General features: G+C 48.3%; 62 protein-coding genes (2 of these 62 only partly in view). 19 read left to right on the top strand and 43 right to left on the bottom strand.

The annotated features are described in order from the left end of the window. Positions 1-366 carry the 3' portion of a TetR/AcrR family transcriptional regulator gene (locus BBR47_RS20095; RefSeq protein WP_015892267.1) on the top strand. 150 nt of this gene lie to the left of the window's left edge, so the window shows 366 of its 516 coding nt (coding positions 151-516); its start codon lies off the left edge, out of view; it ends in the stop codon at positions 364-366. 113 nt (positions 367-479) lie between these two features. Next, positions 480-902, top strand: coding sequence for a DUF3995 domain-containing protein (locus BBR47_RS20100; protein ID WP_015892268.1), 423 nt, complete (start codon positions 480-482; stop codon positions 900-902). Positions 903-964: 62 nt separating this feature from the next. Here the strand turns inward: BBR47_RS20100 and BBR47_RS20105 are convergent, their stop codons facing one another. Then, a complete protein-coding gene (locus BBR47_RS20105; protein WP_015892269.1) occupies positions 965-1810 on the bottom strand; it encodes a PHP domain-containing protein in 846 nt (281 codons plus the stop codon). A gap of 107 nt (positions 1811-1917) precedes the next feature. On the opposite strand from BBR47_RS20105, the gene BBR47_RS20110 reads away from it, so the two are divergent. Beyond that, entirely contained in the window at positions 1918-2280 is a 363-nt protein-coding gene (locus tag BBR47_RS20110) for a hypothetical protein (RefSeq protein ID WP_015892270.1), read from the top strand. On the opposite strand, the gene BBR47_RS20115 is transcribed toward BBR47_RS20110, so the two are convergent. Together BBR47_RS20115 and BBR47_RS20120 are read right to left on the bottom strand one after the other, a co-directional pair. Further along, complete coding sequence (locus tag BBR47_RS20115) at positions 2250-3179, bottom strand: MBL fold metallo-hydrolase (RefSeq protein WP_041749541.1); 930 nt, start codon at positions 3177-3179, stop codon at positions 2250-2252. The two genes, BBR47_RS20110 and BBR47_RS20115, sit on opposite strands and share 31 nt — an antisense overlap. Positions 3180-3188: 9 nt before the next feature. Continuing rightward, entirely contained in the window at positions 3189-3911 is a 723-nt protein-coding gene (locus BBR47_RS20120; RefSeq protein WP_015892272.1) for a YitT family protein, read from the bottom strand. A gap of 285 nt (positions 3912-4196) precedes the next feature. Between BBR47_RS20120 and BBR47_RS20125 the strand changes: the two genes are divergently transcribed. Next, positions 4197-5561 carry a hemolysin family protein gene (locus tag BBR47_RS20125; protein ID WP_041749542.1) on the top strand — a complete coding sequence of 455 codons (1365 nt, stop codon included), beginning with the start codon at positions 4197-4199 and terminating at the stop codon, positions 5559-5561. Positions 5562-5632: 71 nt separating this feature from the next. Then, positions 5633-8050 (top strand): UvrD-helicase domain-containing protein, encoded by a 2418-nt coding sequence (locus tag BBR47_RS20130; protein ID WP_015892274.1) that lies wholly within the window; start codon positions 5633-5635, stop codon positions 8048-8050. A gap of 152 nt (positions 8051-8202) precedes the next feature. Here the strand turns inward: BBR47_RS20130 and fabI are convergent, their stop codons facing one another. The 3 genes from fabI to BBR47_RS20140 form a co-directional block, all read right to left on the bottom strand. Further along, positions 8203-8976, bottom strand: a complete 774-nt coding sequence (gene fabI / locus BBR47_RS20135) for an enoyl-ACP reductase FabI (protein ID WP_015892275.1) — start codon at positions 8974-8976, stop codon at positions 8203-8205. 95 nt (positions 8977-9071) lie between these two features. Next, positions 9072-9224 carry a hypothetical protein gene (locus BBR47_RS31350; RefSeq protein WP_015892276.1) on the bottom strand — a complete coding sequence of 51 codons (153 nt, stop codon included), beginning with the start codon at positions 9222-9224 and terminating at the stop codon, positions 9072-9074. 54 nt (positions 9225-9278) lie between these two features. Next, a complete protein-coding gene (locus BBR47_RS20140) occupies positions 9279-10004 on the bottom strand; it encodes a ZIP family metal transporter (protein WP_015892277.1) in 726 nt (241 codons plus the stop codon). Positions 10005-10238: 234 nt separating this feature from the next. Here BBR47_RS20140 and BBR47_RS20145 point away from each other — a divergent pair, with 234 nt between their 5' ends. Next, entirely contained in the window at positions 10239-10856 is a 618-nt protein-coding gene (locus BBR47_RS20145; protein ID WP_015892278.1) for a MerR family transcriptional regulator, read from the top strand. A 155-nt stretch (positions 10857-11011) separates the two neighbouring features. Beyond that, the gene (locus BBR47_RS20150) at positions 11012-12100 is read left to right on the top strand and encodes an HD-GYP domain-containing protein (protein ID WP_015892279.1); all 1089 of its coding nucleotides are present in this window, start codon (positions 11012-11014) and stop codon (positions 12098-12100) included. Positions 12101-12141: 41 nt separating this feature from the next. Here BBR47_RS20150 and BBR47_RS20155 read toward each other — a convergent pair whose 3' ends face one another. Then, entirely contained in the window at positions 12142-12822 is a 681-nt protein-coding gene (locus tag BBR47_RS20155; protein WP_015892280.1) for a TerC family protein, read from the bottom strand. Between the two features lie 86 nt (positions 12823-12908). Here BBR47_RS20155 and BBR47_RS20160 point away from each other — a divergent pair, with 86 nt between their 5' ends. Both BBR47_RS20160 and BBR47_RS20165 read left to right on the top strand, forming a co-directional pair. Then, positions 12909-13430, top strand: a complete 522-nt coding sequence (locus BBR47_RS20160; RefSeq protein ID WP_015892281.1) for a hypothetical protein — start codon at positions 12909-12911, stop codon at positions 13428-13430. Between the two features lie 142 nt (positions 13431-13572). After that, positions 13573-14052: a chemotaxis protein CheW gene (locus tag BBR47_RS20165; protein ID WP_015892282.1), complete on the top strand. Its 480-nt coding sequence runs from the start codon at positions 13573-13575 to the stop codon at positions 14050-14052. A gap of 65 nt (positions 14053-14117) precedes the next feature. Here BBR47_RS20165 and BBR47_RS20170 read toward each other — a convergent pair whose 3' ends face one another. The 7 genes from BBR47_RS20170 to BBR47_RS20200 all read right to left on the bottom strand — a co-directional run bounded on the left by BBR47_RS20170 (position 14118) and on the right by BBR47_RS20200 (position 20438). Then, complete coding sequence (locus BBR47_RS20170; RefSeq protein ID WP_026134193.1) at positions 14118-14786, bottom strand: hypothetical protein; 669 nt, start codon at positions 14784-14786, stop codon at positions 14118-14120. A gap of 49 nt (positions 14787-14835) precedes the next feature. After that, positions 14836-15432, bottom strand: a complete 597-nt coding sequence (gene thpR, locus BBR47_RS20175; protein WP_015892284.1) for an RNA 2',3'-cyclic phosphodiesterase — start codon at positions 15430-15432, stop codon at positions 14836-14838. Positions 15433-15495: 63 nt separating this feature from the next. Continuing rightward, the gene (locus tag BBR47_RS20180) at positions 15496-15978 is read right to left on the bottom strand and encodes a hypothetical protein (RefSeq protein ID WP_015892285.1); all 483 of its coding nucleotides are present in this window, start codon (positions 15976-15978) and stop codon (positions 15496-15498) included. 149 nt (positions 15979-16127) lie between these two features. Continuing rightward, positions 16128-17168 (bottom strand): hypothetical protein, encoded by a 1041-nt coding sequence (locus BBR47_RS20185; RefSeq protein WP_015892286.1) that lies wholly within the window; start codon positions 17166-17168, stop codon positions 16128-16130. Between the two features lie 3 nt (positions 17169-17171). Next, positions 17172-17993: a 5'/3'-nucleotidase SurE gene (gene surE, locus BBR47_RS20190; protein ID WP_173362206.1), complete on the bottom strand. Its 822-nt coding sequence runs from the start codon at positions 17991-17993 to the stop codon at positions 17172-17174. 107 nt (positions 17994-18100) lie between these two features. After that, the gene (locus tag BBR47_RS20195; RefSeq protein ID WP_015892288.1) at positions 18101-18532 is read right to left on the bottom strand and encodes a DUF533 domain-containing protein; all 432 of its coding nucleotides are present in this window, start codon (positions 18530-18532) and stop codon (positions 18101-18103) included. Between the two features lie 100 nt (positions 18533-18632). Then, complete coding sequence (locus BBR47_RS20200; RefSeq protein WP_015892289.1) at positions 18633-20438, bottom strand: SgrR family transcriptional regulator; 1806 nt, start codon at positions 20436-20438, stop codon at positions 18633-18635. Positions 20439-20572: 134 nt separating this feature from the next. Here BBR47_RS20200 and BBR47_RS20205 point away from each other — a divergent pair, with 134 nt between their 5' ends. Beyond that, entirely contained in the window at positions 20573-21796 is a 1224-nt protein-coding gene (locus BBR47_RS20205) for an MDR family MFS transporter (protein WP_015892290.1), read from the top strand. Between the two features lie 10 nt (positions 21797-21806). Here the strand turns inward: BBR47_RS20205 and BBR47_RS20210 are convergent, their stop codons facing one another. The 5 genes from BBR47_RS20210 to BBR47_RS20230 form a co-directional block, all read right to left on the bottom strand. Continuing rightward, positions 21807-22604: an ABC transporter ATP-binding protein gene (locus tag BBR47_RS20210; protein ID WP_015892291.1), complete on the bottom strand. Its 798-nt coding sequence runs from the start codon at positions 22602-22604 to the stop codon at positions 21807-21809. Next, positions 22597-23532 carry an ABC transporter permease gene (locus tag BBR47_RS20215; RefSeq protein WP_015892292.1) on the bottom strand — a complete coding sequence of 312 codons (936 nt, stop codon included), beginning with the start codon at positions 23530-23532 and terminating at the stop codon, positions 22597-22599. Before BBR47_RS20215 ends, BBR47_RS20210 begins: the two co-directional genes overlap by 8 nt. 28 nt (positions 23533-23560) lie before the next feature. Next, positions 23561-24616, bottom strand: coding sequence for an ABC transporter substrate-binding protein (locus BBR47_RS20220; RefSeq protein WP_015892293.1), 1056 nt, complete (start codon positions 24614-24616; stop codon positions 23561-23563). Between the two features lie 90 nt (positions 24617-24706). Further along, positions 24707-25711, bottom strand: a complete 1005-nt coding sequence (locus BBR47_RS20225) for an ABC transporter substrate-binding protein (RefSeq protein WP_015892294.1) — start codon at positions 25709-25711, stop codon at positions 24707-24709. Between the two features lie 131 nt (positions 25712-25842). Beyond that, positions 25843-27162, bottom strand: coding sequence for a hemolysin family protein (locus BBR47_RS20230; RefSeq protein WP_041749543.1), 1320 nt, complete (start codon positions 27160-27162; stop codon positions 25843-25845). 141 nt (positions 27163-27303) lie between these two features. Between BBR47_RS20230 and BBR47_RS20235 the strand changes: the two genes are divergently transcribed. From BBR47_RS20235 to BBR47_RS20245, 3 genes are read left to right on the top strand one after another with little or no spacing between them, the layout of a single operon-like run. Next, a complete protein-coding gene (locus tag BBR47_RS20235; RefSeq protein WP_041749544.1) occupies positions 27304-28968 on the top strand; it encodes a DNA repair helicase XPB in 1665 nt (554 codons plus the stop codon). Between the two features lie 52 nt (positions 28969-29020). Next, on the top strand, positions 29021-29590 hold the full coding sequence (locus tag BBR47_RS20240; RefSeq protein ID WP_007716978.1) for an RNA polymerase sigma factor: 570 nt from the start codon (positions 29021-29023) through the stop codon (positions 29588-29590). Further along, the gene (locus BBR47_RS20245) at positions 29571-30971 is read left to right on the top strand and encodes a hypothetical protein (RefSeq protein ID WP_015892297.1); all 1401 of its coding nucleotides are present in this window, start codon (positions 29571-29573) and stop codon (positions 30969-30971) included. Before BBR47_RS20240 ends, BBR47_RS20245 begins: the two co-directional genes overlap by 20 nt. Before the next feature lie 100 nt (positions 30972-31071). Here the strand turns inward: BBR47_RS20245 and BBR47_RS20250 are convergent, their stop codons facing one another. Further along, entirely contained in the window at positions 31072-31332 is a 261-nt protein-coding gene (locus BBR47_RS20250; protein ID WP_015892299.1) for a YusU family protein, read from the bottom strand. Between the two features lie 147 nt (positions 31333-31479). On the opposite strand from BBR47_RS20250, the gene BBR47_RS20255 reads away from it, so the two are divergent. Continuing rightward, positions 31480-31938 (top strand): GNAT family N-acetyltransferase, encoded by a 459-nt coding sequence (locus BBR47_RS20255; RefSeq protein WP_015892300.1) that lies wholly within the window; start codon positions 31480-31482, stop codon positions 31936-31938. A gap of 38 nt (positions 31939-31976) precedes the next feature. Here the strand turns inward: BBR47_RS20255 and BBR47_RS20260 are convergent, their stop codons facing one another. The 3 genes from BBR47_RS20260 to BBR47_RS20270 all read right to left on the bottom strand — a co-directional run bounded on the left by BBR47_RS20260 (position 31977) and on the right by BBR47_RS20270 (position 34426). Further along, positions 31977-32417: a small multi-drug export protein gene (locus BBR47_RS20260; RefSeq protein WP_015892301.1), complete on the bottom strand. Its 441-nt coding sequence runs from the start codon at positions 32415-32417 to the stop codon at positions 31977-31979. Between the two features lie 88 nt (positions 32418-32505). Beyond that, on the bottom strand, positions 32506-33501 hold the full coding sequence (locus BBR47_RS20265) for an ABC transporter permease (protein WP_041749545.1): 996 nt from the start codon (positions 33499-33501) through the stop codon (positions 32506-32508). Further along, complete coding sequence (locus BBR47_RS20270) at positions 33467-34426, bottom strand: ABC transporter ATP-binding protein (protein ID WP_015892303.1); 960 nt, start codon at positions 34424-34426, stop codon at positions 33467-33469. The genes BBR47_RS20265 and BBR47_RS20270 overlap by 35 nt, the downstream gene beginning before the upstream one ends. Positions 34427-34555: 129 nt before the next feature. Here BBR47_RS20270 and BBR47_RS20275 point away from each other — a divergent pair, with 129 nt between their 5' ends. Then, positions 34556-35344, top strand: a complete 789-nt coding sequence (locus tag BBR47_RS20275) for a GDSL-type esterase/lipase family protein (RefSeq protein WP_015892304.1) — start codon at positions 34556-34558, stop codon at positions 35342-35344. Here the strand turns inward: BBR47_RS20275 and BBR47_RS20280 are convergent. The 4 genes from BBR47_RS20280 to BBR47_RS20295 form a co-directional block, all read right to left on the bottom strand. Beyond that, the gene (locus BBR47_RS20280) at positions 35336-36571 is read right to left on the bottom strand and encodes an MDR family MFS transporter (protein ID WP_015892305.1); all 1236 of its coding nucleotides are present in this window, start codon (positions 36569-36571) and stop codon (positions 35336-35338) included. The genes BBR47_RS20275 and BBR47_RS20280 overlap by 9 nt on opposite strands. A gap of 228 nt (positions 36572-36799) precedes the next feature. After that, positions 36800-37648 carry a YtnP family quorum-quenching lactonase gene (locus BBR47_RS20285; RefSeq protein WP_015892306.1) on the bottom strand — a complete coding sequence of 283 codons (849 nt, stop codon included), beginning with the start codon at positions 37646-37648 and terminating at the stop codon, positions 36800-36802. Between the two features lie 73 nt (positions 37649-37721). Beyond that, positions 37722-38018, bottom strand: a complete 297-nt coding sequence (locus BBR47_RS20290) for a hypothetical protein (protein ID WP_016742437.1) — start codon at positions 38016-38018, stop codon at positions 37722-37724. A gap of 165 nt (positions 38019-38183) precedes the next feature. Next, positions 38184-40187: an FAD-dependent oxidoreductase gene (locus BBR47_RS20295; protein WP_015892308.1), complete on the bottom strand. Its 2004-nt coding sequence runs from the start codon at positions 40185-40187 to the stop codon at positions 38184-38186. A gap of 179 nt (positions 40188-40366) precedes the next feature. Here BBR47_RS20295 and BBR47_RS31355 point away from each other — a divergent pair, with 179 nt between their 5' ends. Next, complete coding sequence (locus BBR47_RS31355) at positions 40367-40510, top strand: hypothetical protein (protein WP_173362207.1); 144 nt, start codon at positions 40367-40369, stop codon at positions 40508-40510. Between the two features lie 80 nt (positions 40511-40590). Here BBR47_RS31355 and BBR47_RS20305 read toward each other — a convergent pair whose 3' ends face one another. Next, the gene (locus BBR47_RS20305; RefSeq protein WP_007729208.1) at positions 40591-41007 is read right to left on the bottom strand and encodes a VOC family protein; all 417 of its coding nucleotides are present in this window, start codon (positions 41005-41007) and stop codon (positions 40591-40593) included. Between the two features lie 205 nt (positions 41008-41212). Next, complete coding sequence (locus BBR47_RS20310) at positions 41213-42523, bottom strand: amidohydrolase family protein (RefSeq protein ID WP_015892310.1); 1311 nt, start codon at positions 42521-42523, stop codon at positions 41213-41215. 157 nt (positions 42524-42680) lie between these two features. Here BBR47_RS20310 and BBR47_RS20315 point away from each other — a divergent pair, with 157 nt between their 5' ends. After that, complete coding sequence (locus BBR47_RS20315; protein ID WP_015892311.1) at positions 42681-43109, top strand: MarR family winged helix-turn-helix transcriptional regulator; 429 nt, start codon at positions 42681-42683, stop codon at positions 43107-43109. A gap of 162 nt (positions 43110-43271) precedes the next feature. Here BBR47_RS20315 and BBR47_RS20320 read toward each other — a convergent pair whose 3' ends face one another. The 5 genes from BBR47_RS20320 to BBR47_RS20335 form a co-directional block, all read right to left on the bottom strand. Then, complete coding sequence (locus BBR47_RS20320) at positions 43272-43745, bottom strand: hypothetical protein (RefSeq protein WP_041749546.1); 474 nt, start codon at positions 43743-43745, stop codon at positions 43272-43274. 74 nt (positions 43746-43819) lie between these two features. Further along, positions 43820-44134 (bottom strand): hypothetical protein, encoded by a 315-nt coding sequence (locus BBR47_RS20325; RefSeq protein WP_015892313.1) that lies wholly within the window; start codon positions 44132-44134, stop codon positions 43820-43822. 176 nt (positions 44135-44310) lie between these two features. Continuing rightward, a complete protein-coding gene (locus BBR47_RS20330; RefSeq protein ID WP_015892314.1) occupies positions 44311-45747 on the bottom strand; it encodes an LCP family protein in 1437 nt (478 codons plus the stop codon). A gap of 229 nt (positions 45748-45976) precedes the next feature. Continuing rightward, on the bottom strand, positions 45977-46114 hold the full coding sequence (locus BBR47_RS31360) for a hypothetical protein (protein WP_007717021.1): 138 nt from the start codon (positions 46112-46114) through the stop codon (positions 45977-45979). A gap of 54 nt (positions 46115-46168) precedes the next feature. Further along, positions 46169-47122: a carbohydrate kinase family protein gene (locus tag BBR47_RS20335; protein WP_015892315.1), complete on the bottom strand. Its 954-nt coding sequence runs from the start codon at positions 47120-47122 to the stop codon at positions 46169-46171. Between the two features lie 229 nt (positions 47123-47351). Between BBR47_RS20335 and BBR47_RS20340 the strand changes: the two genes are divergently transcribed. Beyond that, positions 47352-48569: an MFS transporter gene (locus tag BBR47_RS20340; RefSeq protein ID WP_015892316.1), complete on the top strand. Its 1218-nt coding sequence runs from the start codon at positions 47352-47354 to the stop codon at positions 48567-48569. Between the two features lie 71 nt (positions 48570-48640). On the opposite strand, the gene BBR47_RS20345 is transcribed toward BBR47_RS20340, so the two are convergent. The 7 genes from BBR47_RS20345 to BBR47_RS20375 form a co-directional block, all read right to left on the bottom strand. Continuing rightward, a complete protein-coding gene (locus tag BBR47_RS20345; RefSeq protein ID WP_015892317.1) occupies positions 48641-50710 on the bottom strand; it encodes a YecA family protein in 2070 nt (689 codons plus the stop codon). An 81-nt stretch (positions 50711-50791) separates the two neighbouring features. Further along, positions 50792-51067, bottom strand: a complete 276-nt coding sequence (locus BBR47_RS20350; protein WP_015892318.1) for a hypothetical protein — start codon at positions 51065-51067, stop codon at positions 50792-50794. Next, the gene (locus BBR47_RS20355) at positions 51064-52059 is read right to left on the bottom strand and encodes a hypothetical protein (protein ID WP_015892319.1); all 996 of its coding nucleotides are present in this window, start codon (positions 52057-52059) and stop codon (positions 51064-51066) included. Before BBR47_RS20355 ends, BBR47_RS20350 begins: the two co-directional genes overlap by 4 nt. Before the next feature lie 166 nt (positions 52060-52225). Continuing rightward, positions 52226-53788: a YcdB/YcdC domain-containing protein gene (locus tag BBR47_RS20360; protein ID WP_041749547.1), complete on the bottom strand. Its 1563-nt coding sequence runs from the start codon at positions 53786-53788 to the stop codon at positions 52226-52228. Between the two features lie 123 nt (positions 53789-53911). Beyond that, positions 53912-54859: a 3'-5' exoribonuclease YhaM family protein gene (locus BBR47_RS20365; protein ID WP_015892321.1), complete on the bottom strand. Its 948-nt coding sequence runs from the start codon at positions 54857-54859 to the stop codon at positions 53912-53914. Between the two features lie 19 nt (positions 54860-54878). After that, a complete protein-coding gene (locus BBR47_RS20370; RefSeq protein ID WP_015892322.1) occupies positions 54879-55397 on the bottom strand; it encodes a YkvA family protein in 519 nt (172 codons plus the stop codon). Continuing rightward, a complete protein-coding gene (locus BBR47_RS20375; protein ID WP_142497675.1) occupies positions 55390-56019 on the bottom strand; it encodes a DedA family protein in 630 nt (209 codons plus the stop codon). The genes BBR47_RS20370 and BBR47_RS20375 overlap by 8 nt, the downstream gene beginning before the upstream one ends. A 212-nt stretch (positions 56020-56231) precedes the next feature. Here BBR47_RS20375 and BBR47_RS20380 point away from each other — a divergent pair, with 212 nt between their 5' ends. Beyond that, a complete protein-coding gene (locus BBR47_RS20380; RefSeq protein WP_041749548.1) occupies positions 56232-56717 on the top strand; it encodes a DUF2062 domain-containing protein in 486 nt (161 codons plus the stop codon). A 63-nt stretch (positions 56718-56780) separates the two neighbouring features. Here BBR47_RS20380 and BBR47_RS20385 read toward each other — a convergent pair whose 3' ends face one another. Both BBR47_RS20385 and BBR47_RS20390 read right to left on the bottom strand, forming a co-directional pair. Further along, complete coding sequence (locus BBR47_RS20385; protein WP_015892325.1) at positions 56781-57002, bottom strand: hypothetical protein; 222 nt, start codon at positions 57000-57002, stop codon at positions 56781-56783. A 64-nt stretch (positions 57003-57066) separates the two neighbouring features. Further along, positions 57067-57671, bottom strand: the 3' portion of a protein-coding gene (locus BBR47_RS20390; RefSeq protein WP_015892326.1) for an MBL fold metallo-hydrolase. 220 nt of this gene lie beyond the right edge of the window; the window shows 605 of its 825 coding nt (coding positions 221-825); the start codon falls outside the window, past its right edge — the gene reads right to left on this strand; the stop codon is at positions 57067-57069.

The following is a 57671-nucleotide window of genomic DNA, read 5'->3' on the forward strand; positions in this document are numbered from 1 at the left end:
TTAGACTCCATGATCGATTATTGGGAGGAGCATGCCACGGAGCGGATCATTCGAGCGCCACACTCGGACAGCATGTCGTTGGAACAGCTTTTGTCGAGCGCTTTTAGTAGCGAGCGAAAAACCGAAGCCGCTATCTACAATTGGGCAAAACAGCATCCTGCCCTTTCCAAACGTCTAGTGGAAATCGAGCAGCGCAGGATCGGTTTCGTAGCCTCCCTGTATGAGAAAAAAGGGCTGGCTCCCGCTGATGCAAAGGCACGCGCTCAACTCGCGTACCTCCTCTATATTGGTTGGCTGGTTCGCCGAGAGCTGGAAACGCCTTTTGATATGTCCGCACCCTTGGAACATTTTATGACCTGGATTTGATTCCCACCTCCCCCTTTCTACCGGACAGATTGTCTCGTGCAGGGGTTTTTTACCCAAAACATACGGATGCGTATCTTCCAAAAAGACCTTACAAATCAATAGGAGGTATTTCTATGACACATGTTTTTCCCATCTCATCTGCTATCTTCTTGGTCATCGTGTCCTTGCTGCATTTTTATTGGGCCTTCGGAGGAAAATGGGGGATCGATTCCGTTATTCCCACAACAGCCGATCATGCACGCCGGACTTTTTCCCCTGGGAAAGGCGGAACGATCATCGTTGCCTGCTTGTTGGCTTGTGCCGGTTACATTTTGCTCGCCCAGAGCGGCTATCTATCACCCGTACTCTCCCCTTCTTTGATTCAATGGGGATGCATGGTCTGTGCTGCTGTATTTGTCCTGCGCGCTGTGGGAGACTTCAACTACATTGGCTTTTTTAAAAAAGTAAAAAATACGAAGTTTGCTCGTCAAGATACGGCATTGTATACTCCTCTTTGCTTGTGGTTAGGGTTATCCTTTCTGCTCGCATTGTTTTGAGCTCACCAAAGACCCTCTTCCCATAAAAGAGAAGAGGGTCGCTTCCATTATGTTTAGATGTATTACGCCTTCCGCTTCTCCGCAATCGCCCGTAGCTGTTCAACAGCATCCATCCCTGCGGTATGAGAGCCAAGCATCGCATGAAACGGCTCCTCTCCACGCCATCCATGGAAATCAGAACCGCCGGTGACAACCATTCCGTATTGCGCTGCCCACTTGCTGTAGCGCATTTTTTGTACCTCATCATTGTCCGGGTGATTGACTTCAATCCCATCCAATCCGAATACAATCAACTCCTGGACGAGCTCATCATCGTCATACAGACCCGGATGAGCCAGCACCGCCACTCCGCCAGCCTCTTTGATCATCGTAATCGCTTCCTGCGGGGTAATGCGTGGAGGATTGACATAAGCCGCTCCCCCTTTGCCCAAGTATTTATCGAAGGCCTCTGCAATCGTTGAAACGACACCCAGCTCCATCAGTTCTTCTGCAATATGCGGTCGCCCGATGTTTTTGTCCGTGCCCTGCTTGCGGCGGTATACCTTTTCCAAGGAAATGTCGATACCGAGTTCCTGTAGCCGTGCGATCAACAGTTGGTTACGCTCATGCCGCGTCTCTCGCAGACGAAAGAGACGCTCTTCAAAAGCTGGGTCTTCATACGGGACAAAATAGCCGAGAACGTGAATATCCTGCCCCTTCCCTACGGAGCTCACTTCCACTCCTGGAATGATTTCCACGCCGAGTGCACGGGCAGCCTCCATTGCTTCTGGAATCCCTGCTACCGTGTCGTGATCCGTGATCGCCAGTGCAGCAAGTCCTGCCTCCTTCGCCAAGCGTACGTTTTCCGCCGGCTCGCAGGTACCGTCTGACGCTTTTGTATGGGTATGCAAATCTGCCATAAGTTCCATTCTCGTCCACCCCTTCTTTTCTTTATTCTACAAGTCTGAATTGGTATTGCCGCACATAGTATGAGACTAAGCTTCGATTCCCAATGGTTGAACCGAGGAGGATGTCCATGCGGTTAAAAAACAAGACCCTTACCGGTGTCGTTCAGCCACTCTCTTATGTTGACAAAATGCTGCGGCAGCAAGGCTTTCATCGTTCAGGCGGGGACAGTATGCTCACGTACGATGTCGTCATGTACGATTCCGCCAGCAGCAGCGCGTATTTTTTGCGCATCCCTACGAACTACACCAGCACAACAACCGGAAAAGGGGAACTGAATGTCAAACTGGGTCATCCGTATTTGGAAGCAAAGTTCTATATGAACACCACGTCCGAAGAAGTTTTTTTCATTCCCAAGGCCGTCCGCGAAGCTGCAGAGCATAAGCTAGCAGAAATCGCCGATTACCTTTCTTCTCCCTCGGCTCCATCCTGAACAGTTCTCCACAACCACCGATTTTGTTCAAACCGGTATGCTACCCTCTTTGTTTTCTGCAGCCCGACCAAGTAACCCATAAACGCCGTCCGAAACAGGACATAGCTCGAAGCATTTTCTATGGCAATGTGTAAACGCTCACACAGGAGAGCTAGCGCTTCTTCTGCTGATCTCTCCTCTACGAAAATGTCGCAGATCACCGAGAAAATCCGCTCATGCCAAGCAATATTTTTATTCACGGCATCATGAGAGGTGGTGGTATATGCTCCGTGCCCAGGCAAGTACCCCTTGTAGTTGGTTGCAAGCAGTTTATGAAGACTGAGTAGGGTCTCATGCGCATCCACAAGAAACGGCAGCTTGTGCTTTTCCAAAACCTCTTCGCCTAAATAACTGTCGGCAGCGAAGCATATCTCGTCACAGACGACACCAACCTGTTGCCAGCTATGCCCCGGCAGAGAAAGGATAGAGAAAGGTACGCCACCAATTTCGATCCCTTCATCCAGTGGAAGGAGGTGGTCCACCCGAGAAGGCTGCGCCAGCAAAAACTTGTTTTTGAGATCCTCAAGTGGGGCTGCACCCATGTTCAAGTAAATGGGCTCAAGTATCGGATTCCGAATGATCGCCTCTTCCAGCGGTGGCGCATAGACCCTTGCTTCGGGCCAGCATCCGAGCAAGTAGGCGTTGCCACCGAAATGGTCGGCATGAGCGTGCGTTTGAATAATGGCACACAAGGGCTGGGCGATAGCGTCCAGTCCTTTCTTGATTTTTTTGGCGGTTTGGGTATCCAGACCAGAATCGATCAGGATCGCTCCATGTTCACTAATGACAAGTCCTATGTTAACATGACCAGGAAAATAACCAACACGCTCCGTTATCATTTGAAATGCTTGTCCAGACAAAACAGTCCCTCATTTCATCCTTTTCCTATTTATTTTCTCCAAAACATCGTCTTCCCCTTCCCTATTCCTATATCTCGTGCTCGTGTTTACATTGTGCCGCGATGAGCGGTCATCCATTTTATGTGAAAAAAGCGGGCCAATGATCGTATACGGTGGCAGAGGTCGTCCGAGTCCACTGAACATATGCGTGGTCGCCGCAATGGAAATGATTGTAAGAAACGAAAAAACCATCCTCTCCATCCCAATGGTCTGAATCGAGCAGAGTACGATCAGCCCATCAATGAGAAAAATCAACAATGCAACGCGCAGCTTGTATCGTCTGGCAAGAAATTGCGCGAACAGGTCTGTCCCACCCGTATTTGTCTCGTAGGCAAGCATCAAGCCGACACCCATTCCGATTAATACACCGCCAGTAACTGCGGAAAAGGAAGTTGACCACAGATTCCAGCCACGCATATCCGAGAGAATGTCTATAAAAAAAGCAGAAATTAGCATGCCGTGAAAGCTGTGAAAAAACAAGCTGCGATCATAAAAAAAGACGATGACATACACAGGGATACTGATCAAAATCATCATGAGACCGGTCGGCATCTGCATGTAATATGTCGCCAACAAACCGATCCCGATCATGCCCCCTTCCATTAGGCGATGCGGAACCAAAAACAGATTGACTCCAACGCCTAGAAGCACGCTTCCTGTGAGAATCGCTACACTTTTTTGCAGCCAGTACATGTCGCTCCCCTCCTTAGACCGTGCTCGTTTATGTTTATGATCAGAAAGAAGCAGGTATGTCCAAGCAATGCTTCAGAATGCGCTGGTTCAAATCGGAACGTTTTGACTGTTCGGTTGACCTATTGGTATACTTACGAGTAACAAGAAAACCTGTAGCTTGGCTCATGAAAAGCATATCCATTGCAGGTTTTAGATCGAATATTTATCCATTTTTGGTCGTACATGTAAAATACCATTATCGTATCGGAGGTGAATTCTCCCCCTTTCGCACTGCGGGAGGCGGAGGTGTGCTTGGAGAGTCCGATAGGGGAGATTACGCTGAATCTGCTGCTCGTGGTATTTTTGGTTCTTCTGAACGGCTTCTTCGTCGCAGCAGAATTCTCGTTGGTAAAAGTTCGCCAAACTCGTCTGACCCAGCTCGTCAGTGAAGGCAATCACAAAAGTGCCCGCTACGCGCAAATAGTCACACGAGAGCTCGACGCCTATTTATCCGCCTGCCAGCTAGGAATTACACTGGCTTCGTTGGGGTTAGGCTGGGTCGGTGAACCTGCCGTCGCCCATTACGTCGCGCCCGTCATAGCATTTTTTCATTTCCCATCTTATTTGGTCGGTCCGACCTCACTTGCGATCGCCTTTGCTATCATCACATTTTTACATATCGTCTTCGGAGAGCTTGCGCCCAAGTCTTTGGCGATTCAAAAAGCGGAGGCCACTTCCCTATGGACTGCCGCACCGCTCATGTTTTTCTACAAGCTGAGCTATCCGCTCATCTGGCTTTTAAATGGAGCAGCCAATTTACTGATCAGACGCCTTGGAATCGAGCCTGCCAACGAAAACGAATCTGCTCATACAGAAGAAGAAATCCGCCTTCTCATGAACCAGAGTCATAAAAGTGGTCACATTGACAAGACCGAAATGGCACTCGTCGACAATGTCTTCGTGTTTTCCGAGCGTCTTGCCCGGGAAATTATGATCCCACGGATTGATATGATTTGCCTCTACGACGACAACACGTTTGACGAAAACCTCGAAATCATGAGAGAGTCTCGCCATTCACGCTTTCCCGTCGCCCATGAGGATAAGGACAGGCTGATTGGCTTTGTGCACATCTCAGATTTTTATCTCTCTGCGCTGACGACAGGGAAAGCAGAGTTAACTGATTTTCTCCGCCCATTATTGACGGTGCCGGAGTCCATGGAAATCAGCCACGTCTTGCGCTTGATGCAAAAGCGCCGTTCCCAGCTTGCCATCGTGATTGACGAATACGGCGGAACAGCAGGGTTGCTAACGATGGAGAACATTTTGGAAGAAATCGTCGGTGACATTCAGGATGAGTTCGATGAAAATGAACGCCCTGAAATTGAAGAAAGCTCCAGCAACACGCTCTCGGTTTCCGGCAAAACTCTCTTGACAGAACTAAATGATTACATATCGATTGAAGTCGTTTCCGACGAAGTCGACACCATTGCCGGCTGGCTCTACAGCCAGTTAAATGAAGAGGTCGCGAAAGGCAAAACCGTCACATTCCAAGGCTATCTTTTTGCGATCAGTGAACTGGAAAACCATCGCATTACACGGGTGAGCATCACGTATTTGGGAGCAGAGGATTCGTCCGCTCTTCCTGGGGACATCGTGTCGCTGCACTCCTAATCGAAAAGAACAACCATAATGGCAAGTGTCCCCTGCCGACAGGGGGCACTTCTTGTTTCCGAGGTGTCCTGATGAACTACGCTTTACTAGACAACAAACCCATCCTGTTGCTACCTGAGAACTACAACCGCATACCGTTTTGGCGCATGTCTGCCCGGCAGGACAAGGTACGCTGTCCAGCCTGTGCATCGGCGCTTCGTCTTCATGCTGGCATCAGCTTTGAGCCGCATTTCTTCCATCCCGAAGGAGCAGAGTGCCCGCTTCTGACGGAAAATGGTCCTGCTCCGCTTGACTCACTGCAAGCGATAAATGAAACGGCAGCCACTGCCTTTCAAGCTGCTTTGGCTGCTACGGCCGCAAAGGATCACAACGACGATAACGCGAAAGAACCACTGGCTTTCTCATCTAAGGAGCACAGCGAGGCATCCATAGACGTAGACGAAGCAAATACAACAACCATCGGCTCCTTTCGCCTTCCGAAAAAGAGAACGATTGGCGCGAGCACGACGCCTCCCCCGCCAGCTCCGAAGCCACCGGTTTTCCGCAAACGCTTGATGCCGAAGAAGACTATCTCTTACATGGCTGAGCAAATGCGCGATCAATCGCTGCACCCGGGACAACAGCAAGCGGTGCACGCTACCGAGGGGCCTTTTCTCATCCTCGCCGGAGCCGGAAGTGGCAAGACGCGCGTCATGACTGCACGCACGACTCACTTGATCTCAGATTTGGGTGTAAAGCCGAATCAAATCATGGTCGTGACCTTTACAACTAAAGCCGCCGATGAAATCCGCCAGCGTATTGCCCGGCAGCTACCCGCTGGACAAGCACGTGAGCTGATTGCCGGAACGTTCCACAGCATCTTTTACCGAATGCTCCTGCATCACCAGCCAGAACGCTGGGATCAGCAGCGCCTTTTGAAAAAGGATTGGCAAAAATGGCGGTTGATGCGCGAGACTGGTGCACTGCTCGGTCATGACGACCTTGCCACGTTAAAAGAAACAGAGATCACCGAAGCACTCGGCATCATCAGCCGTTGGAAAAACGAATACATCCTCCCCCATGAGGTCGCGTATCGGGAAGCAACGAGCGATGCAGAAAAACGGGCGATCCAGCTGTATCCTCTCTACGAGGCCACAAAGAAAAAACATCAATGGTTTGACTTTGACGACATGCTCATTGGCTGCTACGAAATGCTGCGCGATGATCCAGGACTCCTGCGCCGGTATCAGGAACGCCTCACCTATGTGATGGTCGATGAGTTTCAGGATATCAATCGCATTCAGTATGAGACGGTCAAGCTATTAGCCGCTCCGCAAAACAATTTATGTGTCATCGGGGATGATGACCAGTCCATTTACGGGTTTCGTGGCAGTGATCCGCAGTACATCTTGGGCTTCACCAAAGACTTTCCGCAAGCGTCGACATTTACACTCGAGGTCAACTACCGTTCCCATTCGTCGATCGTCAGTCTTGGCTACTCGCTGATCGGTCACAACCGGGAGCGTTGGGCAAAGGAATGTCAGTCCTTTCATCGCGAGGAAGGTGACACGTATTTATTCGAGCCGGAAGACGAAGAAGAGCAAGCTTCCCGGATTGTCGATGAAATTATCCATCGTCGCGAGCAGGGTGCCATTTTGGGTGAATGCGCGATCTTATACCGCACCAATGAATCGGCACGCCCCATTTTGGAGCGCCTGAGCGAAGCCGGGATTCCTTTTCATTACACACAAGAGGAGGAATCCTTTTACCAACGCCAGACGGTTCGCTGGACGCTGAATTATTTGCGGCTCGCGTTAAACCCGGATGACACAGATGCGCTAAAAGAGATATTGTCGACCCTCTACATCTCAGCGGAAATGTGGAATGCCCTGCGCAGCCAAGCCATCATCGAGGACAAGCCGATTCTGCACGTTCTTCCGCATCTGACACAGCTCAAACCGTATCAGCGCAAGCACATGCAGCAAATCAATGAGATACTCACCGCGTGCAAGGATGTTCCACCTGCTCAGGCGTTAGAGCTCATCTATGAGGACGGCAAACTGCGCGATTATCTAAAAAAACGCGCGAAAGACCGGGAAGATGGCAGGGAACGTTGGAGCGATGAGCTGCAGCAAATACTGGCAGCTTCCAAGCGCCATGCGACGATCAGCGATTTTTTGGCTTATATCGATCAAATGACGCGACAAGAAAAAGAGTGGCGCACGATGCGACCACTCCCGGACGAAGCTGTTCATGTTTTAAGCATCCATCGGGCAAAAGGTCTCGAATACGACCACGTCTTCTTGCCCGATCTGGTAGAGGGTGCCCTTCCTCATGAGTACACATTGGATGAGCTGCGAAAAGGCGGCTCTGGTGCGCTTGAAGAAGAACGCCGTCTCTTATACGTCGCGATTACCCGGGCCCGTCACAGCTTGTGTATCGGTATCCCCCGGGAGCGATTCGGACGAAAGACCCGCACCTCCCGCTTCATCGCCGAGATGGGAAGGTAAGTACTGAAAGCCACCGCCCATATAAATCAAGAATTCTTCCATGTTCGTAATCAATGGAAACATAAAAAACAGGCCCCCTTTCACGCATTCATTTTGGAATAGTATGCGAGAAAGCAGGGCCTGTTATTCTTTTTCGGGAAATTTGCTTCTGGTTAGCCGCCCATAATGCTGTAGCCAGCATCGACGTGCAGAATTTCACCCGTGATTCCTCGGGAGAGATTGCTGAACAAGAAGAGAGCGGTGTCGCCTACTTCCGATTGGTCAATCGTACGGCGCAATGGCGCTTTTTCCTCAATTTCCTTCAGCACGGAGTTGAAATTGCGGATTCCTTTTGCGGCAAGCGTACGGATTGGACCAGCAGAGATCGCATTGATACGAATGTTCTCTTTGCCCAGGTCGTTTGCCAAATAACGAACAGAAGCATCAAGCGCAGCTTTGGCTACACCCATCACGTTGTAGTTTTGAATCACGCGCTCACCGCCAAGGTAAGTCAACGTCACGATGCTTCCGCCCTCCGTCATCAACGGACGAGCAGCACGAGCAACTGCTACCAGGGAGAATGCGCTAATGTCCTGTGCCAATGCGTATCCTTCGCGGGAAGTGTTCACATACTCACCTTCGAGCTCTTCCGTTTTCGCAAACGCAATGCAATGCGCTAGGCCATGAATCACGCCCACTTTTTCTTTGATCACAGCAAAAGCTGCTTCGACGTCCTCATCCTTCGTGACATCGCAATTTACCAACAGCGACTCTACTCCCATTTTTTCCGTGAGTGCCGCCACGTTTTCACGCAGACGCTCCCCTTGGTACGTAAAAATCAGATTCGCTCCAGCATTATGTAAGGATTGCGCAATTCCCCAGGCAATACTGCGGTGGTTCGCTACGCCCATGATGACGATGTTCTTTCCTTGCAACAATGTATTCATTATGTATCTGCCCCTTTCCCAACTTATTCCCCTGCATTATAACCGATCTTGTCCATGGATACGAGTGGATAAACGAGAGAGGCAGTGTAAAAAATTTAATCGGTACTTCCGGCCTGATCGGTTAGCGTTGATAGAGCTTTAGAGGAAGCCCACGATTCCTGCAATGGATTCAACGATGTCCCCATGACCGGGAATTCAGTCAGTGACTGCAAATGATCGTCTGTTTGCATTTGTTCTTGATGGTTCATACTGTAAGTCCACACTCCCTTCCTTCAGACTAGACTGGCTAGGAATGGACCCTTTTATGCATGCAAGTGGTTCGCGTGTAAAAAAGCAGATAAAATCAGATACACGGCCATCGCGCCAACAAAATAAACCCCGTACTGTGCCTTTTTGGTTTGTCCGATATAAGGGACGAGATGGCTGGCGGATACATATAAAAAAATACCAGTCGTCATGGCCAGCATAATGCCAGACCAATTCGATGGAAACATTCGCTCAGCAAAACCAAAGCTGAGAGCTCCTGCAATCGTCGCAATCCCAAGGGACGTCGCGCCCCAAAATGCTTTCTTTCTCGAGTTGGTCGCTGCCAGCAACAGAGAGGCTATGGTTACACCATCCGGAATTTTGTGCAGCAGCATCGCCACCAACACGGATACCCCAACTTCTGAATCCATCCGCAAGCTCGCGACTAAAGAGACGCCTTCGACAAATGCATGTAATAAAAAACCTGTCATGACCCCAATCATTCCCGTGGAGCCAAACTCCCCACTCGACTTGCTGATTAATTCCAAAGCAAAAAGCGTAACAAAGCCAACGAGCACAAATGGCATCAACCACAAGCTCTTATCAGAAAAGACATGTGGCATCAAATCTAGAAGCGTAATCGCCAGCAGTAGCCCAGCCCCTGCACTGATCATCGCAAACAATGCCTCGGACGACCAAGCACGCAGACATAACAGCAGTCCTCCGATACTGCTCGCCAAGGCAGCAGTCAAAAGGACAATCCAGAAAACAGATTGCATCATCCGGTCCTCTCCTCACCCAACGAGCAAAAAACATGCTTACTCCTTTCATATGTACGCGCCTGTCCCGGTCATTATGAGCAGCCTAACAAATTTGACAAAATACGACGACCTGTCCGAATCGGACGAAAGATCACTAGTTTTTAGAACCTTTGTCGATTCTCTCTTACCCGGAAAATTTTGGTGCTATAATGAGTCCACCGGGAATACCGAGAGGAAAAAAGGGAGTGATTCGGGATGGATGTACAAGTTTGGATGGCTTCAAAAGAGGTAGCTGATCGCCTTGATGTGCATGTTCGTACACTACGTAACTGGCTGGACTTGTTCGTACCTGCTCAGGAACGTCTGAAAAATCCGCAGGGTCACTATTTGATCAGCGAAGCAGGCTTTGAACTGCTCAAGGAAGTGAAAGAAAGAAAAGATAACGGTAACAGCTCGTTAAAAGATATTCAGCGCCAACTGATAGAAGAAGGTCGCCTGTCCGAGGAAATGCTCATGGAAGAAGAACTCTTGGGTGCGGAAGAAACCGCCGTTACGCTCAGCGCCACAAACAAGCTGGGTACGGGCATGCGAGAAGTGGAAATGACAGTCCACGAGACACTCGTCCAATTTCAGCAGGAGCTCACTCAACTCTCCTCCATGAATCATATGCAGTCGACCATTCTGCAAAAGATTGCGGACATAGAAGAAATGCAAGAGTCCCTCCGCTTGGAAATGCGTCGCGTTACTTTTGAACTGGATCTCATGCACCAGCGCTTGACTCGTCGTAAGGAGCGCTATGCCCGCTATGAGCCTCGCTGGTCACTCAATCCATTCCGCTGGTTTACACGTTCAAATCGCGCAGCCGAGCAATAATCGTGTTTTTTTCACAAGGTAAAAAATGACAATTAAGAGAAGTACCTCGACAGCGCTAGTCTCCCCATGTTCTACTGTGATAAAATGGCACTACATGAACTGCCAGAAAATCAGGACTATTTACATTCACAAAAAAAAGGACTGGGGCTTTCGTTGTGAGAAAATTGCATATTACTTCGGTAAAGCCGGGCGATGTCATCGCCAAGAGCATTTTCCAGGAAAATGGGAACGTTCTGTTGGGGATCGGGGTACAACTAACTCCCCGTTACATTGAACGCCTTGTTCAATTGGGAATTGATAGCCTTTACATTCAAGACAAGCACACAGAAGATATCATGCCGGAAGATGTAATCCGCGATGAGACGCGTAAAGAAGCCGTGGATGCCGTGTACAAAACGATGACCACCCTCATGGACCAGCCGCAGATCAAGCGCCGTACGTCCGCACCTGATTTCGGAAGCAGTTTTCAAAAGGTTTTTCGAGAAATCTTTCAAGACTTGAGCAGTCGCAAAGACATCTTAGTCAACCTGTCCAGTCTTCACGTGCTGGATGGTTACCTTTTTCACCATGCTGTCAATGTCGCCATTCTATCTGGTGTGGTAGGGATGGCCAAAGGCTACAACCAGCAGCAGATGATGGAATTGGGAATTGGTGCGCTTTTGTTCGACATCGGCATGACACAGGTTCCTAAGGAGCTCTGGACCATGCCTACAGAATTAAGTGCAGAAGAACGCCAACGTGTCCAATACCATACCGAAGAAGGCTTCAATATTTTGCGGAATCAACATAACATCTCGGTCGTCTCCGCACACTGTGCGCTCCAGCATCACGAGAGATACAATGGAACAGGATATCCCCGTCAGCTCAGTGAGAATAACATTCACGAGTATGCACGAATCGTGGCAATCGCCGATGTTTACGATGCCTTAGTTTCCCCGCGCCCATTTCGGAAAAGCTACTCGCCAAGTGATGCTACCGAGTACTTGTTCGCTACAGGAAACACCTATTTCGACCTCGACCTGCTCAAGCTATTCTTGCAGCACGTCGCGATTTATCCAATTGCTTCTACGGTATTGCTGAGTACAGGACATAGCGGCGTCGTTTCCAAAGTAAATTCATTGGCTGTGAATCGACCTACCATCCGTATTCTTACCAATGAAGATGGCTCTGAAGTAGCCAGCACCTATGAAATCGATCTCTACGATAAAGAATGGATGAGCGTGACGATCGTCAAAACCTTATAGGCCCACGACAAAGCTGAGATTCCTTATTCATCTCAGTTTTTTCATGCGTGGGTCCGTGTCGTTTTTGTACGTTGCAAATATCCCCCTATTACTACGAGAGCGACCAACCCAATTTTGATCGCATATTCGAGCCAACTCCTCCCTGCGATCCACTCACGCATCGTATTTTCCATGAGAATCATATTCGCCGCTGTCACTGCCAGGACACCTGAACCAACATAAACAAGCCATAAAAAGCGCTCCATTGCCCCTAAAATAAGCTGGCTACCAAAAACCATGAGAGGCACGCTGATCAAGAGGCCCAGCACGATAAGAACGATGTCTCCTTGCGCTGCTCCCGCAATAGCGAGTACATTATCCAGTCCCATCATCACATCCGCCACAACAATCGTCTTGACCGCTTGAATCAAGTCTTCACTTGAGTTGAATGCTTCCTCTCGGTCATCCTCGCGCAACAGGTTGTAGCTGATCCAAAGCAGAATAATTCCGCCAATCAGGTATAAATACGGGATTTTCAGCAAATAAACAGCAAGAACCGTAGCAATCACGCGTACGATGATAGCAAGAAACGTCCCCCACAAAATGGCTTGTTTTCGTTGTTCGACAGGGAGCTTCCGGCATGCGATGGCAATGACCACGGCATTATCTCCACTTAATACGAGGTTGATGGTAATGATGAGTAGCAGCGACGAAAAAAAAGCAGATTCAAACAAAGGATGCACCCTCCCTAAACTTTTTGAGCCCTACTCGCCACCCTTGTACGGTGCCCCTGATTTTTTGTATGATGGTAACGAGGAGGGTTGTCGAAATGTCGAAACAATTCGTTATAGAAGCGATCATGTTGGCTATCTACGGGGAGTTGATGGTCCCATCGCAACCAGTAGAATATCTGATACCCGCGTCGACAATCTATGAATTGGACGAATTTATCCAGAGTCCTGAACCTATCATGCCCTACTCTGCTGATGATCAGTATGTCCGGCGGATTATGAAAGAAATGAGCCAATTTTTTGCCGATCCATTCAACCGCAAACGAATGGAAAAAGGACTGATAGCCCCATGGTCCAAGGTTCCCTTTTCTTTTCCGAACGGCGTGACCCTGACGGTCGTAAAAGTAGAGGACAACGCCATGTGGGGGGAAATATTTGATCCCGTAGAGACACAGCTATTGTTGACGGCCATGAAATTTGAGGCCCCACTTCTCACAGACCAGCCTGATTATCAGGATCGGATATTGGAATATATCGTGCCTGTTCAATTTTACGATGTGGATGATTTTGATTTTGCTCTCGAGCAAGGAATTTCATTGAACGACCTTCGTGAACCATAATCAAGAAAACAGACCGACGAGCCTGACGCTTGTCGGTCTGTTCTAAGTCTTTGCCTGAGATAAAAAAACGTCCTGAGTAGGTTTGCCCATGGTACAATATGGGTAAAGACATGGAAAGAGGTTCGGGGAGGAATCATGTACGATGGAAATGACGAAAAGAAGCAATGGTTCGGATTCGGAAGCAGAAGCTGCTGTTGACCAACAGATTTTGTTTAAAATGGGGAATGAATATTACGGCCTGTCGATTTCGCTCGTACGTGAGATCATCAAGCCGCTGCCCATTACACGTTTTCCAAAATCTCCACTTTATGTCGAGGGAGTCATTGATCTGCGTGGACGGATCTTACCGATCATCAACTTGCGGAAAATGTTTGATTTGGAACCTATGGAAGAAACGGATGACACTCGCTTTGTCGACTTGCAGATGGATGGGTTGAACATCGGAATTATCGTGGATGCGGTCTCTGAGGTCCTGAATATTCCACAGAGCTTGATCGAGCCTGCACCACCCATTATCGCTGGTGTAGAGGGCAAATATTTGCAAGGCATTGCCCGAATGAACGACAAGCTGATCATGCTGCTTGATGTGGATGAAATTTTTGGACAGTGGAAAAAGAAGTAACGAACAGTGTAAAGCCCAGTGCGAAGAAGATGCACTGGGCTTTTGTTCTCTTTATTCGTTATTTCCTACTCTCTGCCTCCGCTTGCTAAATAAGCGAAGTTCACCCACACCATCTCTTCGATTCCCAAAATTTCTTTGAACAGGTCAACCGAGTCGTACAACAGTGAAGCCCCTGTGTCGTCATCGACGTTCGTCAACAACTGCAAATCAAAAAGGGAACGCAACTGCTGAATCTGCTTGGGACCCACGATCCGACTAAATGACTGCGGCTTGATACGTGTGATCCCTTTACCTACCTCTCGCCGATACAACTCCGAACGCACTACCCTCTCCAGTATGTCTTCATACTTTTGCCGAACGTCCTCACTGTCTACAATTCCTTCCTGCAGGTCAATCTCTGGATAAAGCCTGCCGAACTCGGCTTCCGCCATTTCCACATCGAGCGAGTAGCTGATTGTCGCGGACGCAACCTCGAAGCCTGCATCGAACAAGCGAAAGCCCCAGCCGTTGTCCTCAGCGTCATGAAACCAGAGGAGGGGAACGAATTGCTTGGACAGTCTCAGCAAAAAATCAAGCGTCGTGGAGGTTTCCAGCCACTCATCCTGCAGGAAAAATGCATTCCAGTCGCTGTTGACGTTTCTGTGGAAGTGTGGCTGCTCTGTCTTGGATAAGGCAATCAGTACTTTCGGTTCGTATTTGCGTGGATAAAGAATGCCGGTCGTGAACTCACCCATCCGTTTTCCACCGCTTTCTGGAAGGCTTCCCTGATCCTTTCTTCTTAGTCTATTCAGGCAACGCTTGTTTTTTGCTGTGATCTTTATCAAACGTGCTCGTGTGGATAATCGTATGTACCGCACCCTCTGGCAACAGCTCGGAACGATACAAATGGAAATGCCGCGCCTTCCATTGTGGCGGCTCCTGCGCTAAATAACGTTCATTCCAATCCAAGAGGGCAAGCTCATTCCCACTGCGATGCGGACCTCGCGCCAGCGTAATATGTGGCCGATACTGCTTCCGATCATAGGACAAGCCTTCGTGCAATTCGAACCGTCTGCCCAACAACAAATGGAGCTGCTTGAGAGGGGAAAGTTGACCGCGCAGTCCCAGCCATAGCACACGTGGATGCAGGGCATTCGGAAAAACCCCAAAGCTGCCAACACGCAGGGTCATTGGCTGGATGATCGCGCTGACAATATCCATGTCCTCGCAGATAGCGGGTACGAGTGACTCATCCACTTCTCCAAGGAAATGCAGAGTCAAATGCAAATTAGCGAGAGACTGCCACCTGTCTGCCGTCACATCTTGCTTCAACCGTTTTTGAACATCGGCAATATAAGCGGCAGCCTCAGCTGGAATATCCAATGCGATGAATAAGCGCATTTCTGTCCTCCTTCCAAAAAAATAGCCCTCCTGTGACGGAGAGCCATTCTCTTACATGCCGCGTTAGGCAGCCATCATCTTTCCGGTTACGATTCCCAAAATACTCCTGACATATTCGGCAAGAAGGTTCGTTCCAGGCTGGTAGGTAAAGCGTAGGGTCAGCTCACTATGACCCACATGGCCAGCGGGAGGGATATTCCAGAAGTACTCTCCTTCCCCGTATAAAAACTCTTCAATGCGCTGCTTTTTTCCTTGGATATCGACTTTCGGATCATGCGTCAAGGAGAACTTCATCATGACAGAAAACGAATCTGTCCAAACGTGATCGCGCTTATGTAATTTCCCATGGATAACAACTAAACCGGCTTCTCCCCACAGATTGTACTCGAGCAAAGCCTGAAACTGCGGATGGACCTGCAGCTCCAACGCCGGAAGCCCTCCTTCGATTGTAAGTGCATGACGTTGTGCCAGTTGCTCAATCTCCCCTTGAAAACGGTGGGCGCATTCAGAAACAGCCTGGAACAAATTGGGTTCAACAGCGTACATCGTCGTCACCTCTCCCCAATGGAATGTCTGTCTTACCTAATTCGGATTCGCGCTTGTCGTATCCTTTGTTGAAAAATGACTTATTTACCCATATTTCATCGAAGACAAAAAAATTCCGGGGAGAGTCCTTTTTCACAATCTCTCAACAATTACAGGTAAGGGACAGGCATTCCTGGAAACGCTTTCGCAAACACCTGCGCAAGATACTTCTGTACCTCTTCATCCAGCTCCAAATGATAGAGGCGACCGCTCTCATAACGCAGTAGTGGATAGGCACCCAACTGTAAGGGAGAAGCGTCCTGCGTCTGTACGTACTCCGGTAAGGTCATCAAAAAGCGCGAGAACGGATTCGCTTCATCCTCTGACATATGAACGACCTCGAATAAATGCGAGAGACTTGGCGTCAGCACGATCATTGCGTAATCACCCGCTTCCGCAGCCCATACGGTAAAGGACGTATCCCGGACCTCGCTGCGAGCGTGCCTGCGTATGACCCATACTGCTTGCTGCACAGTACTCATCAATAAATGCTGGGCCCCTTCTTCACCATGGACATCTCTCATGTGCTTGTACCGCAATACGAAGGCCATCCCCGATTCTGTAAAAACAGATGCAGGCAAGCTCATCGCTGAGATGCTTTCAGTCTCTTCCTCACGCACCTGCACCTCTTCTGGAAGTGTATCGGGTGTCCCCTCATAAAGCGCCTGAATCATCTCACGTGTACGAGCCACTTCCGCTGGGGAAAAAGTGAGGGACTCGGAATAGATGTGGGTAAGCTCACGATCCGCATAAGCCAAGTAGTGCAAAGAAATATACGGCTGCTCGATCAATCTCAAGGCCATGCTTCGCTCATCAGCAAGCGCTATGTCGAACGTCAAGGGAAAACCAAGTGGATTCAGTGGGTCCGACAGGGTCCAAATGACAGCGAGCAGTTTATTTTGATACGTCTTGAATTCGAGTGAAACGGCATCTCTCGTCTGCTCGCTGAAAGCATCCACCGATTCGAATACCAAATACAGCTCCACCTCGCCAGTGCCACTAAGACGGACAAAGTAAGGAAGCCCCTCTTCTTCTGCCAGCTTGTACAAATCATGATAAACCACGGGATCGAGCACCTCTCCCTGTGTTGACTCTTCCGGAGAACACAGGGTGTCATCGGGGGTTAGCGGAGGAAAAAAATCGTCGTTCATACGTTATTCCTCCTGTTTTCCCCAAGCTTTTAGCAATGCCCAATTGTCCATTTGTTTTAAGAGAGTCCGGTCTGTCGCGTCAATGTGGACAGGGGTAATTGCAATATAGCCATGCTTGAGCAAATCATAGTCCAGCGGCTCCGCCAGGGGCATGACCTGAGGATACTCGCGGGCTAAATAATAGCCTTCTGCTTCTTCACTATATTTGTCTTCATAGTGGTTCATGGACAAAGTGGCCGGGACCATTCCTTTCACCTCAGCCAGCGGTACATGCGGGATATTGATATTCCAGAATACCTCTGACGCCAGTTCCCCTTTGATCGCACGGTCGCTGAACTCTTTTACAAGCGGACGAATCATCTCGACTACATCGCCGTAGTTGTCTTGATCGAACCAGTTATCATAGGACAGGGCAACACCAGGAACACCCAAAATTACCGCCTCCCTGGCACCGCTGCACGTACCGGAGTAATAAATATCACGTCCGAGATTCGTTCCAACGTTAATCCCCGAGAATACGATATCCGGTTTTTTCCCATGTTCAAACAGGAGATGGTAAGCAGCTTTTACACAGTCTGCAGGGTTACCATTGACCGCCCACGCTTTCACCGGCATTCCGTAAAAATCACGCTGTTCAGGCGAGAGTGCACTCCGATAAGTGATTCCGTGTCCAACCCCGCTTTTCTCTTCAACCGGTGCTACTATAGAGACTTCCGCTCCTTCCAGAGTGAGCAAAGCTTCTACCAACCGCTTGATACCAAGAGCATCAATGCCATCATCATTCGTAACCAAGATCCGCAAAATAGGGTCTCCTCCTTCATCCATAGCGTTGCCACTTGTTGGGACGTATTTTTCTTATTGTACTGTAGAAAAAGAGGCTGCGCCAAGCTTCCTCCTAAAACGAAAGGACCCCAATCATATTGGGGCCCCGGCTATTCTTCTACAATATCTTTCCATCGTTCGCGCCAAGCAATCCCTTCGCGAATCCACTCTTCTACTTGACGCTGCTTTTCCTCCGAGATTCCGATCAAGCAAGCGATGCGAGCAATCTCTTTTGTCTCCGATGCGGATAGCTTCCGATCAATCAATGCCATGTGGTAGAGCTTGCGCATCATCACGAGCTTTTCAGTCTGGGTCATGGCTACCAGGTCTTCCACGATGACTTCCGGACGTTTCGGATAGTCCAAATCATCCATTAAAATTTGTCGTTCTTTCAAAGTAAAATGCTCCGAATTAACGATTTCATGAATACGATCTATTTCTTTGTTTCCTATATAACCGTCGGCGTGCCCGACGCAGATCATCAAGCGAATAGACGCAAACAAAATGTGTTTGTCCTTTTCGATTTTGGTATACACCGGCATAGTTCCTCCTCAAAAAACTTTATGAGCATAATAGATATCTACATATAATAATACGATGAAAAACGAAAGCGGTTTCACATCATTATGTGACAAATTTATGCTATTCCCTAACAAAAATGCGCCTGAAATCAATCCAACCATAGGCATCCAGACTTACACCAGATAATCGCGGATGTGCAAGCATTTCAACCCGATTCGAATACAGCGGGACAAACGTGTTGCAAGCCGCAAGCGTATGCATGATGCTGTCTACGCAAGCTTGTCGGTCTTGTGCTGTTCGGGCGCACGACAGACGATTCATCCAATACGCGATCTCTTCCTTTCCATGCGGATCTAAATGATGAGAAATACTCAACGCACCAGCGTGTAGAAATTCTCGTAAAGACAGCTCCGCCCTTTCATCTACATTCGCACTATCCACAACGAAATCAGCCTCTTGTAATAACGAAGGCGAGGCAAGCTCCTCGGGGGATGCATACCTAATCTCTATGGCAATTCCGTATGCCTTGCACGTTTTCTGAATCCACTGGGCATCTTCTATATGATCGGAATCTGGATACGTATAGAGCGACAGCGCCTCTCCCTGATACCCGCTCTCTTTGAAAATACGAACAAACTCCTGTGAACCCGGCACCTTTCTTTGTTCTTGGAACGAATCCGTTTTCCCCCAGATGACTGCATACTCCCTCGTTCCCTGTAGCTCTTGTCTCAAGTTTTGCCCACAAATGATAGCCACCACGAGACTCCGAAATTCACGATGTGACAGCGGGCCATTCTTTGCTCCATTCATGCTGACGTATTGAAAACAATCTTCCAATCTGCCAACGTCACTCCATGCCAGAAAGCTCGTTTCCCGATGATCATCCAAAGCCGTGACAGATAACAAGCTCTCATCTGCTGCCTGCGCTTCTGCTGCCATTCCAGGTACGCACCAGATTTCAATTCGGTCCAGGAACGGCCTTCCCCCAAAATAAGGCATGAATGCTTCCAGCACGAGCATGGAATCATCGTTGCGGACTACACGAAACGGCCCCGTTCCTACTGGCATTTGTGCAAATTGCTCCCCCATCTCCAGAACGTAATCAGCGGGGACTATTGCCATGTATTCCTTGCTCAGCGCTTGTAAAAACAGTTCATCCGGCATATGCAAAGAAATCGTTATTACGTATTCATCTTTGACGGTAATCGACTCGATTGAAGCGGCTAGCCAGCGATGTTTATAGGAATGCTCCATCAAACGGAGGAAGGAAAAGCGCACATCATCGGCAACAAGTGGACGGCCATGATGGAATAAGACACCTTTCCGCAAGTAAAAAGTCCATTGCTTTCCTTCTTCACTAGACTCCCAATAAAAAGCGATAGCGGGCTCAATCCGTCTCGTGACTGGATCAAACTGGACGAGAGAATCAAAGAGCTGCTTGACCATATGTGACTCGGAGCGCAGGAGAATATGAATCGGATCAAGCCCTGCGAATGGTCGACTGTAAAACAAACGCAAGGTATCGACTCTGCCCTTACTTCCTTTTTCCCGCTTCACACGATGTCCAAACTGACTATTCATCCATCGTGAAAATTTTTCACCCAAAACAGGCAAATTTCCCCCATATTCGTCGATCATGTCCCGTGCAGCACGAATTTCCCCTTTTTGCACGAGTTCCTTGGCTACGCTCATGATCAGGTCTTCGGGCAACAGCAAGCATGTCAGTACAGATCGATTTCCTCGACCTCTCCCCGGATGCCAAACTACCCATCCCTGGCTTTGCATTTTTTTCAAGGTCAAGGTCGCATTCCGCAACGTACAAAATAAAATCGAAGCAACTTCAGCTAACGATATGTCAAGCGGATGCCCGATCGTTTCATTCGGCCGCCCCGCGCATAAACGCATGTATTGCTCAACGAGTTGCATCTTGTCACCACCAATTCGCCCATAAAACATGAAAAAGCTATTCGCCTAATCGTACGCTTTTTCTCTGGTCTTTGCTACCTTACAATTCTAAAAACACCAACTAACCGGAAAAAGCCGAAAGAAAGGACTTTCTTATGCCACTCATTCCTCATGCACTTAGTCGATTCATTGCTGCGTATCCGACACTCCTCTGGGTCCGCTTGTTCGGCGAAACGCTCACTTCACTATCCAGCGCCATGATCGCTCCGTTTCTCGTATTGTACTTGAGCGAGAACATCGGCGGCTCTGTCACCATGACCATGCTCGTCATAGGTTTGCAGCCCTTCTCCGAGATTTTGCTGACGCTATTTGCTGGTGGCATCACGGATCGCCATCGTCGAAAAACAATCATGCTACTCGCCCTTTTCCTGCAAGGCTTCGCTATGTTGGGAATGGCTTGGGCCGACTCCATGATGGGGTTTGCGATCCTGTACATCATCAACGGTGCTGGCCGCTCCCTGTTTATCCCTGTCAGCCGCGCGCATCTCGCTGATACGATTTCTGCAGCACAAATGGCTGGTGCCTTTGCCCTTCTCAGTACTTCTAGCAGTATCGGGGCTGCATTGGGCCCCTTAGTCGGAGTCATCATTTATAAGTATGATCCTGCTATGGCATTTTTGTTTACTGCGATCTCTCTATTGATCTATGCTCTTGCCGTTTGGTGGAAAATCCCGCAAACTCCGCTGCCGGAGGCTCCCGTCGAAGAAGCAGCAACCGTACGTTCACGCAGCTCCTGGCATGCTTATCGACCAGCACTGGCCATTATGCTGCTGGCTTTGCCGATCAGTCTGTTTTACGCGCAAACCGAAACAAATCTCCAGCTTCATCTGAAATACACGCTGCCCAACTATTTGCAAACACTCGCCTTGCTCATTGCGGTAAAAGGGGTCCTACTGCTCCTGTTCGAGTATATACTCGTCAAATGGACCCAGCACTTGCCTCCTCGCCTGTTGATTAGCGGCGCGTACATTTGTTTTCTCATCGTATCCTTGGGTTACGCCTTCATCGACAACGTACCTGGCCTTCTCGCCTTGCAAGTGTTGCTAGTCATCGGAGAGAGTATTGGGCTGACGCAATTGATGGCTTTCGTCACCCGGATATCACCTGTCACGATGCGCGGAAGGTACTTCGCGATCACAGGAACACACTGGGATATTTCCCGCATGTGCGGACCGTACTTGGGCAGCCTTGTCTTGCTACATTATGGGGGCACGATCCTTTTTACCATTGTCGCAGGCATCCTTTTAATCGGTGCCGGATTCATGTACGTATATCTTTCCACCAACGAAAAAGCCTCCCCGCTTGAACAGGAAGGCTGATTCGATCCGATTAAGTTAACAAGAAGCGATCTTCGCTGAAGCTTTCTCCACCGCGGGCTGTTTCGAATGCCCGAAGCAGATCCTGTGGCTTCATCGTCCGTTTTTTCTCATCCGGAATATCGAGAATGATTCCCCCATCGTGGAGCATCAACAGACGATTCCCCATGTTCAACGCTTGTTCCATATTATGCGTGACCATGATTGTCGTTAGTTTATAGCGCTCCACGATTTTTTCTGTTAAATCTACAATCAACTGCGCCCGTTTCGGGTCAAGCGCTGCTGTATGCTCATCGAGGAGCAAAATCTTCGGCTCCGTAAAGGTAGCCATCAACAGGCTCAGTGCTTGACGCTGTCCTCCTGAGAGAAAACCCACTTTGGTCTTCAAACGGTTCTCCAGCCCTTGATCCAGTTGCTTGAGCTGCTCACGGAACTGCTCCCGCTTCTGGTTATTCACCCCAAATCCAAGTGTACGCCGTTTTCCCCGCCCCAAAGCGATTGCCAGATTTTCCTCAATCGTCATGTTCGGCGCTGTACCTGCCATTGGGTCCTGAAACACACGGCCGATCAGACCTGCACGCTGGTGCTCCGCCAGGCGTGTGACATCTTTCCCGTCAATCTGAATGCTTCCGTTATCTGGCGTCAATCCGCCGGAGATCATGTTCATCATCGTCGATTTACCGGCACCATTACTTCCGATAACGGTGATGAACTCTCCTTTCTTCACGTGCAGATTGACGTTTCGAAGCGCGATCTTTTCATTCACAGTTCCTGCGTTGAATACTTTGTTGACGTTTGTAATTTTAAGCATCGCTGCTTCCTCCCCTTGCCGAGCGTACCGCTTGCTTTTTCCAGATGCCTTTTGCCACAGTTGGGACAGTCAGGGCAATGATAACAATCAGGGCTGTAATCAGCTTCATGTCAGAAGGATTGAGTCCTGCATCCAGTGCCAGTGCAATGACTAAGCGGTACACAATCGAGCCGAGAATGACAGCAAGCGTCACTCGGAAAATCGAAGAGCTGCCAAACAAAACTTCCCCGACAATAACGGAAGCGAGACCGATGACGATCATCCCGATCCCCATTCCTACATCCGCAAAGCCTTGGTATTGGGCTACCCACGCACCAGCTAAAGCTACCAAGCCATTGGAAAGAGCCAAACCGATAATCGTTGTCGAATCTGTGTTTACCCCAAAGCTGCGGATCATCTTCGAGTTGTCACCTGTCGCACGCAAATCCAGACCCATATCCGTATGCAGGAACCAGTCAATGATCAGCTTCAACACCAGAACACCTACGATAAAGATGATTGCTACACCAGACAGCAAAGTAACTCCACCTACGGTCAGGTTTGGAATGCCCATATCCTTTACATAAGTGAACAAAGTATCTTCCCGCAAAAGAGGCAGATTCGCTTTTCCCATGACACGCAAATTGATCGAGTACAAGGCGATCATCGTCAAGATCCCCGCCAAAAGTGCGTTAATCTTTCCTTTGGTATGCAAGACTCCCGTAAAAGCTCCTGCTAATGCACCTACAATGAAAGCCAGCAGGGTGGCCAAAAACGGATTGGTGCCATCGATAATGAATTTGGCTGCGATTGCGCCTCCCAAGGCAAAACTACCATCTACGGTCAAGTCAGGAACGTTTAGAATCCGGAAGGTCAGATATACACCGAGAGCCAAGATACCAAATAGTAAACCTTGCTCAATGGCTCCCATTACTGCCAGTTGATTCATAGAAGAAATCCTCCAATTACTACATTTATTACTCGATCACTTGTCCAGCACGGTCGAGCATGGCTTTCGGAATCGTCACACCCATTTTTTCCGCTGCTTTCTTATTCAATACGAGCTTCATGTCTGCTTGCACTTCAACAGCCATATCTGCCGGCTTCGCTTCACCCTTCAGGATTTTTGTTGCCATATCAGCTGTTTGCTCACCAAGCTTCGTGTAGTCGATCCCGTAAGTGGCAATCGCTCCGCTCTTCACAGAGTTTTCTTCACCAGCGATGACCGGAATTTTCTGTGCTTCAGCGACTCCGATCACAGCTGCAATCGAAGATACAACCATGTTGTCAGTTGGTACGTAGAAAGCATCTACTTTGCCCACCATGGACTCAGCTGCTTGCTTCACTTCTGTCGCGCTCGTAATTGCCGCTTCTTTAATTTCTAAACCAAGTTTACCGGCTACTGCTTTTGCCGCATCTACTTGTACTTTGGAGTTGACTTCGCCAGAACTATAAATGATTCCAACAGATTTCGCATCAGCTTTCATTTCTTTGATCAGCTTCAATTGCTCTTCGACTGGATTCATATCCGATGTACCGGTTACGTTCGCTCCCGGCTTGTCCATCGCTGCAACCAGACCAGCTTCTACAGGATCGGTTACCGCAGTAAACAGGATCGGAATTTCTTTACTGGTTTGTGCGGCAGCCTGTGCCGTTGGAGTTGCAATGGCCAACACCAAATCTACTTTGTCAGCCTCGAATTTTTGGGCAATCTGAATGGCTGTATCCATGCTCGCTTGAGCGGATTGCACATCGATTTTTACTTGCTTGTCTTTTTCGTAACCGTTTTTAGCCAGTTGGCTGATAAAGCCCTCTCTCGCTGCATCCAAAGCAGGGTGTTCAACGAATTGGGCGATTCCAATTGTCAGCTGCTTGGTTTCAGTAGACGGGGCAGATGCCGTCGTAGTAGCAGGAGCGGGTGTAGGATTGTTTGCAGGAGTAGTGCTTTGCTGTCCACAAGCGGTAACAGACAAAAGCAATAAAGGAAATAAAAAACTCTGAAAAATTTTAATACTCTTCTTTTGTTTGAACATTTAGTGAATTCCCCCTCGTGAATTTTTTCTACAGTTTAACATGGATAAAACAGTTTTAAAAGAATAAAAAGAGAGCATGACGCTCTCTTTTTACTTGATGATTTCTTTCGCCTGTTGTTTGAGTGCCTCAGTAATAGTGAGCCCAAACTTTGCAGCAGCTGTTTCATTAATATACAAATCAGCTTGTTTCGAAATCTCTACAGGGGTATCAGCAACACTCTGCCCTTTTAAGATACGGGCAGCCATATCGCCTGTTTGTTTACCGATTTGGTAGTAATCAATCCCGTAAGTAGCAACCGCTCCACGTTTCACTGTATCGGTATCAGAAGCAAATACAGGAATTTTGTTTTCCTCTGCTGCTCCGAGCACCGCTTCAAAGGAAGATACGACGGTGTTGTCAATTGGGATAATAATGGCATCTGCTTTACTAGCAAGACTTTGAGCCGCCAGCTGCACTTCAGACAGCTGCGAAATGCCCGCCTTGATGATTTCTACGCCTTGTTTTTGCGCTGCGTCTTCCAATTCCTTGACCTGTACCTCTGAGTTAATTTCGGAGGTTGTATAGATCACACCCAGCTTTTTCAGCCCAGGCAGGAAGGTTTTCACCAGCTTCAATTGTTGTTCCATGGATACTTTATCGGACGTCCCGGTCACGTTTTTGTCTGGCTTCTCCAGACTGCCAACCAGTTGAGCCGAGATCGGGTCTGTTACGGAACTGAAAATAACAGGTTTGTCAGCAATCGCCTTTGCTGCAGCCTGAGCGGATGGCGTCGCAATCGCTACGACAAGATCCTTTTTATCTCCGGCATACTTCTGTGCGATCGAGACTGTATTGTTCATGTCACCATGGGCGTTCTGGGAGTCTACCTCCAAGTTCTTGCCCTCTTCGTAGCCAGCATCCTTCAGACCATCTAAAATTCCTTTATGAATGGCATCAAGCGCAGGGTGCTCCACGAATTGCGTCAGCCCCAGCTTCACTGTTTGCCCTTGGCCTGTCGTTGCTGCTGTCTCTGTTTTCCCACCTGTTTCGTTACCACATGCTGCCAAGGAAAACGCCAGCAATGCGGTCAGTACCATACTGACTGCTCGTCTCATCTGTACTTCCTCCTCTAGTCTCTACTCTCAGCTGCTCTAATCACCCTAAGTAATTAGGCTCATTGCCATCTATGCAACTTGTGTCCCATTATAGCAATTATATTACGCATTGAGAAGCCCCCTTTCTTCCCTTACGTGGAACTGATTTCTTCCTCTGCTTTGCCGACTTTCTTTACATAGACCCGGGTGATTCTGTAATGATCGACCTCTCCCACGATAAATTCGTACTTTCCTTCTCTTACCCGATCCCCCACGCGCGGCGGATGGTCGATCTGCATGTAAATCCAGCCAGCAAGCGTATCCACATCGCTCGACTCCAATTCGATGTCCAGATAATCGCCCGCTTCTTCCAATAACATACGCCCGTCCAATGACAGCATGCCGTCACTACGTTCTACTTCTGGGCGTTCATCGTCAAACTCGTCCTGGATGTCTCCAACAATTTCTTCCATTATATCTTCGAGGGTCACCAGTCCGGCAGTGCCTCCATACTCATCAATGATAATCGCCATTTGCCCTCGTTGTTTTTGCAGCATGGTCAGCAACCGGCTGATCGAGATCGTCTCCGGTACCGTCAAAATCGGGCGCATGAAGGTCTGAAGATCATGGCTCTCTCCTTCCAGAAGCCCCGTCAGCATATCCTTGATATGTAAACTACCGACAACATGGTCCTTGTCACCATCCACTACTGGATAGCGGGTAAATCGTCCGTTTTGGACATGCTTGACGTTCTCGTCAAAAGGATCGCGCAGGTTCAAGACAACCATATCTGTACGCGGAACCATGATTTCTCTCGCCATCGTCTCCGAGAAATCAAAAATATTATCAACCAGCATCAGCTCGGTTTGATCAATCAAGCCGCTTTTATGACTTTCATTGACAAGAATGCGTATCTCTTCTTCTGTATGTGCTTCCTGATGCGGCTCCAACGATATATGAAAAAGCCCAAGAAAATGACTCGCGGACCAGTTCAGCATTTGAATAAAGGGATACATGATTTTGTAAAAGAGTTGGATCGGCTTGGCTACTGCCAGTACCACCTTCTCGGAGTATTGAATCGCCAATGTCTTCGGAGCCAGCTCCCCCAGCACGATATGCAAAAACGTAATCAACGAAAAAGCGATAATAAAGGAAATACTGGTCACAACCGTTTCATTTAAATGGAAGTAACCAAAAACTGGATGCAAGAGATGCGCGATAGCAGGCTCTCCCAACCAACCGAGTCCTAATGAAGCCAGCGTAATCCCAAGTTGGCACGCGGAGAGGTAGGCATCCAAATTGTGCAGGACTCTCTCGACGTCAACAGCGCGCTTGTTTCCTTCTGCTGCGAGCTGTGCAATGCGCGATTCCCTTACCTTTACGATCGCGAATTCAGTCGCAACAAAGAACCCGTTCAGGAGTACGAGGATCATGACCAAGATCAAATTAAACAAGCTACCCCAAATTGCCATGCTCCCCGCCATCCTTTCCGTCCATGCTTTGGGATATTGTTTCCCATCATAGCCAAAATGTTACCTGTTCGTTTTTCTTTCTTTTTGAGATTGTGATACCATAGTGCTGATTCCTATGCCTTTTGCAACGAGGTGAGTCTATTGTCCTACCGTCCAGACCTGCCCTTGATCGTTCAAAGCGATCGGACGATATTGTTGGAAACACAGCATCCTTTCTTTCACGAGGCCAGACAAGCTATCAGTGGTTTTACTGAGCTAATCAAAAACCCAGAATACATCCATACCTATCGGATCACCCCTTTATCGCTTTGGAATGCAGCTGCATCCGGTCTTACATCACAAGAGGTAACAGACGTGCTTGGCAACTACAGCAAGTACGGTGTCCCGCCAACCATCGTTAAAGAAATTGAAGATACGATGCGAAAATACGGCTTGTTTCGTTTGGAACGCATTGGTGATCAACTCGTATTAATGAGTGAAGACCCACTTCTTTTAACAGAGGTAACCAGTTATAAATCAATCGCTGCTCTTTTTGAGAATGAGTTCGTCATCAAAAGCTATGCGCGCGGACTAATCAAACAAGAGCTGATCAAGCTCGGGTTTCCTGTTCAAGATTTGGCGGGCTATACAGAAGGCGAATCCTGTGCAGTTAGCTTACGGGAAACGACATCCCGAGGCAGAGCATTCTCTTTGCGTTCTTATCAAAAAGAAGCTGTCGATGCCTTCTATTCCGGAGGCGCTGTGACTGGGGGCAGCGGCGTTCTCGTCCTCCCCTGTGGTGCTGGAAAAACAATCATTGGACTCGGTGCCATTTGCCAGTTGCAAACAGCCACCCTCATATTAACCACGAATACGACATCGGTTCGCCAGTGGATCGCTGAGCTCTTGGACAAAACAGGACTTGATCCAAATATGGTCGGGGAATACACTGGTGACAACAAAGAAGTCAAGCCAATAACTGTGGCAACTTATCAAATTCTTACATACCGCCCCACCGCCGAAGATGATTTTCCTCATCTGAAACTCTTTTCAGAGCGCGACTGGGGGCTTATTATTTACGATGAGGTGCATTTGTTGCCTGCACCCATCTTTCGTGTAACTTCTGGGATTCAAGCCACTCGCAGACTTGGGCTGACGGCTACTCTTGTTCGGGAAGACGGGCGGGAGGAAGATGTTTTCACGCTGATTGGTCCAAAAAAGTACGAGGTTCCGTGGAAAGTCATGGAAGAGCAAGGCTGGATCGCAGAGGCGCATTGCCGAGAAATTCGACTCCCCTTTGAGCCGAAGTGGCGGGAGGCTTACGCACATGCAACCGCCCGCCAAAAGTTTCGCATTGCAGCGGAAAATCCAAAAAAACTGGAGGTCGTCCGCGAGCTCTTGGAGAGGCACGCCCACGATCGCGTTTTGATCATCGGGCAATATATCGATCAGCTTGAGCAGATGGCAACGGCCCTCCAACTGCCACTCATTACAGGAAAAGTACCGGACAAAGAACGTGAGGTTTTGTACACGCAGTTTAAAAAAGGGGAAATTACACGCCTGATCGTATCTAAGGTAGCCAACTTTGCGGTTGATTTGCCGGATGCCAACGTCGCGATCCAAATCTCCGGGACGTATGGTTCCAGACAAGAAGAGGCACAGCGCCTGGGACGTATCTTAAGGCCCAAAACAGACGACAACACTGCCCATTTTTATACATTGGTAACACGAGACACGAGAGAGCAGGAGTTTTCGCTCCATCGCCAGCTTTTTCTGGTCGAACAGGGCTATCCATACGATATTATAGAAATCGAAACGCTGGTCTGAAACGTTTACGAATAACCAGCGTCTCATAGAGGGAAGGGAGGCCAAAGATTCAATGCAATCCGACGCCGAAATCATTCAGCGGATTCTTCAAGGCGACATCGAAGCGTATCGCGACCTCATCCAGCGATATCAGCATATGATCTATGTTTTCATTTACAAAATGGTAAACAATCGCTCTGATGCAGAGGATCTTACTCAAGAAGTATTTGTAAAAGCGTATGAAAAATTGTCGACATTCCGTGGAGACAGCCAGTTTTCTTCTTGGTTACATACGCTCGCCCGAAATAAGAGCATCGACTTCTTGCGTCGCCGAAAGTATCATGACTCGGATGAACAATTGGCCTATGTGCCATCTAATACACGGGACGAATCCCCTCAGGAATCGCTCATGACAAAAGAGCAACGTCGAGAAATTCAGGAAGCCTTTGCCTTACTGTCAGATTCTTATCGAGAAGTGATCGTCCTTCGCTGTACGCACGAATATCCGTTTGAAAAGATAGCGACACTTCTCGGCATCGCCGAATCTACAGCTCGTGTCCGTTACTTGCGTGCTCGTCAGGAACTCGCAAAATTGTTATCCCGCAAGGAAGGGGGGCTCGTACATGAACTGCCAGGCATTTAGAAAGGCATGGCTAGATGACACAGATAGCGATTCGCACTCACATATTGAAACCTGTGACGAATGCATCGCTTGGATAGAAACGCAAATGACAACAGAAGAGGAGGTGCAGTTCTTGAAGGAGGTTCCAATACCTCAAGCGAACCTGGAAGACAGAATCATGCAAGCAATCTACCAGACCGCCGGAAAAGGTGTACCCCCTCACGCCGCTACTGCATCTTCAGAGCAACAAACGAGCACAGTGATTTCAAAACCAAACAAGCGTTGGACCAAAGGCTTCCCTTCATACGCCTGGGTTAGCGCAGCGGCTGTCTTGCTCGCAGTTGGTTTCGTCGGCTACCAACAACTGGCACCGAGTAGTAATCAAATGGCTGCCACACAAGAAAACGGGATACAAGACGATCAGATCAACAAGAACATAGTTGCATTCGACGCGGAATCAAAATCGGCAACACAGGCTCCAGCACCTGCAATCGCTTCTCAACCAGTAGCTGCTGACAGCCCTACGATGAAAAAGGCAGAGAGCAATTCTGAGTCTGCTGCTACACAATCGCAGGTCGCTCCAACTGCACCTAAAAAAGATACACCTCCTACATCACCTCCCCAATCGAACAATGCGATTGCGATGGTGAAACCAGAGGAAAAAGCAGCCACACCAGAGTCACATACGGTAAATAAAGACGGGCAGAACAGCGTGGCATCTCGGGGATTACAGGGGAACACAGCTGATCAAGCGGCTAAAGCGAAATCAGAAGTTCCAGCGGAGTCAGCAAATACTGGTAACCATATAGCCGCTAAGGAAGCCAATGGCGCTGCTGCTGAGAATCCTATGACCTTTGGGATGGCTTCCCAAGCGGAACCAGACACGGCTGATGGGGGTACAACTGAGAACGCATTAGTGGGTCCAGCGTTGCCAGCGGTAGCGAAGCAGCCCATTACACTATCCTCGTTCACTGATTTGAATACCGCTGTACAAGCATCAGATATGCCCGTACCTGCCCTGTCGCAAGCACCGAATGGGTTCTCGATGAGTACAGTATCGGTCCAATATGAATCGGAAACCAGCCAGAAGGTGACTCGCTTAACTTCAGATTACAAGCGGAACAACGACTGGATTCGCATAGATGTTGTGCGTAATACAGAAGGCAAGCGTAGCCTCTCTATCCCAGGTACTTTCTCGGCTACTCAGTTGTTTGCAGTCAACGGAGAGCAAGCCATCGCTGTTTCATTTGATCAAACGGATTCAAAAGCATCAACTGCCCAGCACGCGGCTCATTTTAATGCTAAATCCGACAATCAATCGTTGTATGTCGTAATGACGGCACACGGTGTCACCTTAAATGAATTAATGGATGCTGCCAAGCATATCACGTGGAATCCGTAAAACTGACCAAGGAGAATGGATGCCTCCACGCTGGTTAGCCTTTTGATTGAAGTAAAAAAACGCTGCTCTCTTTCAACAAGAGACAGCGTTTTTCTTATCTTTAGTGCTTTTGATTTTTCTCCTGATTCCACTGCTTGATTTGCTCGATGATTTCCCGAATTTGATTTCGTGCTTCCATATGTTCAGGCTCGCTTCCCCAATGCTGAATCAGCGGCGGCATCGCTTTTGCCATTGTCGTGTACAGGCACCATACTTTTACCATTTCTACGCGCTCAGGAGTCGCTTCTCCTGTCAACAGCTCTGTAAATTTACGAACTAGATCCTCCAGTTCAGGGACCAACGCTTCTTTTTTCTCGTCCATGCCAGTTACCTCACTTTCGGGAACTCTTCTATTTGTATCCTTGGTTTATTTTACGAAAAAACGCCCACGCGGAAAAGGAAGATTTTTCAGGTGGGATCGGTTACGCTTAAGCTATCAAGATGAACGAGGTGAAGACTTATCAAAGACATGACTATTCGATTAGTTCCGACAACCAGAGATAACTGGCAGGATGCATTACGCTTGCAGGTTCAGGACGAGCAGCAGCGCTTCGTCCCCTCTGTTGCCGTTTCGTTGGCGAAGGTTCATATCCGTCCTGACGGTGACAACTGCGCCTATGAACCATTCTGTCTATATGACGCTGATAAAATGGTTGGGTTTGTCATGATTGCTTATGACGCCTCCACAGATTGGTGTTACTGGTTCAATGGTTTTTTGATTGATCACCAGTACCAAGGCAAAGGATATGGCAGAGCAGCCCTCTCAGCGATCGTAGATAAAGTACGGAACCGTTTCCCGCAAAGCCGATTTGTGAACTTGACCGTATGCCCGGACAATGCAGGTGCAAGACATTTATACAGTCAATCCGGTTTTGAAGAAACTGGCGACGTATACGGTGGAGAGATTGTTTACAGACTCTCATTATGAACAAAAACCGCCAGAATTGGCGGTTTTCATGCATCTAGCTATTTTGTTTCTGGTACCATGAATTGCAAAAGACCAAAAGCCACTCCTGCCGTCAATAGCGCACTCCAGATAATAATGCCCACGGACATCCACAGCATAAGCTTTTTCGTAGGGGCTCCCAGCGAGATACCAATAGCAGCTCCTAGTGGGGCTCCCGTTAAAAGCGGCGAAGTCAGACCTAGGCCGACCACTCCGTATTTATCCCAAATCTGCCACATGCGCCCTTGACGCTTGCTGCGATTCTCTACACGCTTTAAAAGCCAATTGCGCAATGAACCTCCCACGAAAATAACAGCACCTGCGCTGATAATTGCACCCACCGCACTAAAGATTCCGATCAGAACCGGTGGTAGCTGCAACATAAAGCCTACAGGGATTGCTGCCCACAGCTCAAACATGCCAGATAGTGTCACCGAGCCTGCTTTCCATAATACATCCATTCTGTTTCGCCTTTCCCCTCTCGCTGTCTTTTTCTTTCGTCATGGTAAAGACGAGCAGACTTGGAGAAAAGTAACGAAAAAAGTCAAATTAGGATGTGACATCTCTACGGATAAAGGCCGCGTACGCAATGATCAGTGCTGCGATCGCCCATACACTCAACACGGTCAACGAGAACGGCAACGTCATCCCCTTAATCGGAGGCAGTGTTCCATTGAGATAATCCGTCAGCTGCAAGTTTACCACGAACAAGTATTTGGACGATTCCCAGGAGGATGCCATCTGCGTCAGGATCGTTCCGCTAATTAACGCTGCCATCATAATTCCCATCCCCGCAGCCGCACTCCGAACCAAAACTGAGACCATAAGCGTTACCGTAGCAACCACGATGCAGACGAACCAGCCTAGACCATACTGCATCAGCAAAAATTGCCATTGCGGCAGCATGAAAGCCCCAGATGTCTCGAGCTCTCCTCCCGATACTTCAAAGCCAGTCAAAATAGGAAGATCCCAACCGGAATAGCCAAACACGACCCCAGAGAGCAAATAAGCAAGAATCAGTGTCGTAAGAACCGTGAGAGAGGTAAACAGCAGAAGGGTGATGTATTTGCTGGTCAGTACCTTCCACCGCCTTACGGGTCGCGTTAATAGCAGCTTGACCGTCCCCTCGCTAAACTCAGAAGATACAAGGTCAACCGCGAGCACGACGATAATCATCGGCAAAAACATCGAAATGGCTTGGTCCATAAAGCCACGGGCGAAAGTAGGCCCCCCCGGTGCCATCGGGTTAATGTCATGATCCAAATAGTATTGCTGCTGCGCGATCCTGACCTTGATAAAATCCCGCCACTCCTCGGGAAGACGGCTTGATGCCAGCCTGTTTTGCATATCGACGATTTGTTGGGTTAATAGCGGACGCCAGTCGGTTGTCCCCATTCGTTCTTGTGCAGTAACAACCGAACGGTACTGTGCGTATGTAAAAATCGGGATCAGAATCGCCAAGATCAGCACGACGACGAGAAAACGGCGCCTGCGCAGCAATTTTATGGTTTCATTCTGTACGAGCCCCACCATGTTCTGCTCCATGACTTCCCCCTCCTCCCGTCAATGTAAGGAACAGGTCTTCCAGTGTAACCGTCTTCGTCGCTATTCCCATCACAGGTATACCGCCATTAACCAAAGCTAGGTTAGCCTCGCTCACTTTTTCTACATCCATGCGTGATTTCAGGCGCTCTTCACTGACCACCCACACCTCTGTCACTGCTGGTAGATTTCGCAGGATTTCCTCGGCCTTTTGTATATGGGAAGACGGGATTGTCCAATCGACCTGATCAGCAAACTGCTCCATCAGTTCTTTGACTAATCCAACCGAAATGACCTTCCCTTGGCTGATAATCGCCACCCTGTCGCACATCATCTCGATTTCACTGAGAAGATGACTCGAAATGAAGACTGCGAGCCCTTCTTCCTCGGCAAGCTTGCGAATAAACTGGCGCAACTCACGGATCCCCGCTGGGTCCAAGCCGTTCGTCGGTTCGTCCAGGATCAATATTTTCGGCCGGTGCAAAAGTGCCTGCGCGATCCCCAGGCGCTGCCTCATTCCGAGTGAGTACGTTTTTACCTTATCATCAATCGCCCGCTCCAAATCAACGAATCGGACGATTTCCTCAATACGCTCAGCCGTTATACCGCCACTCATTCTCGCAAACTGCTCCAGATTCTCTCTGCCCGTCAAAAACTTGTACAGCTCCGGGTTTTCGACGATACAACCAACCTGCGCAATCGCTTGTGGAAACTGTTCTTGAAGGGAGATGCCTCCAATGCGAATATCTCCCCCATCGGCCTTTGCCAATCCAACGAGCATGCGGATTGTGGTGGTTTTGCCTGCGCCATTCGGCCCGAGAAATCCAAATACCTCTCCGGCGAAAACGTCAAACGTAATATCATGAATGATCGGCTTTTTGCCAATCGCTTTTTGCAATCCTTTTACTGAGAGGACCGTTTCGGCCAATGTACGCCCTCCTATCTGAGTCTCCCCTCGTCAACTGACGATGGCGTTGTGTTTATGATACACTGTCATAAGATGTCCATCCACATTATACCATGACCATACACTTTACAACGAATAGGAGGATACCTGATGCGCAAATCCGGCCAATTACTTTGGCGCACGGCAGGTCTCTTGTCTTTACTCTCCTTTCTCTTATTTGCGACAGGGTTTGTCCTCGCGATGAATCCACAGCAGTTAGCACCGTCCACAGCAAGCCCACCTGTGCAAAAAGAGCAGCCACCCTCACCTTTACCAGAAAAGGGCGTCCACAAAGTAGTCGCACTAGGGGATTCTCTCACGCGCGGTGCCGGAGACGCAAACGGCCAGGGCTACGTCGGACTCGTTCGCCAAGCATTGGAGAAAAAATCGGGCCATTCGATTACGTTCACAAACCTCGCGATTAATGGTCAGGAATCATCTGAGCTGCTCAAGCAAATGTCCCAGGAGCAAGTGAAGAAGCTGCTCGCTGAAGCCGATCTGATTCTTTTTACCATCGGCGGCAACGACTTGTTCAGGCAGACGGGCGGGCTGTATACCATTGAAAAAGAAAAAGTGACCACGGCTCTTAATAAGCTCGCGGTCAACTATGAAGAGATTCTCAAACAGATTCGTAGCGTCAACAAGACGGCTACAATCGTTTACACTTCCCTGTACAATCCTTTTGGCAATACCGAAGCAGCCGTCGACACCATCGGGCCTGTGCTCGACTGGAACAATCACGCATCCCAAATCGCCTCACGGTACCCACAAGTTTTCGTGGTGCCGACCTACGACTTGTTCTTGCGTAAGGAACAAAACTACTTGTATACAGATCACTTCCACCCGAATGCTGATGGCTATAAACGAATGGCGGATCGTATCTTGCAAGCGTTAGAGTGATTCACCCCTCGCTTCATGAAAGGATTTGCCTCGGGTTGCCTCAAAGGCCCGAGCACCCGCCCATTGGAAGGCACTGCTCATCATCGAAGTCGCTGCTACCACCAGGAACAAGGTCGTACCTCCGTAATGTGCTAACAGCAATCCACCCATCCACGGACCGATGAACTGACCGAGGTTGCTGAAGCTTTTCGCACCGTAATAGCTGCCCCGCATATTCTCTGGGGCCATTCGGTCGATCAGGACGTCCCCTGCGGTAAACGTAAGGATTTCGCCAATCGTGAAAAATACCATCGCCACAATGAAAATCAGCCACGAATTGGCAAAGGCATAACCTACGTCACCAACCGCATACATGACGTTTCCCACCAATATTGCGGTGAGAGGCGTCTTTTTTTCTGCCCAAGTCGTCAACGGAAGCTGCATCATGACAACGACGATCGCATTGACGGTCATCAGGATGGCAAACAGCTCGGTTCCATTCACGACCGTCATTTCTGCGAATTTGGCCAGCGTAGAAGACATCTGCGAGTAGCCAATCGCTCCTAAAACACCAGCGAGCATATACAAGCGAAACGCTTTGTCATTCACGATTACACTGAATGCACGGCTGAATGTAACGACTTCTTTCTTTTGACCTTCAATTTGTTTAATGCCGAACTTGTTCAATAATCCTTGCAGGCTAATCACATAGATCAGATAAATCAGTGCAGTCACCAGGAAAGGCAGAGCGACAGAGCTTTTGGCGAGTACTACCCCTGCGATAGGCCCTACCGCTACCCCAACATTAATCGCCATGTAGCGAATACCGAATACACGAAGCCTCTTCTCTTGTGGCGTTACATCTGCCATCAACGCCTGTGAGACCGGTTCGTAGAAGGATCGACAGAGTCCCCCTGCTATATTGAGAAATAGGAGAACCCAAGGATCTTTACTAAGCGCAAACCCGACAAACACGAGCGTCCACACGTACAACGCGCCTAGCATGACTCGCCTGCGCCCTATTCTGTCCGACCATGCTCCCGCAAAAAAGCCTCCGATTGTACCCGCGAGCGGTCCTGCTCCAATCGTCAATCCGATCATTGCCAAGCTCATATCTGTTTGATTGGACAAGTATAAAAACAAAAACGGCATGCTCATCGAGCTGGCGGCCCTAACGAACACGGTCCCGACGACTAATGACCAGACGATCGGGTGAAACTCCTGTAAACGCATCTTGATCCAGCTCATTTTCTCTCTCTCCCCACTACTGTTATGCACTCCCACCTCTGCCAGAACAGATGCTCTGTGATGTTCCCATTGTAGAGAGGCATTGGTCGTTCGTCAATGAGCATTCAAAATTTTTTGATTATGAAACTTTTCTATGAGAGTAATCAAAATTTCGATAGGGTTGGACACATTTCTCGTAGACAACGCAAAAGACCGCCAGAAAACACTGACGGTCTTTGCCAATCCTTTTTACAACATCACTTCTACACGATCAATCAGTTCTCCCTGTTCGTTCCATTTCACTGCACGGTAAACGCTATCGTGGTAAAACGTGAACCAAGCGCCTTGCTTGATCCCGTTGATGATCCATTCTTCTTTTGCATAGATGGAGGTCATCGGGTAGTCGTCGTAGGCCATCACCCATAATGGATTTTGGTGAGCGTGTGTAGGCATGATGTCCGCCAGATGCAAAAGCAGCTGCCCCTCTGTCTCCATCCGGACGATCGCATGTCCCTGGCTGTGCCCTCCTGTATGATGAAGCGTGATTCCCGGCACAACTTCGTGCGAAGCGCCGTACGTCTTCACCTGCTTCTCAATCGGACGCCAGTTTTCTTCCCAATATGTATTCTTCGAGCGAACATTCGGCTCTCTCATCTCCGCCCACTCCTGCTCCTGAACGTAGATGACGGCTTGTGGAAATGTAGAAACAAGTTGTCCATCACGTATAGAGACAAGTCCGTTGGCATGATCGTAGTGCATATGTGTCATGATGACAATATCAATATCGGCAGGAGTCAACCCTTTCGCAGCGAGAGATTCCACCACTTGAGACTCTTCCTCCAAGCCAAAATTGCGCTTCTGTTTTTCCGTAAGCCGATCATTTCCCATACCCGATTCAATCAAAATACGCTTGCCATGAGCCTGTACCAGGATCGGGTCAGCACGCAAAGGGATTTGATTCAGATCATTGGATGGGTATCTTTTGCTCCAAAGCGGCTTGGGCACCACTCCAAACATTGCGCCCCCGTCCAGCTTCGTGAGTCCACCTCTCAGCCAAGACAATTGAAACTGACCTACCTGCCATTCGTTCCCTACCATGATCCTGACGCCTCCTCGATTGCTCGGAATGATGATTGAAGTTCGAAAGCGAAAAGCACCCCGTTCAGGGTGCCTACAGCTTTTCTGCTACACTTACAGTTCTAGTCGCCGGGGCGATTTCTAACAGGAGATCACTCGATACAGCCTGCACAGTGACATCTGAATCACTACGTCTATGATGAAGCACGAGTTGCGCTACCTTTTCATTCTCTCGGTAAACGCTGATTAGTGTCTGTAACGGATTGGCACTCCCGCCCGCGATCAACTTAAACCCCGGGGCTATCGTAAACGTCCATCCCTCCACCTCTACTAGCGGTGCTAACGAGTACAGGAAGTAACGTTTCCCTAAGAGAATGCCATTATGGTTCATCAAGGCGAGAGCCCCCAATCAAATGAATTTGAACAGTATAACTTCATTTTGCAAAAATTAGCGGAGATTGAAAAGCGATTCGACAAAACTTCTAAAAAGACGACATCCTTTTCTTAATCATAGCCGATTCCTTTTGTTTTCGAAATAGAAAATCTTTTCAGCACCTTAAATCGCTCTTCCGACGGTCGCACCCTCCAAAATAGCTCGCTTGGCATCGAGCTCTCCCGCTTCTTTAGCCCCACCTATGAGGTGTACAGGCAGCCGATTAAGCAATGCGTGGTATAGCGAATTGTTGGGGGTCGCTCCAGCCGCTACAATGACCGTATCAGCCGGTATCATGCGTTCCTCCCCGTTCTGAATGAAATATACCCCTTCTTCTGCAATTCGGCTGTATTCAATTTGTGTCAGCATCTCTACGCCACGTCGCTTCAGGTTGGCGAGAACCGCCCAGCGCGTCGTTTTGCCCAAGCCCGATCCGACATGCTTCCCACGCCGCAGCATGCTGATTTTTCGTTTTCTTTGTTGCAGCTGCTGTACAGCTCTTCCGTCCAGAATCCGATACTCCTGCAAGTACTCCGCTGCCTTCGGTGAGATCGTTTCGTCGTGCATCAGTAAATGGGACAAATCACACGCGATTCCTCCCGCACCGACGATAACCACTTGTCTACCTACTTTGGCGCGCTTTTCAAATACCGCATCATATCCCTTCACATGTCCGAGCTCCACACCTGGAATCTCTGGACGCCGCGGAATGACTCCCGTTGCCACGACAACTTCTGCAAAACCTTCTTCTATCAGTGCCTCTGCCTCTGCCAGTGTTCCCAGCCTGATTTCGACACCAAGACGCGCGAGCTCTGTCTGATAATAGCGAAGCGTTTCATTAAACTCCTCTTTACCTGGCACCTGTCTGGCGTAGTTTAATTGTCCACCGATCTGTTTTTTGGCCTCCATGATGACCACCTGATGCCCTCGCTCTGCCAGCACGCGAGCTGCCTCCAAGCCAGCAGGTCCCGCACCGATTACAGCTACCTTCTTGCCGTTTTCCGCCGGAACCAACCGCCACTCTGCTTCCCTGCCGACAAGTGGATTGACCAGACAGGAGGCTACCTTCCCATCAAAAATATGGTCGAGACAGGCTTGATTGCATGCAATACATGTGTTTACTTCATTAAAACGTCCTTCTTTACTTTTTTGAACGATATACGGGTCCGCTAAAAATGGTCGGGCCATTGAAACCATATCACTGTATTCTTCGTACAAAATCGTTTCAGCCTGACGCATGTCGTTGATTCGATTGCTGGCGATAACCGGGATGTTCACGATCTGCTTAACTTGCTGCGCCACCCATACATATGCTCCACGCGGCACCATCATGCCAATCGTCGGTACTTGTGATTCATGCCAGCCAATTCCGACATTGAGAGCATCAACCCCTGCCTCCTCCAGCATTTTGGCAAATTGCAATGTCTCTTCCATCGTCGTACTATCTGGCATCAAGTCCAATCCCGACATCCGGTAGATGATCGGATAATCCAGTCCCACTGCTTGGCGGACACGCTTAGCCACCTCGATGCCGAAACGCGCTCTGCGTAAAAAGTCCCCACCCCACTCATCTTCTCGCTTATTGGTCACAGGGGACAAAAATTGATTGATCAAGTATCCTTCCGAACCCATAATTTCTACAGCATCAAAGCCAGCTTTTTTGGCGCGGACGGCACCATCAGCAAAGCACTGGATCGTCGCTTCGATTTCCTCAGCGCGTAACTCTCTCGGCTTCCAACGGTTAATCGGCGCCTGCAATGGCGATGGTGCTACCGGGTCTAATCCTGTCGCTTCCTTGTACGCATAACGCCCGGCATGGAACAGCTGCAACGCAATTTTCCCATTGGCTTGATGAACCTCTTTCGTGATCAGGCGCAATTTCTCGATATCCTCGTCTTGGTATACATTGCAATACTCGTTGCCCATGCCGCCCTCTGGATGTACGGCAGCCCCTCCTGTCACGATCAGACCAGCCTCTCCATTCGCACGCTCTGCGTAAAAAGTAGCAAGTCGCGCTACACCATTCTGCAGCTTCTCAAACCCGACGTGCATGGACCCCATCATAATCCGATTTGGCAACGTCATCGACCCAATTTGGATCGGTTCCCATACTTTTGAAAGTTCCACGTTAAACGCCCCCTAACGAGTGAATGCTCATTCATTTTCATTATCTATACGATTCTCTCTCTTCTCTTTATATTCCTTCTTCCTCACTATAAAAGCGGGAGTCGTCAGAATGAAGCCATCCACGGATCTAAACTCAATAATAAAGTTTTCTTAGTGTTTCCATGGAAGACGGAAGAAGAGTGGATATTGCTTTCGTCGATCAAGGGAATGAGACGAAGGTCATTGAAACGTTCCACGCGGAAAGCTCCAATCCCGTCGAGCTCCAGCAAGCAGGCTGGCAAGCGATCATGGACAATTTCAAAGCCTCTACCGAACAAAACTAATCATCGCGAAGAAGACGCCGGGGAAGATGCCCGGCGTCTTTCTTTTTGAACCCCTAGTACGAGCGTGCTCTCCGTTAGCCTTAACCTTGTGCCGCATCCATGTTCATGTAGTTAATGGCCCACAGATGGCCGTCCAAGTCCACGAAGCCCCAATGATACATGAACCCATGATCCTCAGGTTCAGCGTGCAACTTCCCGCCCAAGGAGACCGCAGTATTCACGATTTCATCGACCTTTTCCCGGCTCTCGAAGGCCAATGCGATCGTCATCTGCGCATACTTGCTCGTATCGACGGATTCCTTCTCCGTGAGCGTATTAAAGAATGCTTGATTGATCAGCATGACCTGTAGGTTGTCGCCGATCACGATGGCTACCGAATTCTCGTTCTCGGGGAATTGCGGGTTGAGCTCGAATCCGAGTCCGGTGAAGAACGCTTTCGATTGTTCTACGTTTTTTACAGGCAGGTTGAAGCTCGTGAATGCGGACGTTAATGCCATTTTCAAAACACCTCTTCGTCAAATTAGTTTGTGTTCATTTTTGCCTTCGTTTATATAGACGACAGCCGAGGGACATGGTTCCAATCCTAGTAATGCGTGAGTTGTTCATACTATCCTGCCCGCTATTTTAACGTGGCCCCAGTCTAGAACTTTATTATCTCTGGACATCTACCTCGAAGAGTGCCCTACCACAAAAGTGTTTTGATTAATTTAGTATCTGTACACCTTTGAACCATACGGCTTTAATGGACAGGGTATCTGAGATGTTGGTTATCGGATCACCGTTTACGAGTATAAGGTCAGCGCGCGCACCCTCGGCAATACGGCCGCGATCGACAAGACCAAAGCAACGGGCTGGTTTCGAGGTAGCCGACTGAAGCGCTTCTATCGGAGTGAACCCGGCCTTCACCAGCAATTGCATTTCATGATGGACGCTGGCTCCATGAGCAAGGCCGCCAAGACTCGGAATGGGAACCGGAGCGACATCCGTCCCTACCAGAATATCAACTCCGGCACGGTGTAGGTCCATCACATTCTGAAAGCTGTTCTCCATATTGCCTTGTGGAAACGTATTGAAACTGGAGTTCAAGATATCGATCCAATCCGGACTTAATTTGGAATGAACACGCGGATCATTCGCCAATTCCGATGCTGGATTTCCAATAATAGATGAATTCAATACCAAGCACGGTGTAACAAAAGCGCCTGAACTTGCTATAGAGTTCACTAGCGCGGACGTGTACGCGGGTCTGTCGATAAACAAGTGACCCAAACCGTCGACTCCAAAATCGATGGCTTCTTGCGATGAACGAGCCGTCAAGACGTGGGCGATGACCAACTTATTGAGCTTGTGGGCTTCTGTCACGGCTGTTTTCAGAATCTCGTCGCTTAGTACAGGCAGGCCAGGTGCACCCATGACCGTTCCTTCTTCAATCATGATCTTAATATAGTCGGCTCCATTTTCCACTTGCGTATGCACATGTTTAATCGCCTCTTCCACCGTCGTCACTTGCGGTATTTCTTCGTGATTGTGAGCGTATGCAGCCAACATCGCTTCTCGGTCTTCCTCCGATAGCTTCTCTAGTTCCTTTAAAACGAATTCTGGTATTTCATCTCCATCCGGCAGTAATTCATCTGGGTGTCCGCCCGGAGCGGTGATCGCTGTGCCAGCAGAACGGACGTCTGCGACGCCATTCACATTTTTCAACTGAATCTCTCGCCCTCTTTTCGTAAAATCGCCGTTCATTTCGAGTTCTGTTGTAACGCCGAATTTTAGGGCATCTCGTAATCCTCCGATGGAGGTATGGACATGTGCATCAATCAGACCAGGCATCAGTGTCGCATTTTCTCCATCGATAATCGTAGCATCTGCCGGAATGTCTCCACCCACTGAAATAATGGACTCCCCTTTCATGACAACATGTCTGGGGGCAATCATTTGATTTCCATCAAAGATCCGTACATTTGTAATCGCCGTAACTGGTTCTAACGCAGCATGTTGAGCTACCTTCTCCATTTGAATTCCTCCCAAGTGTTTGCCATTCAACAATTCGGAGTATAATTGTTAGTTATCTAACTGTCAATGAACTAACTTTTATTTGACACGAAAGCTGGATCTCTGTATAGTTTATTTGCTTACAGTTAGTTTTCTAACAATATAGGGAGGTACGATCATGAAGCCTCGCAAGTATACGCCTTATCTGGATTTGTTTCAGATTATTGGCCTTAAGTTAAAGAAAAAAGCGGACGATAGCATAAAAGAGTTAGGATTAAACGCCCAACAAGGAAAAGTAATTGGCTATATCTACGAGAAGCAAGAAACTGGATTAATTCAGAGGGATCTTGCTGATCGGTTTCATCTGCGCGGGGCTAGCATTACAAGTATGCTTCAAGGTCTTGAGCAAAGAGGATTTATCGAGCGTAAAATCCCAGCCAATAATGAAAGGCAAAAAAATATTTATGTTTTACCAAAAGCCGTTGAATTGATTGAAGACTTTAATGAATCCTTCCAAAAGGTGGAGGACGAAATCACTCAAGTCCTTACCGAAGAGGAGAAGCAAACCTTGAAGGAATTGTTGATTAGAATTAATGAACGCTTATAAATTCGGTTGGAATCTGCATCGAAGGTCGCTTGGAGACAATAGTTGAATGACAAGAATGGCAGACACATACTATACATGTATAATATATGTCCGCCATTTATTGTTTTTTTCAATTTAGTTCTTGATAAGATTAAGCCTGAGCTCTTTGCATGGACAACCTATTTATTCTGTGCCGAGTTTGACGAGTATCCCCAAATCCGCGGAAAATTTTGCGATGGTTTCTGTAAATGCCAATTCCTCCGCTTCTGTTCGCGGCATTTCCACGACAAAGTGATAATCCAGCACGACATTCGCTCCTATCTGCTTACCAGGCTCCACAAAGCGGCGCTTTTCTGTCAACGAGCACTCCGCTATCAAGCTTTTTGCTTGCGTCCATAGCTGTTGAATCTCCTCATCTTGCAAGCTATACGGATAGTCAATTTCCACTTCAATTTCACAGCTGTCCTCTTCTGCAAGTGTAAACAGATGGATGGTAGCCGTTGGTTGCTTCTCGTCCTCCGCCTCGGAAAACGTGATCAGAACCTCTTGCCCTTCCGATTCTTCCAGCAACGAATGATCCGAGCGCAAGACGATATCCGAAATCATTCCATGCGTATGTAACTGTTGATTTAGTTTTTCCACCATGAATTGTAGCACGTACTTTTTCCTCCTGTTTCACCATATTCTCTCGTAGCAGTATAGCACGAGTCCTACAAATGCGAAAAACCCCTTCACGAGGAAGGGGTCGGTGTATTGTTGATATTTTTTTGATTCATGAATTCGGACAGCCACGCACGACGTACTTCTTTGTTTGGACAGTAGCCTAAAATGTAGCTTTCTCCGCGCATATATTTTTCCTTAATCCACTCTTTATGCTTGCGGAAAAAGGCGTGCTGGAAATCAATCGGCATCTGCTGATATTCTTCCAAAGCTGAAGGGTTCTGGAGGAAAAAATCTTCATCGTACACAAACTCTTCATTTTGTTGGCGGCTGATCAGGTACACAAAAGCAATCACCAAGAACAGGTTCACCAAGAAAATCGTCATAGAAATCCCTCCAGTCAGTAATAATTATCTGATTAATCTGTCTTATCAGCATATTATTATTGTACCACGAAATTGGTGTTTTCTAAACCTTTTCCATAAACGAATTTTTAAAAATTTATGATGAATCGACAAATAAAAAACACCCGCTCGTGATGAACGGGTGTTTTTCGTACTCGTTAGGAGTTCGTGCTCGGACCATCTGTAGTTGTGGGACCAGCATCCTGACTGGTCGGCGGGATGATATCCGGCGGTGGAGTAGCGTTATTACCTGGTACAGTTTGTGTTGCACCAGTCGCAGGCTTCTGTGCTCCCTGACCTTGATCTGTCGACTGACCTTGCCCCTCTGTGTTTACGACATCAGGTGGCGGCATTGCGCCTTCATTTGCCATACCGTCTTGATCGTCGGTCGGATTCATCGGCTCTTGTTCTTTCGGAGCCTCCGTTTTATGTTTCGTTGACGCTGCTGATTCTGTCGTTTTCTTCTTGACGCTCTTCTTGTTGCTAGTCGCAACCGCTTCACCAGTACCGAGTATCGGGGAATTGTTGAGCGACGCTACGACGCTCCCTGTCACTCCCATCTCTGATTGCAAGGAATTGCGAACAGTCTCGAGCTTTTCTTTTTCGAGATACGTATATCCTCCGCTCCAATATGCCCCATTATCCAATGCAGTGACCGTAGAGGAATTAAATCCTTTGAAATCGTAGGCCAAGCCTTTGATCTGATCCTTGGAAAGATCGGTATGTATATTCTTGGCGCCTACGTCCATGACATTAAATATCTTTGTCAAGCCTTCAAGAGAGGCCGTTTTGTCCACGACTGCCTTGATGACTTCTTGTTGGCGACGGTTGCGGTCGAAGTCACTGGAATAGTACTTCGTTCCACGGTTGTCGTGACGATGTCGTACATAACCAAGTGCTTGCTCGCCATTCAACTTTTGAAGTCCTGGCTGGAGATTGATGTGTGTATCGTCAGTCGGATCATCGTATACCAGTCTGCGATCCACATTGACTTCCACACCGCCTAATTCGTCAATGACGGCTTTGAAACCATCGAAATCAATGGCTACAAAATGCTCAATCGGAATACCCAGTATTTCATTCAACGTTTTCTTCGTTAAGGAAATACCGTCTTCAGTAACCGTCTGGTTTTTGCGCTCTGCTTGCCTGCGTTCTGCTTCGCCATTGGCATAGACAGAATTGATCTTATGGTAGTCGCGATAGCCCGGGATCTTGACTCGTGTGTCCCGCGGGATCGATACCATGGTAACCTTCTTCGTCTTCGGGTTGGCAACTGCCACGATCATTACGTCTGTATTCATGGAACCTGTTTCAGGACGGGAATCAGAACCAAGCAATACGAACGACATTGGCTTATCCGAGTAGTAAACGGGATCGGTATTTTGGGATACTGGCGAAGTAAATCCGCTGTTTGCAGGGTTCGTTACTTCCGTCAGAGTGTCTTCAATTTTCCAATAAATCGCTCCAGCCACACCGCCAACCAGCAGCAAGGTCATCAATGTGATGGATACCACGAGTTTACGTATTTTTCGATTACGGCTCGGCTGTTTCTTTCGAGAAGCTGAAGCGCGTGTTTTCACAACAGTATCTGGCATATGAATCAGTCTCCTTGTTCGCGCACGCTTTTTGACAAAGTAAAGGGAGGCACGATTTTGAATTGTGCCACTCGACAATATGCACCACTATTTTCTTCAGTTGGCAATACTCTGATTCAGGTATTGTACCATATCGTTGTCTGCATTTGTAGAAAAATGTTCCTTTAAACGAAAAGTCCCCCATCTTTTTGTCGATAAGGGGACTTTAGTTGCATATATCATTTTTGGCTTATTGCAAGCCGCGTGGTGCCTGACTAAATCCTTGTACAGGACCCTCAGGACGCTTGTTTTTGGAGCGGTGTGAATCTCCGCCCTGCCGAACATGGCTCTCTTGTTTTCCATTCACATCATTCGATTTCTTTTCCATGACATACACTCCTCCTCTGTAACTAACGGGTAGTGTACGTCAAGCTATGTATTTTCATTCTCTGCTGAGGATCTGTCTTTCTTTTGCGGCATAGTAATCTTTTCGTGCCAAAAGGACATCGATATCATATCGTCCGTTTCCCTTTGTTCTCATCTCGGCCAGAGCAACGCCGAAAGCAGCTTGTTCTACAAGGGACAACGCTTTGTTTTGCGCATAAATGATACCCGCAGCAAACGCATCCCCCGCGGACTCTCGGATCGGCATAATTGGTGCAGCAAGCCATTTTTCCTCCTGTGCGGTGCACAGCCACAGCCCTGCTTCCCCACAAATGACCATGACCTGATGAATACCTTCTGCCACTAATTTTTTCGCGCATTCTTCCACATCATTATAAGAATGAAGGGTTTGGCCACCTAACACTTCCAGTTCATCAATGCTGGTGACAAGTATATGAACGCCTTCAAGCATCCCTTTCCATTTTTCTGCTTTTTTCACAGAAACAGGATCTACGACGATCTTTTTGTCGAGTCTTCTGGCTTCCGTCAAGAATACCCGCATAACCTCGACGGGAAGATTGGCATCCAGAAACAAGCCTGCGGCCTGTGGCAAGCGTTTGAGACCTTGCTGGATAATATCGGCTGGCCACTCTTCATTTAGTTCCATATCCGCAACAGCCGTGTACAATTCACCGTCACGATCACGAATAGCCAAGTAGCGACCAGTCGATTTCCCTGCGATTCGCAACATGCCATGAGTAGCTACTCCACTATTTGCAGTGACCTGTCTTAGCCACTCGCCGTCTGCGTCTTCTCCTACCAGAGCAAACAGCTGCACTTCTTCTCCTAGCCATCCCAGATTTTCCGCCACGTTTCGAGCTACGCCGCCAGCCTCTTGATGCACTTCACCCGGATTACTTGTTCCAGGCAACAGTCTGGCAGAGGTGACTCCCTGCACGTCAACATTGGCTCCTCCCACGCATAGCCAGTATTCTGTTATACCTTCCAGCATTCCAGCATTCCCCCTAGCGTTCTGCTCATGGTCTAGTCCATTGTGCTTTTCTCTTTTGTTCGACAGCGTCTCCCTTTTTACCTACCTTTTTAAAAACTTCCTGACAGATCAAATCCTTTATTTTCGACCATCATATTCCCAGTATTCATGGATGACGTTCTGTAGAATCCGTGCTACATTGAAAAAACAAAAAAGTAAGTTACGAAAGAAAGGTTGGGGATGAACTGACATGAGTGCCTCGTCGACACCCATTCACTCAACACCCGCAGGGACTGCGGCACCAACTGTCTATCGCATGCTATTTGCCATTAGCATTGCGCATCTGTTAAACGACAGTTTGCAAGCGGTCATCCCTGCACTGCTCCCTATTGTGGAGAAGAATCTAGCATTGACGTTTACACAAGTCGGAATGATTTTGCTCGTCATGAATCTTACTTCATCTGTTTTGCAACCATTTGTCGGTTACTACTCCGATCGCAAATCGATCCCTATATTGCCACCACTGGCTTTGATCGTATCGGGATTGGGGATGCTGGCACTCGCTTTCTCCGGCAATTACTATTTTGTTCTCGCAGCAGTTGCCTGTGTTGGGATTGGTTCAGCTATCTTCCACCCAGAAGCCTCACGCTTCGCCCACTTGGCATCAGGTCCTCGCAGAGGGCTGGGGCAATCCATTTTTCAAGTGGGGGGAAATGCTGGGCAAGCTCTCGCTCCCTTGATGACCATCCTGGTCTTTGCGAACCTGGGACAGACAGGGGCCGCTTGGTTTCTGCTGCCCGCGCTATTAGCTAGCGGCATCTTGCTCTATGTTGCTCTCTGGTATCGTGGGCAACAGCGTTTGAAAAAGGCTACTGCCGCACCTGTTACGTATACGAATCTGAACAAGCGGCTGATTGCCTTAGGCCTCCTGATTGTCATCGTCAGTGTGCGTTCCTGGATGAATGCTGGCTACCAAAGCTTTTACCAGTTTTATTTGATGTATGTGAAAGATATGGATTATGCCAATGCCCAGCTCGTCATTTTTGGTTTTCTTTTCGCGGGAGCGATTGGAACATTTTTTGGCGGACCGCTGTCTGACCGATTCGGAAAAAGAAACTTGCTTATCATTTCCACTCTCGGTTCACTTCCACTGACATTACTGACGCCTTACGTCTCTGGATTTTGGGCCTTTCCATTGCTCGTGATCAGCGGCTTTATCATGCTTTCCAGCTTCTCCGTCACAGTCGTATATGCGCAGGAGCTATTGCCTGGCAAAATAGGTACCGTATCCGGGCTGATTATCGGGCTTGCCTTTGGAATGGGCGGCATGGGCGCTCTCGTATTCGGCTATCTCGCCGATCTCTACAGTCTGAGCTTCGTCATTCTGTTATGCTCGTTCCTCCCGTTGACTGGATTTATGGGCTTTTTACTGCCGAAAGACAAGACACTCCGCGAATGGGCTCACTAATCTAGACCAAGAAAAAGTCAAAACAAAAACCCGAGGACACGAATCCTCGGGTTTTCTTCATGTTAAGGGCTCTAAACCAATACACCTGTTGGTGCGCCCAGCACTTGGGCAATAACTGGCGGATACACTTCAGGCGTACCATACAGTCTCCAAGTACCGTCCTCACCTTGACCGAACACGCCATGGATCAGCCAATCTGCTGCCAGCAAAGCACCCAATTCAGCGCCAATCGACAGCTTGATTGTCTCGCCATTCGCACGTTTTGCCGTACAGCCAGATGAAGTGATCTCTTGCACGAGCATGGATTCTTCCGTGATATCTTTGATCGCCATCGGGTTGCTGTAAAGATTTTGAGTCGCTTCTTTTTCCAGCACACCACGTAAGCGATAGGACTCCGGCAATGTTTCCTTCAACTCGACGAACAATGGCTGCATGACAGGATAAAGCGCGTATGGTCCTTGCTTATCCAGCCACTTGAAGAACGCCGTCAAAACAGACATCAGATTGGTTGCCAACGTTTTGGTCGTTGCGTCCGTGCGCGTGAAAATGTCGTGGACGAGGAAATATACCAGGTCCTCTCTGCGCAACTGCTCCCATGTGAAAGATGGGCCAAACGCTCCTCTGACGAATGAACGGAAATTGTTCATGACCTCATCGTACTTTTTGACGGTTGCTTCTGACTTGCCATCGGTCATCTCTTGTACGAAGCGATTGATGTCCGCAAGTCTGTCAGGATGTACGGTGTACACACTCTCCGGCAATCCCTCGATCAACGGACGGCGCAACAGGTTATGCACATGCAGGCTGTCATTTGACAACGAGAGGCGCGGACGAAGCATGTCCATTCGGATAAAGCGAGCCAAGCCTTGTCCGATTTTATGATCCTGTTCCATTTGCTCCATCAGCTTGTGGAGTTTTTCATGCAGCGCCTCGTTTTCAGTAGCCGCAACCAAAAGTGGAGCCAAATCATCGAGCTGTTCATGGGAAGTAACCAGCCATTTTTCAGCAAAATAGGTTTGGACTGCCCACTGCAACACTTTTGGTGGCAAAGTAGGCTGACTCGTGATAAACAGAGTTCCTTTGGACAAACGAGAGCCAGTTGAAGTAAGAACGCGAATCTCCTCTTCGTTCTCAAATGCAAGCAGCAGTAAAGTCTCAGCGACTTCGTCCAACTGCGGTGCGAACCCTTCCAGAATCAGGCTGTCATCCTGCAAAATCACTTCTGCCTGTACTTCATAAAGCTCTAGCAAGGCATCCTTTAAATTCGGGAACAAATGCTCTTCCTTGCGTGTCGCATATACCCATGTCTCACGAGCACCATCCCGCTTTTTCAGCTCAAATGCAGGGTTCGACTCGATTACTTTCAACAGCTGTTTACGATCTGGCATCGCATAAGTACGACGCAGAAGCGACTCTTGCTTCGGTGCTTCTGACTCGCTTGCCGCTTCACCAAATTGAACGATGAAGTGATACAGCTCTGTCGTATAGCTTCTCTTGCTCGTATCTGCCTTCGCTGCTTCTACTTCTGGATGCTGGTGTAACCACTCGAGCAGACTTTCCTTGACATGTGGCTGCAAAATGATGCTGCCAGAGAAGAGCATATCACGCAGACCGAGATTCAGCAGACGCCCTACGATCAATTGTCCAGGGACAACATCCAACGTATTGGCACGAAGCAGATAGTGTTTTTCTTCCGAAATCGGTTGTTGAACTGTGATGACATCACGATCCACTTCCACGATTTCATAAACATTCAGGTGCAGTCCAGCAAACGCACGGCGAAGATCGGGCTCCATCCGACGTCCATGCTGTTTGATATAGTTCTCAAGCAGCGTGCTTCCACCTGTTTTGACGTCCAATACACACCAGTTGAAGAAATGCGCTGCCCATTCAGGACGTGCGACACTCTCTTGGGTCAAGTCGACTTCTTCCGCAAAGCGATTCCGCGCTTCTTGAATCGTCTCGCTGGTTACATTTGCGCCGACAAAATGGTTCAATCTTTCGACCCAGCCAGCGTATTCTTTTTGCAGCTTTTGCTCGTGGCGGCTACGCAGCTCCGTAATAGGAGTGACTACCCCACAGCATTTTTTGTATTTTTTTCCGCTCCCGCAAGGGCACAGTTCGTTTCTTCCTACCGACATAGAGGGTTTGGATCTCCTTTCCATCCCACGCGGCATGCGCGGGGAATCATGCACAATCCCCCTATTTTACCGCATTATTCGTCATGTGTTCAAGTGTTCTCGCTTTGGTTCATGTGCGATACCCACATCCGTGTTGTTGGTTTCCCATTGGACAATAAATTGTTCCAGTCGATTCATCAACCTGACGATGCGCTGCTTCTCGCCCATGCATGCTGAAATAGCAGAGAGTTGGTTCGTGGCAAAAAGCTCCACTACTTCCTTCTCCATTTCTTGAAGGCGAATCCGATAGCCCGCGATAACATCGCGCAGGATGGCAAATCTCTGCTCTAACCGGATCGTAGCCTCAAGTTGACTCATTGTTGTTCACTGGTCGCTAGTACCTGTTGAATGCCAAGTACGATCTGCTCATGCTTATGTTTCTCTTTCATCAGCACTTCTATAGCTTGCATATTGCTTTGTTGAAAATGAGCGACAACTTCTTGGGACATTTCTTGGTTTCTTGTCTCCAAGCGGCTGATAGCTTCTTGCATCAGTTTTTGTACTTCCTCGAGAACTTGCTGGTTGGTAATGGTAGACATAGTAGCTTCCTCCTTGGTAAATAGTTGTTCTGGTTGTTGTTCCACCTGGTGTAAGGGATTCGCTGGTTCTTCCGATGCAATTTCTTCTGAGACGGACTCGCTGTTTCCTATCGATACAGAAGGGGCAGCAACAGCAACCTCGAGGGCGGCCTGCTCTTCCTTGGAATCTTCGCTACGAGCAATGATGTACATGGTATCACCGTCAATGCGGAAGCGGTCATCTTGCGCAGGGAGAAAAGCAGCATCTGAAGCAATTCCAACCTCCTGCTCCAGAAAATGGACTAATGTGCGAGCAGCTACCTGTGTAATACCATTGTCGCGGCAAAACGCATACACTTGGTCATTGCCCAAAGTCCACTCTGCCAAAAACCATCTGCTGTCGCCTTGATATTGCACAAAGCGAGGATCGCGTTCCAATTGCAGCATACGAAGAATCTGATTCCAGCCAAACTGCGTTTGTCGACGCAGCTCTGCGACGATTTGCTCAAGCTTTTTTGGTGTTTGGCTATCGCGCAAATAGCGATGAGCCAAGTCGTACACTTGATGTGGCTGGTGAGTGACCTCTACGATCGCCTCTGAGCTTCCAACCCGCACTGGAGATTGCTCCATTTTCAACACTTTATCCAGTACTGTCTCGCAGTCCAGCTCCAAAAAAGCATTCAGCTCATTCGCTTCCATCCGGGAGCAGATCTCCGTACGTGGAAGGGAGCGCTCACCGGGCCGGAATACCTTTTTTACAATACTTGGTAGGGTATAAGTTGGCCGTTTCATTGCACTTTCTCCTTCTCGTGATCGGCATTGTATGCCAAATCAAATGGGAATCAAGAAGTTATTCTACAAAAAGAAAAAAAATCCTACCTACCTTGAAGTGTTTATGAATTCCGATAATGATGAAAAGGAAAACCCGACATGGCTTCTACACCATATCGGGTATCGGTTATTGGGTAGCTTTCCATTCCAGCCAGGTTTCCTCCACCGCCCCCGTTGCGGCATCGATCTGCAAAGACTTGGTATTCGTTGTCGCTAAATAAGCCAGTTGCGGCAGTTTCGCTGAATGCGTCCCTACCCTCGGATACCAGTATGCCAAGCGTAGATTTGCTTCTTTGACATACGCGTTCTTTGCTTTCTCATCCTTGATAATACCGTCTTTACTGATGGTAGCTGGCATGGACGGCAGTTCATTTACTTGCGCAAGGACTACGTTGCCCTTCTTCGCGTCCACTTCCAGGTAGAACAATGGTCTCTTGGTAGGGATCCCGTCAATCTCAGGATGAAAGGCAAAGCTGCTAATTGGCCGCACCAGATTTTGATCTGCCCAACCCGGCAGATTTTCTACAAGACTCGTCTCCTTTACGGAGAAGGATTGTTCTTTAGACAATAAGTATTTTTTCACAAATTGTACGGCGATGTCTTTTGCCTCATCATGCGTGAGCGGCTTCTCAAGCTCCTTTTCTACGGGACCATCCAGCTTGAATTCAATGGGTGATTTTGTTTTACGGTCGAGCGTAATCCACGCGCTTTGATACGAGTTCGCATTCCATTCATGGCGATCGATGTCGCTGTTTTTGTACTTTTTGTCCTCTTTTACATTTTTGTACGTGCGTTGATTCAACCTCAAGCCAAAATCCTTTTCGAGCATCTGCTCCATTTTTTTCGTATCTCGCCAGACGCCCATGTCTGCTGTTCCTTTGATTTTCATCGTCTCATTCGTTGTTTGATACACAGACGAAACTTCTTCACCAGTCAGAGCATCTATCGTTGGCAATTGGTTAGGCACGTAAACGAGCTTGCCCGCTGACTCATCGTAGACCAATTCTAAGGATACCTTGTCTTGCCACTCCTTCATTGCCTTTTCAAGCGGTACAGCCTTGCTTGGGTCCGCTACTTCTTCTGCGGTAGGAAGCTTTCGCTTTTCTTGCTGAAAATGGACAACCTGCCCCTTTGCGTCAACCATGACCCGTGCTGTCTCTTTGTCCACCCATGTGTTGTTCAACTGTGGGTAGACACTGACAACCGCCAGATGATCCAGCTCAGATGCACGATCGTAAGAAAGCATCGCTTGTGGGGAAATAACATGGTCAACTGCTATGTAATTCCGAATAAAGTCCACAGCCTTTTGATAGGCTTCCTTTTGATTAAGTTTGGTTGTTTTGTCCCGATTCACATCATGCAGGACAAAACTGGTCATATCTCCCTTTGCATTTGTGGAGATGGTGAGCGTCGTATTCGTGGTAATGACACTCTTTCGATCCGAAAGATGAATGACATACCCCGAATTGCTTGTCCCTCCGTAAGAGTCCACATGAAGACCTTTCATGAGAGGCACGTAGTCCTCTTTCAATTCCGTTAACAAGTGGACGATGTCTTCTGGCAACTGAATAGGCTCCAGACTTGATTTGCCATCATACGCATAAGAAGACAACGGATGCAAAAGTGCCACTGGTGTCGTGACCATGCTGACTGCCAGCACAAACATGGCAGCTCTGTTTCGCTTTTTCACAGGAATACCTCCTCATTACAAGACATTACTGGTAAGACGAGCATCTTGCAAAAACGTTTCTGATTTATCTAAAAAAAGCCAACTGCTTTGTTTTGCTTAGCAGTTGGCTTTTTGTTCTATCGATTAATATCCGCGCCAGACTTTTCGTCTAAGCACGCCAGCGTACGCCCATTCCTCTTCTTCCGGCATGTCCGCTAGTGTTTGGCTCAAAGCGTTCATTTTGCTGTCGATCTGGTCCAGGTAATGGAACATGACAGCTGTAGGCGTTTTTCCAGATACAGCACTGCCCCAGCCGTTCTCTACCTCTCCATGATGACTCAAAATGCAATGCTTCAAGTGCAGAACCTCTGCGTCCCCTAAAGAAATATCTAGCTTACGGCAAATACCGCTTACCATCTCGACTCCCATGACCAAGTGACCAATTAACTGACCTGGCGTGGTGTAATCCGGAGCGATGGGATCAGATAGCTCGTACAGCTTTCCGATATCGTGCAAGATACAAGTCGCAATCAGTACATCCCTGTCTACTTGCGGATACAGTGGCAAGAGACTCTGCGCCGCCGTCAACAAAGAGACAATATGCTCGAGCAAACCGTGATAATAGTTGTGGTGCATGCGAACTCCAGCCGGATAATGGCGAAGGCGATCGTGAATCTCCTCTGTTGCCAGCGCCTCTTGAATAATGGCCTTGAGTGTGGCACTCTGCAGGCTGTCGACTGCATGGGTCAGCTTTGTCCACAGTTCGTCCACTGGAACGGGCGAGATCGGAATGAGCGACTCCATCTGAACTTCGTCTGATGCCGCAGCCGGTCTGATTCGTTGAATCACCAGTTGCTTTTTCCCACGGTACATTTGGACAGCAGCATCGATCTTCACAACAGATTTGACGTTAATCCATTCCTTCATTTCTGCATTGACATCCCACAGCTTTGCCATGATCGTACCGGAGCGATCTCCCAGCTCCAGATTCAAGTATTCACTCTGATTACTTGCTACGCCCGCTTCCTTGCTTTTAATCAGGCAAAAAGCGACAACACGCTCTCCCTCTTGATAATCCAATAAATATTTCATCTATATGTCCCATCCTAGCTTATTTTTTTCGGAACAGGGTTTCTTCCAGCTTTTTCACTATTTTCTTGCCGACTAAATCATCCGCTGATCGAACCACCTTCGTAATGACAGCCAAAAGGTCTTCTTCGCCATTCCAATGCTCACGTACAATCGATTCATCGATATCCACCAAAATCTTGCGCAAAGCATAAACAGCCAAAATAACGTCATCCACTAGTCCGAATCCGCCCACTAATGCCTCTGGAATAAAATCAATCGGGGTAATGAAGTAGGCAACCGCTACACCCGCTAACGCTTTTGATTGAACTCCTACGCGCTTGTCTAGCATAAGACGGGCCAAGAGAACAAACAAATCTGGTGCAAGCAATATAAAGTTGGCTACAGAATCATTGATTCCCTTGTCTCTAATGAACGTTTCGATTTTCTCACGCAATTTATCATAAAAACGCTGGTGTTTTTCCGGTAATACGACAGGTACCAGTTCCGTTGGCTTGCGAACCACAGGCAGTAGATTTTCGTTGCGATTTTCTTCACTCATTCTGATCCCTCCGTAATTGCTTTTTTACATTCGCCTTGTGCCTGAAATACGACCAAGCTGCGATCAATGCCAGCAAAGCGATAAAGAAAATCGCAAGGTTACGGGCAATCAAATCAAACAGCTCATCCCAACGTTCTCCTAATTGCCAGCCAAGCGTCACAAAAAGCAAACTCCAAAACAGCCCTCCCAAATAGGTATAGAGCATGAAAGTCGGAAATGGCAATCGCGTGATCCCGGCAAAATAGGCCGTAAACTGACGGACACCAGGGATGAAATAGCCAAGCGGAAGCGCCCATTTTCCGACGCGATTAAACCACTCTTCTGTTTTTTTGTAAACGGTATAGCCCATCCCTAATCGTTTCCCATATCGCTCGAGAAAAGCGTAGCCTAGCGTTCTGCCGATCCAGTATGCTGCCGTCATCGCTGTAACGGAACCGAGAAAGCAGACAAAAAAGGTAGGCCAATATTCCAATTTTCCCGTTGAAACAAGGAATCCTGAAAAAACAAGCAGCGTTTCTTCTGGCAAGGGCATCCCCAAAATTCCTAGAAAGAACAATCCAAACAAGGCGCCATACCCATATTGCGCAATATAATCACCGAAGGTTCCCATTACACCTTCCACAAATGTCACCACTTTTCCAGCAAGCTACCCTCTTCCATTATGCCAAAAGAAAGGCGCATTCACAAATAAGAGCTCATATGACAACTATTAATTTTTGCCAACTTGGAGATACTCTACAACATCAACAAAAAAAACGAATCCAGCCTCACCATTCGCCATACCCTTAGGGGATTTTACGGACAAATGACTTGGAACAAACGAGGGAAGCACGGATGTGGAAAAAAGCATATCGAAAGCTAAAATTCGAATACTACAAGGTACTGAGAATGAAAGGGGCGCCAGCTTTCGTCGCCCGCGGATTTTCGCTCGGAATCTTTATCGAGTTTATTACCCTGCCTACTTTCGGCCTCGCGTTCCTATTGCTTTTCCCACTCTGCAAGCTGTTTCGCGCCAGTTTTCCCGCTGGTTTGGTTGCGTTTGTCATCGGAAAGCTCATCTTACCGCTCTTCATTCTTTTCAATTACAATATTGGATACGTGTTGATTGGCAAACCGTTACAAGGACATTTGAACCATCACGAGTCTGGGATGCCATGGCTTGTCTGGGTGAAAGAAAAAGGACTTGTCTATTTTACAGGAAGTGCCATCATGGGGCTGATTGTCGCGTTCGCGAGCTACTTTCTCGTTTTAACTGGCCTTCAATTATATCGTCGCAAGAAATTACGGCGCTCATTACCTGAGGAAAGTCCTCCCCCTTAATTGCTCGAACGAAAAAGACCGGTCCGACATTCGCTGTCAGTCCGGTCTTTTTTGCTCGCAATGTTATGCAAAGTAGCCTTGATCGTGCAGGTACTCCATGATTTCGGCAACAGTTTTTTCTTCATTCAAGAGCTTCACGGTTACTTCCACTTGCTCTGGGGACAAACCGTTCGCTCCGAGGCTTTCCTTGATCAACACGTCGTTAGGGCGACGGAAGTACGTTTGCAACGTACGCTTCACACGTCCTTCCAGACTAGTTCTCAGCATCAATTCAGTCGTAGACATCTGTTCGACCTCTTTCCTAGAAAGATTTGCGTAACCCCTATTATCTTATAAAACCGTGGAATAATCAACCTTTCTGCAAAATAGCTTCCTTGTATAGTTGATCCCGGTTTTGTTCATGGGATGAACGAAGATGTTCATCGATCGATACGCCATCATACGTCAGTTGGGAAAACTGCTCTTCCAGTACGTCTTTCTCTACATTATTAGCGATACCCTCGAAAACAACTGCACGTGCATCCAATAAGTACTGGCGATCCCGTTCAATTCGATGCAGGATTTCCTCGCGTCCTTTTGCAGGTACTCCGTGTCCAGGAATGACTTCTTCCACTTCTCCTTGATGAACCAACCGTTCGATCTTTTCCAGACTCTCCAAATAGGCACTGCTGTCGTCGATAAACGGGAACTCCAAATTGGATAGCATGTCACCGACAACAAGCAGCTTTTGCTCCCGGAACAAGGTCGCCATCTGATCGGGTGTATGTCCTGGTACAGGCAGGAAAAAGACTTCCTGCCACTCTTGTGCATCCTCCACAAGCTTCGTGAATCTCGGCATTCCTACTTCATACGATCTGGCCACGTAATACGACCCGTCAAACTTTTTCGCCTTGTTCAGCATACCCTCGATCCGTCCATCGGTCAGGATTTCCTTTTGTGCAATAACTGTGGCGT

Origin of the sequence: Brevibacillus brevis NBRC 100599 (genome assembly GCF_000010165.1) — a bacterium.
GTDB lineage: Bacteria > Bacillota > Bacilli > Brevibacillales > Brevibacillaceae > Brevibacillus > Brevibacillus brevis_D.

Bases quoted from the DNA above. Each gene is read 5' to 3' on its own strand.
- BBR47_RS20340 (WP_015892316.1), top strand. From the start codon at position 47,352: ATGAGTGCCTCGTCGACACCCATTCACTCAACACCCGCAGGGACTGCG.
- BBR47_RS20210 (WP_015892291.1), bottom strand. From the start codon at position 22,604: ATGCTTAAAATTACAAACGTCAACAAAGTATTCAACGCAGGAACTGTG.
- BBR47_RS20145 (WP_015892278.1), top strand. From the start codon at position 10,239: ATGGATGTACAAGTTTGGATGGCTTCAAAAGAGGTAGCTGATCGCCTT.
- BBR47_RS31350 (WP_015892276.1), bottom strand. From the start codon at position 9,224: ATGAACCATCAAGAACAAATGCAAACAGACGATCATTTGCAGTCACTG.
- BBR47_RS20230 (WP_041749543.1), bottom strand. From the start codon at position 27,162: ATGGCAATTTGGGGTAGCTTGTTTAATTTGATCTTGGTCATGATCCTC.
- BBR47_RS20195 (WP_015892288.1), bottom strand. From the start codon at position 18,532: ATGCCGGTGTATACCAAAATCGAAAAGGACAAACACATTTTGTTTGCG.
- BBR47_RS20165 (WP_015892282.1), top strand. From the start codon at position 13,573: ATGGAAATGACGAAAAGAAGCAATGGTTCGGATTCGGAAGCAGAAGCT.
- BBR47_RS20310 (WP_015892310.1), bottom strand. From the start codon at position 42,523: ATGGAGAAGGTAGCTCAACATGCTGCGTTAGAACCAGTTACGGCGATT.
- BBR47_RS20250 (WP_015892299.1), bottom strand. From the start codon at position 31,332: ATGGACGAGAAAAAAGAAGCGTTGGTCCCTGAACTGGAGGATCTAGTT.
- BBR47_RS20385 (WP_015892325.1), bottom strand. From the start codon at position 57,002: ATGTCTACGACTGAATTGATGCTGAGAACTAGTCTGGAAGGACGTGTG.
- BBR47_RS20315 (WP_015892311.1), top strand. From the start codon at position 42,681: ATGAAGCCTCGCAAGTATACGCCTTATCTGGATTTGTTTCAGATTATT.
- BBR47_RS20245 (WP_015892297.1), top strand. From the start codon at position 29,571: ATGAACTGCCAGGCATTTAGAAAGGCATGGCTAGATGACACAGATAGC.
- BBR47_RS20255 (WP_015892300.1), top strand. From the start codon at position 31,480: ATGACTATTCGATTAGTTCCGACAACCAGAGATAACTGGCAGGATGCA.
- BBR47_RS31360 (WP_007717021.1), bottom strand. From the start codon at position 46,114: ATGGAAAAGAAATCGAATGATGTGAATGGAAAACAAGAGAGCCATGTT.
- BBR47_RS20355 (WP_015892319.1), bottom strand. From the start codon at position 52,059: ATGAAACGGCCAACTTATACCCTACCAAGTATTGTAAAAAAGGTATTC.
- BBR47_RS20110 (WP_015892270.1), top strand. From the start codon at position 1,918: ATGCGGTTAAAAAACAAGACCCTTACCGGTGTCGTTCAGCCACTCTCT.
- BBR47_RS20370 (WP_015892322.1), bottom strand. From the start codon at position 55,397: ATGAGTGAAGAAAATCGCAACGAAAATCTACTGCCTGTGGTTCGCAAG.
- BBR47_RS20325 (WP_015892313.1), bottom strand. From the start codon at position 44,134: ATGACGATTTTCTTGGTGAACCTGTTCTTGGTGATTGCTTTTGTGTAC.
- BBR47_RS20330 (WP_015892314.1), bottom strand. From the start codon at position 45,747: ATGCCAGATACTGTTGTGAAAACACGCGCTTCAGCTTCTCGAAAGAAA.
- BBR47_RS20380 (WP_041749548.1), top strand. From the start codon at position 56,232: ATGTGGAAAAAAGCATATCGAAAGCTAAAATTCGAATACTACAAGGTA.
- BBR47_RS20285 (WP_015892306.1), bottom strand. From the start codon at position 37,648: ATGGTAGGGAACGAATGGCAGGTAGGTCAGTTTCAATTGTCTTGGCTG.
- BBR47_RS20200 (WP_015892289.1), bottom strand. From the start codon at position 20,438: ATGCAACTCGTTGAGCAATACATGCGTTTATGCGCGGGGCGGCCGAAT.
- BBR47_RS20290 (WP_016742437.1), bottom strand. From the start codon at position 38,018: ATGAACCATAATGGCATTCTCTTAGGGAAACGTTACTTCCTGTACTCG.
- BBR47_RS20160 (WP_015892281.1), top strand. From the start codon at position 12,909: ATGTCGAAACAATTCGTTATAGAAGCGATCATGTTGGCTATCTACGGG.
- BBR47_RS20305 (WP_007729208.1), bottom strand. From the start codon at position 41,007: ATGGCATTAACGTCCGCATTCACGAGCTTCAACCTGCCTGTAAAAAAC.
- BBR47_RS20225 (WP_015892294.1), bottom strand. From the start codon at position 25,711: ATGAGACGAGCAGTCAGTATGGTACTGACCGCATTGCTGGCGTTTTCC.
- surE (WP_173362206.1), bottom strand. From the start codon at position 17,993: ATGGATGAAGGAGGAGACCCTATTTTGCGGATCTTGGTTACGAATGAT.
- BBR47_RS20350 (WP_015892318.1), bottom strand. From the start codon at position 51,067: ATGAGTCAACTTGAGGCTACGATCCGGTTAGAGCAGAGATTTGCCATC.
- BBR47_RS20105 (WP_015892269.1), bottom strand. From the start codon at position 1,810: ATGGAACTTATGGCAGATTTGCATACCCATACAAAAGCGTCAGACGGT.
- BBR47_RS20220 (WP_015892293.1), bottom strand. From the start codon at position 24,616: ATGTTCAAACAAAAGAAGAGTATTAAAATTTTTCAGAGTTTTTTATTT.
- BBR47_RS20265 (WP_041749545.1), bottom strand. From the start codon at position 33,501: ATGGAGCAGAACATGGTGGGGCTCGTACAGAATGAAACCATAAAATTG.
- BBR47_RS20140 (WP_015892277.1), bottom strand. From the start codon at position 10,004: ATGATGCAATCTGTTTTCTGGATTGTCCTTTTGACTGCTGCCTTGGCG.
- BBR47_RS20275 (WP_015892304.1), top strand. From the start codon at position 34,556: ATGCGCAAATCCGGCCAATTACTTTGGCGCACGGCAGGTCTCTTGTCT.
- thpR (WP_015892284.1), bottom strand. From the start codon at position 15,432: ATGCGCTTATTCATCGCATTGGATATTCCAGCTGAGGCTGCCGCTTAT.
- BBR47_RS20180 (WP_015892285.1), bottom strand. From the start codon at position 15,978: ATGTACGCTGTTGAACCCAATTTGTTCCAGGCTGTTTCTGAATGCGCC.
- BBR47_RS20215 (WP_015892292.1), bottom strand. From the start codon at position 23,532: ATGAATCAACTGGCAGTAATGGGAGCCATTGAGCAAGGTTTACTATTT.
- BBR47_RS20170 (WP_026134193.1), bottom strand. From the start codon at position 14,786: ATGGGTGAGTTCACGACCGGCATTCTTTATCCACGCAAATACGAACCG.
- BBR47_RS20205 (WP_015892290.1), top strand. From the start codon at position 20,573: ATGCCACTCATTCCTCATGCACTTAGTCGATTCATTGCTGCGTATCCG.
- BBR47_RS20185 (WP_015892286.1), bottom strand. From the start codon at position 17,168: ATGAACGACGATTTTTTTCCTCCGCTAACCCCCGATGACACCCTGTGT.
- fabI (WP_015892275.1), bottom strand. From the start codon at position 8,976: ATGAATACATTGTTGCAAGGAAAGAACATCGTCATCATGGGCGTAGCG.
- BBR47_RS20345 (WP_015892317.1), bottom strand. From the start codon at position 50,710: ATGTCGGTAGGAAGAAACGAACTGTGCCCTTGCGGGAGCGGAAAAAAA.
- BBR47_RS20100 (WP_015892268.1), top strand. From the start codon at position 480: ATGACACATGTTTTTCCCATCTCATCTGCTATCTTCTTGGTCATCGTG.
- BBR47_RS20120 (WP_015892272.1), bottom strand. From the start codon at position 3,911: ATGTACTGGCTGCAAAAAAGTGTAGCGATTCTCACAGGAAGCGTGCTT.
- BBR47_RS20280 (WP_015892305.1), bottom strand. From the start codon at position 36,571: ATGAGCTGGATCAAGATGCGTTTACAGGAGTTTCACCCGATCGTCTGG.
- BBR47_RS20130 (WP_015892274.1), top strand. From the start codon at position 5,633: ATGAACTACGCTTTACTAGACAACAAACCCATCCTGTTGCTACCTGAG.
- BBR47_RS20335 (WP_015892315.1), bottom strand. From the start codon at position 47,122: ATGCTGGAAGGTATAACAGAATACTGGCTATGCGTGGGAGGAGCCAAT.
- BBR47_RS20260 (WP_015892301.1), bottom strand. From the start codon at position 32,417: ATGGATGTATTATGGAAAGCAGGCTCGGTGACACTATCTGGCATGTTT.
- BBR47_RS20365 (WP_015892321.1), bottom strand. From the start codon at position 54,859: ATGAAATATTTATTGGATTATCAAGAGGGAGAGCGTGTTGTCGCTTTT.
- BBR47_RS20240 (WP_007716978.1), top strand. From the start codon at position 29,021: ATGCAATCCGACGCCGAAATCATTCAGCGGATTCTTCAAGGCGACATC.